The organism is Arthrobacter sp. Bz4, from assembly GCF_003075455.1.
In the GTDB taxonomy this organism is placed as follows: domain Bacteria; phylum Actinomycetota; class Actinomycetes; order Actinomycetales; family Micrococcaceae; genus Arthrobacter_D.
The window spans coordinates 222697-280367 of sequence record NZ_QDAE01000002.1; the positions used below are offsets into that span (position 1 = coordinate 222697).

General features: G+C 59.3%; 47 protein-coding genes, 3 tRNA genes and 2 pseudogenes (1 of these 52 running past the window's edge). 24 read left to right on the forward strand and 28 right to left on the reverse strand.

The genetic code is table 11. From position 1 onward, the window contains the following. Positions 1-6: 6 nt before the first annotated feature. The 4 genes from DDA93_RS02955 to DDA93_RS02970 form a co-directional block, all read right to left on the reverse strand. Entirely contained in the window at positions 7-1698 is a 1692-nt protein-coding gene (locus tag DDA93_RS02955; protein ID WP_116778018.1) for a formate--tetrahydrofolate ligase, read from the reverse strand. 98 nt (positions 1699-1796) lie between these two features. Continuing rightward, positions 1797-2561 (reverse strand): phosphatase, encoded by a 765-nt coding sequence (locus tag DDA93_RS02960; protein ID WP_116778019.1) that lies wholly within the window; start codon positions 2559-2561, stop codon positions 1797-1799. A gap of 48 nt (positions 2562-2609) precedes the next feature. Beyond that, positions 2610-3857, reverse strand: a complete 1248-nt coding sequence (mshA, locus tag DDA93_RS02965; RefSeq protein WP_024475647.1) for a D-inositol-3-phosphate glycosyltransferase — start codon at positions 3855-3857, stop codon at positions 2610-2612. Between the two features lie 271 nt (positions 3858-4128). After that, a complete protein-coding gene (locus tag DDA93_RS02970) occupies positions 4129-4440 on the reverse strand; it encodes a hypothetical protein (RefSeq protein WP_116778020.1) in 312 nt (103 codons plus the stop codon). Positions 4441-4934: 494 nt separating this feature from the next. Here DDA93_RS02970 and DDA93_RS02975 point away from each other — a divergent pair, with 494 nt between their 5' ends. After that, positions 4935-6089 (forward strand): DUF418 domain-containing protein, encoded by a 1155-nt coding sequence (locus DDA93_RS02975; RefSeq protein ID WP_165802555.1) that lies wholly within the window; start codon positions 4935-4937, stop codon positions 6087-6089. Between the two features lie 33 nt (positions 6090-6122). Here DDA93_RS02975 and DDA93_RS02980 read toward each other — a convergent pair whose 3' ends face one another. Then, entirely contained in the window at positions 6123-6770 is a 648-nt protein-coding gene (locus DDA93_RS02980) for a histidine phosphatase family protein (RefSeq protein WP_165802556.1), read from the reverse strand. Then, positions 6767-8206 carry a CCA tRNA nucleotidyltransferase gene (locus tag DDA93_RS02985; protein ID WP_116778022.1) on the reverse strand — a complete coding sequence of 480 codons (1440 nt, stop codon included), beginning with the start codon at positions 8204-8206 and terminating at the stop codon, positions 6767-6769. The genes DDA93_RS02980 and DDA93_RS02985 overlap by 4 nt, the downstream gene beginning before the upstream one ends. Positions 8207-8355: 149 nt before the next feature. Here DDA93_RS02985 and DDA93_RS02990 point away from each other — a divergent pair, with 149 nt between their 5' ends. The 5 genes from DDA93_RS02990 to trxA all read left to right on the forward strand — a co-directional run bounded on the left by DDA93_RS02990 (position 8356) and on the right by trxA (position 13854). Continuing rightward, a complete protein-coding gene (locus DDA93_RS02990; protein WP_024475650.1) occupies positions 8356-8886 on the forward strand; it encodes an NUDIX hydrolase in 531 nt (176 codons plus the stop codon). A 45-nt stretch (positions 8887-8931) separates the two neighbouring features. Continuing rightward, the gene (locus DDA93_RS02995; RefSeq protein WP_116778023.1) at positions 8932-10710 is read left to right on the forward strand and encodes a lipid II flippase MurJ; all 1779 of its coding nucleotides are present in this window, start codon (positions 8932-8934) and stop codon (positions 10708-10710) included. 145 nt (positions 10711-10855) lie between these two features. Beyond that, on the forward strand, positions 10856-12331 hold the full coding sequence (locus tag DDA93_RS03000; protein WP_116778024.1) for an ABC transporter substrate-binding protein: 1476 nt from the start codon (positions 10856-10858) through the stop codon (positions 12329-12331). A 132-nt stretch (positions 12332-12463) separates the two neighbouring features. After that, positions 12464-13528 (forward strand): thioredoxin-disulfide reductase, encoded by a 1065-nt coding sequence (trxB, locus tag DDA93_RS03005; protein ID WP_116778025.1) that lies wholly within the window; start codon positions 12464-12466, stop codon positions 13526-13528. A gap of 2 nt (positions 13529-13530) precedes the next feature. Beyond that, entirely contained in the window at positions 13531-13854 is a 324-nt protein-coding gene (trxA, locus tag DDA93_RS03010) for a thioredoxin (protein ID WP_019482057.1), read from the forward strand. Between the two features lie 2050 nt (positions 13855-15904). On the opposite strand, the gene DDA93_RS03015 is transcribed toward trxA, so the two are convergent. From DDA93_RS03015 to rpmH, 8 genes and pseudogenes are all read right to left on the reverse strand, one after another. After that, positions 15905-17269, reverse strand: coding sequence for a ParB/RepB/Spo0J family partition protein (locus DDA93_RS03015; protein ID WP_116778026.1), 1365 nt, complete (start codon positions 17267-17269; stop codon positions 15905-15907). Positions 17270-17362: 93 nt separating this feature from the next. After that, positions 17363-18258: pseudogene (locus DDA93_RS03020) on the reverse strand (ParA family protein); the annotation flags it as partial. Between the two features lie 323 nt (positions 18259-18581). After that, on the reverse strand, positions 18582-19214 hold the full coding sequence (gene rsmG / locus DDA93_RS03025) for a 16S rRNA (guanine(527)-N(7))-methyltransferase RsmG (RefSeq protein ID WP_024475655.1): 633 nt from the start codon (positions 19212-19214) through the stop codon (positions 18582-18584). 25 nt (positions 19215-19239) lie between these two features. Continuing rightward, on the reverse strand, positions 19240-19797 hold the full coding sequence (locus DDA93_RS03030) for a R3H domain-containing nucleic acid-binding protein (RefSeq protein ID WP_024475656.1): 558 nt from the start codon (positions 19795-19797) through the stop codon (positions 19240-19242). Further along, on the reverse strand, positions 19794-20756 hold the full coding sequence (gene yidC, locus DDA93_RS03035; RefSeq protein WP_019482052.1) for a membrane protein insertase YidC: 963 nt from the start codon (positions 20754-20756) through the stop codon (positions 19794-19796). The genes DDA93_RS03030 and yidC overlap by 4 nt, the downstream gene beginning before the upstream one ends. A gap of 13 nt (positions 20757-20769) precedes the next feature. Beyond that, positions 20770-21117, reverse strand: coding sequence for a membrane protein insertion efficiency factor YidD (yidD, locus tag DDA93_RS03040; protein WP_116778028.1), 348 nt, complete (start codon positions 21115-21117; stop codon positions 20770-20772). Then, a complete protein-coding gene (gene rnpA, locus DDA93_RS03045) occupies positions 21114-21467 on the reverse strand; it encodes a ribonuclease P protein component (protein WP_083850837.1) in 354 nt (117 codons plus the stop codon). The genes yidD and rnpA overlap by 4 nt, the downstream gene beginning before the upstream one ends. A gap of 82 nt (positions 21468-21549) precedes the next feature. After that, positions 21550-21687, reverse strand: a complete 138-nt coding sequence (gene rpmH, locus DDA93_RS03050; RefSeq protein ID WP_022892375.1) for a 50S ribosomal protein L34 — start codon at positions 21685-21687, stop codon at positions 21550-21552. Between the two features lie 433 nt (positions 21688-22120). Here rpmH and dnaA point away from each other — a divergent pair, with 433 nt between their 5' ends. From dnaA to DDA93_RS03105, 12 genes are all read left to right on the forward strand, one after another. Beyond that, positions 22121-23527, forward strand: a complete 1407-nt coding sequence (dnaA, locus tag DDA93_RS03055) for a chromosomal replication initiator protein DnaA (protein WP_024475658.1) — start codon at positions 22121-22123, stop codon at positions 23525-23527. A gap of 454 nt (positions 23528-23981) precedes the next feature. Further along, on the forward strand, positions 23982-25103 hold the full coding sequence (gene dnaN / locus DDA93_RS03060; RefSeq protein ID WP_024475659.1) for a DNA polymerase III subunit beta: 1122 nt from the start codon (positions 23982-23984) through the stop codon (positions 25101-25103). Beyond that, positions 25099-26064 carry a phosphogluconate dehydrogenase (NAD(+)-dependent, decarboxylating) gene (gnd, locus tag DDA93_RS03065; RefSeq protein ID WP_347693137.1) on the forward strand — a complete coding sequence of 322 codons (966 nt, stop codon included), beginning with the start codon at positions 25099-25101 and terminating at the stop codon, positions 26062-26064. Before dnaN ends, gnd begins: the two co-directional genes overlap by 5 nt. Positions 26065-26074: 10 nt before the next feature. Then, entirely contained in the window at positions 26075-27250 is a 1176-nt protein-coding gene (recF, locus tag DDA93_RS03070) for a DNA replication/repair protein RecF (protein WP_116778030.1), read from the forward strand. 22 nt (positions 27251-27272) lie between these two features. Next, entirely contained in the window at positions 27273-27812 is a 540-nt protein-coding gene (locus tag DDA93_RS03075; RefSeq protein WP_116778031.1) for a DciA family protein, read from the forward strand. Between the two features lie 311 nt (positions 27813-28123). Continuing rightward, positions 28124-30175, forward strand: coding sequence for a DNA topoisomerase (ATP-hydrolyzing) subunit B (gyrB, locus tag DDA93_RS03080; RefSeq protein WP_279325255.1), 2052 nt, complete (start codon positions 28124-28126; stop codon positions 30173-30175). A gap of 70 nt (positions 30176-30245) precedes the next feature. Next, positions 30246-32867 (forward strand): DNA gyrase subunit A, encoded by a 2622-nt coding sequence (gene gyrA / locus DDA93_RS03085; protein ID WP_116778033.1) that lies wholly within the window; start codon positions 30246-30248, stop codon positions 32865-32867. After that, positions 32864-33400 carry a DUF3566 domain-containing protein gene (locus DDA93_RS03090; protein ID WP_019482043.1) on the forward strand — a complete coding sequence of 179 codons (537 nt, stop codon included), beginning with the start codon at positions 32864-32866 and terminating at the stop codon, positions 33398-33400. Before gyrA ends, DDA93_RS03090 begins: the two co-directional genes overlap by 4 nt. An 86-nt stretch (positions 33401-33486) precedes the next feature. Continuing rightward, positions 33487-33560, forward strand: a tRNA-Ile gene (locus tag DDA93_RS03095). 41 nt (positions 33561-33601) lie between these two features. Beyond that, positions 33602-33718: a DLW-39 family protein gene (locus DDA93_RS16625; RefSeq protein ID WP_237715235.1), complete on the forward strand. Its 117-nt coding sequence runs from the start codon at positions 33602-33604 to the stop codon at positions 33716-33718. A gap of 36 nt (positions 33719-33754) precedes the next feature. Further along, positions 33755-33827: transfer RNA gene (locus tag DDA93_RS03100), tRNA-Ala, on the forward strand. Positions 33828-33905: 78 nt separating this feature from the next. Then, on the forward strand, positions 33906-34817 hold the full coding sequence (locus DDA93_RS03105) for a DMT family transporter (RefSeq protein ID WP_019482042.1): 912 nt from the start codon (positions 33906-33908) through the stop codon (positions 34815-34817). Here DDA93_RS03105 and DDA93_RS03110 read toward each other — a convergent pair. Then, a complete protein-coding gene (locus DDA93_RS03110; protein ID WP_116778034.1) occupies positions 34814-35683 on the reverse strand; it encodes a glycosyltransferase family 2 protein in 870 nt (289 codons plus the stop codon). The two genes, DDA93_RS03105 and DDA93_RS03110, sit on opposite strands and share 4 nt — an antisense overlap. 99 nt (positions 35684-35782) lie before the next feature. Continuing rightward, positions 35783-36631: a hypothetical protein gene (locus tag DDA93_RS03115; protein WP_116778035.1), complete on the reverse strand. Its 849-nt coding sequence runs from the start codon at positions 36629-36631 to the stop codon at positions 35783-35785. Positions 36632-36802: 171 nt separating this feature from the next. Between DDA93_RS03115 and DDA93_RS03120 the strand changes: the two genes are divergently transcribed. Next, positions 36803-37345, forward strand: coding sequence for a peptidylprolyl isomerase (locus DDA93_RS03120; protein WP_019482039.1), 543 nt, complete (start codon positions 36803-36805; stop codon positions 37343-37345). A gap of 217 nt (positions 37346-37562) precedes the next feature. Continuing rightward, a complete protein-coding gene (locus tag DDA93_RS03125) occupies positions 37563-38222 on the forward strand; it encodes a rhomboid family intramembrane serine protease (protein WP_019482038.1) in 660 nt (219 codons plus the stop codon). A gap of 268 nt (positions 38223-38490) precedes the next feature. Here the strand turns inward: DDA93_RS03125 and DDA93_RS03130 are convergent, their stop codons facing one another. After that, positions 38491-38742 carry a cell division protein CrgA gene (locus DDA93_RS03130; RefSeq protein ID WP_019482037.1) on the reverse strand — a complete coding sequence of 84 codons (252 nt, stop codon included), beginning with the start codon at positions 38740-38742 and terminating at the stop codon, positions 38491-38493. A 283-nt stretch (positions 38743-39025) separates the two neighbouring features. Between DDA93_RS03130 and DDA93_RS03135 the strand changes: the two genes are divergently transcribed. Beyond that, positions 39026-39670 (forward strand): gamma-glutamyl-gamma-aminobutyrate hydrolase family protein, encoded by a 645-nt coding sequence (locus tag DDA93_RS03135; RefSeq protein ID WP_116778037.1) that lies wholly within the window; start codon positions 39026-39028, stop codon positions 39668-39670. Between the two features lie 58 nt (positions 39671-39728). Here DDA93_RS03135 and pknB read toward each other — a convergent pair whose 3' ends face one another. From pknB to DDA93_RS03170, 7 genes and pseudogenes are all read right to left on the reverse strand, one after another. Further along, entirely contained in the window at positions 39729-41597 is a 1869-nt protein-coding gene (gene pknB / locus DDA93_RS03140; protein ID WP_116778038.1) for a Stk1 family PASTA domain-containing Ser/Thr kinase, read from the reverse strand. 42 nt (positions 41598-41639) lie between these two features. Further along, positions 41640-43375 (reverse strand): annotated as a pseudogene (locus DDA93_RS03145) (protein kinase). Continuing rightward, positions 43372-44814: a penicillin-binding protein 2 gene (locus DDA93_RS03150; protein ID WP_116778039.1), complete on the reverse strand. Its 1443-nt coding sequence runs from the start codon at positions 44812-44814 to the stop codon at positions 43372-43374. Before DDA93_RS03150 ends, DDA93_RS03145 begins: the two are co-directional and overlap by 4 nt. Then, positions 44811-46214 carry an FtsW/RodA/SpoVE family cell cycle protein gene (locus DDA93_RS03155; RefSeq protein WP_116778040.1) on the reverse strand — a complete coding sequence of 468 codons (1404 nt, stop codon included), beginning with the start codon at positions 46212-46214 and terminating at the stop codon, positions 44811-44813. Before DDA93_RS03155 ends, DDA93_RS03150 begins: the two co-directional genes overlap by 4 nt. After that, complete coding sequence (locus DDA93_RS03160) at positions 46211-47689, reverse strand: protein phosphatase 2C domain-containing protein (RefSeq protein ID WP_116778060.1); 1479 nt, start codon at positions 47687-47689, stop codon at positions 46211-46213. Before DDA93_RS03160 ends, DDA93_RS03155 begins: the two co-directional genes overlap by 4 nt. Positions 47690-47733: 44 nt before the next feature. Then, on the reverse strand, positions 47734-48210 hold the full coding sequence (locus DDA93_RS03165; RefSeq protein WP_024476979.1) for an FHA domain-containing protein: 477 nt from the start codon (positions 48208-48210) through the stop codon (positions 47734-47736). Positions 48211-48221: 11 nt separating this feature from the next. Then, the gene (locus tag DDA93_RS03170; protein WP_019482028.1) at positions 48222-48947 is read right to left on the reverse strand and encodes a DUF3662 and FHA domain-containing protein; all 726 of its coding nucleotides are present in this window, start codon (positions 48945-48947) and stop codon (positions 48222-48224) included. A 324-nt stretch (positions 48948-49271) separates the two neighbouring features. Between DDA93_RS03170 and DDA93_RS03175 the strand changes: the two genes are divergently transcribed. After that, positions 49272-49354 (forward strand) — tRNA-Leu (locus tag DDA93_RS03175). 82 nt (positions 49355-49436) lie between these two features. On the opposite strand, the gene DDA93_RS03180 is transcribed toward DDA93_RS03175, so the two are convergent. Genes DDA93_RS03180 through DDA93_RS03190 form a run of 3 tightly spaced genes read right to left on the reverse strand, consistent with a single transcriptional unit; the run spans position 49437 to position 55263 of the window. After that, complete coding sequence (locus DDA93_RS03180) at positions 49437-52856, reverse strand: error-prone DNA polymerase (protein WP_116778041.1); 3420 nt, start codon at positions 52854-52856, stop codon at positions 49437-49439. 35 nt (positions 52857-52891) lie between these two features. Beyond that, on the reverse strand, positions 52892-54502 hold the full coding sequence (locus DDA93_RS03185) for a DNA polymerase Y family protein (RefSeq protein ID WP_116778042.1): 1611 nt from the start codon (positions 54500-54502) through the stop codon (positions 52892-52894). Continuing rightward, positions 54502-55263 (reverse strand): hypothetical protein, encoded by a 762-nt coding sequence (locus DDA93_RS03190; RefSeq protein ID WP_237742147.1) that lies wholly within the window; start codon positions 55261-55263, stop codon positions 54502-54504. Before DDA93_RS03190 ends, DDA93_RS03185 begins: the two co-directional genes overlap by 1 nt. 102 nt (positions 55264-55365) lie before the next feature. Here DDA93_RS03190 and DDA93_RS03195 point away from each other — a divergent pair, with 102 nt between their 5' ends. Both DDA93_RS03195 and DDA93_RS16630 read left to right on the forward strand, forming a co-directional pair. Continuing rightward, positions 55366-56076 carry an SOS response-associated peptidase gene (locus DDA93_RS03195; protein ID WP_116778043.1) on the forward strand — a complete coding sequence of 237 codons (711 nt, stop codon included), beginning with the start codon at positions 55366-55368 and terminating at the stop codon, positions 56074-56076. A gap of 347 nt (positions 56077-56423) precedes the next feature. Beyond that, positions 56424-56957, forward strand: a complete 534-nt coding sequence (locus tag DDA93_RS16630; protein WP_243400495.1) for a galactosyltransferase-related protein — start codon at positions 56424-56426, stop codon at positions 56955-56957. A 41-nt stretch (positions 56958-56998) separates the two neighbouring features. Here DDA93_RS16630 and DDA93_RS03205 read toward each other — a convergent pair whose 3' ends face one another. After that, on the reverse strand, positions 56999-57671 hold the 3' portion of the coding sequence (locus DDA93_RS03205) for a glycosyltransferase (protein WP_116778045.1). It continues 380 nt past the right edge of the window; the window shows 673 of its 1053 coding nt (coding positions 381-1053); its start codon lies off the right edge, out of view; it ends in the stop codon at positions 56999-57001.

The window sequence follows — 57671 nt, forward strand, 5'->3', positions numbered from 1 at the left end:
CGTGACCTAGAACAGGCCGACCGCGCCGCCGTCGTCGTCGACGTCCATGCGCATCGCGGCCGGTTCCCTCGGCAGCCCCGGCATCGTCATGACCGTGCCGGTCAGCGCCACAATGAATCCGGCACCGGTCTTGGTGATCAGATCGCGGACGTGCACCGTGAATCCCTTCGGCGCTCCGAGCATCGCAGGATCATCGGAGAAGGAGTACTGGGTCTTCGCCATGCAGACCGGCAGTCCACCCCAACCGTTGGCTTCGATCTCTGCCAGCCTCCGCAGCGCCGGCACTGAGAAGTCGACGCCGTCAGCCCCATAGATTTCCTGCACGATGGTCCTGATTTTTTCCTCCACCGAAAGCTCAAGCGGGTACAGGTGACGGAAGCTCTGCGGCCCTGCCAAAGCGGTCAGCACCTTCGCCGCGAGTTCGTCCCCGCCGGATCCACCGCCGCCCTGTCCCCAGACATCGGCCACGGCGGCTTCGATTCCTTCAGCAGCGCACCACTCGAGTAGCCAGTCCAACTCTTCTTCGGGGTCGGTTGCGAACCGGTTGATTGCCACCACCGGGGTAATACCGAACTTCTCCACGTTGTGGACATGGCGGCGCAGGTTGGCGACCCCCGACTCCAGTGCGGCCGGATCAGGCTTCCGCAGATCGGTCTTGGCCACACCGCCGTGCATCTTCAGGGCACGGATGGTGGCGACGATGACGACGGCGGCCGGCGCCACGTCCGCGTACCGCGCCTTGATGTCCATGAACTTCTCGGCACCCAGATCGGCGCCAAACCCAGCCTCAGTGACCACGATGTCGGCGAGTTGGCGGGCAGCGCTCGTGGCGATGACCGAGTTGCAGCCGTGTGCGATGTTGGCGAACGGGCCACCGTGGACGAGGGCGGGCGTACCGGCAATGCTCTGGACGAGGTTCGGTTTAATCGCATCCCGCAGGAGCAGGGTCAACGCGCCCTCCACGCCGAGATCCCCCACCGTCACTGGTTTACGGTCGAAGGTGTAACCGAACGTGATTTTCGCCAGCCGGTGCTTGAGGTCCTGCAGATCAGAGGCGAGACAGAACACCGCCATAATCTCTGACGCAACCGTGATGTCGAAGCCGTCCTGTCGGGGGGTGCCCTGTGTTGGCCCACCCAACCCAATCACCACCTCGCGCAGGGCCCTGTCATTCATGTCCAGGACCCGCTTGAAGGTGATCCGTCGCGGGTCGATGTTCAGCTGGTTGCCCTGGTAAATATGGTTGTCCACCAGCGCCATCAATGCGTTGTTGGCGCTGGTGACCGCGTGGAAGTCACCCGTGAAGTGCAGGTTGATGTCCTCCATCGGTAGGACCTGCGAATAGCCGCCCCCGGTGGCGCCACCCTTCATGCCCAGGATCGGCCCGAGGGATGGTTCCCGCAAAGCGATCATGACATTACGTCCGCTTCGTGCCAAAGAGTCCGCCAGGCCAACCGTGCAGGTCGACTTTCCTTCACCGGCGGGCGTGGGGCTCATTGCGGTCACCAGAACCACTTTGCCGGCGGGCTTCCCGGGGTTTGGAAGCAGCTTTGCCGTATCGATCTTGGCCTTGTACCGACCGTAGTGTTCGAGTGCTGCGGCCGGTATGCCAGCTTTGGCAGCAATGTCGTCTATGGGTTGGATGGCTGCGTTACGGGCGACTTCCAGGTCGCTCGTTGGGGTGGGCAAAGACTTCATTGTCAACAGTCCTCTGGGCTTGTGGCGCGTCGGGAGTGAGTCCCATAAGGTGCCGCGGGTCTGGGCACAGCGTCAAATCTACCAGCGGCATCCGCGATTCAGCTGAGCCCGGACCGCCGCAACAGGTAGGCGATCATGGGTTCGTAGAGCCCTGGGGACACGTTGTCGTCAAGGGGAACCGCTACTTTGAGTTGCCCCTCTGCCTCGGAGACGAACAATCCCGGGTCATTGCAGTCGGCAAACCCCACCGCGGGGATTCCTGCGCTGGCGGCGAACCCAGCCCAGCCGTGGTCGGCCACCACCAGGTCAGGGGTTGGCTCGCCGAGTTCCGCGAGCAGTTCGAGGCTAAGCTGCATTGGTTCCGGCGAATGAGTGTGCGCCAGCCCGCCGTGCTGATGCCAGACCAGGACCCCGAAAAGTTGCCGGATGTCACCCTGCCTGAACTGTTGCCCCTCGGGTACCTCGACCACCGTTGCCCCGGCCCGGCGGGCCGCAGCGGCCAGGGCCGCATGCACCGGGAGCAGGCCTGCAGGGTGCCCGGTTGCGAAGAGGATGCGATGCCTGGCCGCCACAGCGGCTCCGAAAACGGACCCAAACCGGTCCAGCGCGGCCACGCACCGGGCCGAGTCGATGGTGTCCTGCCCCATCACGTGGTTACGGTTCGGGCTGATCCCTACCCGGTCACTCATCAGCTCGAAAACCTCATCGAAGTTCCATGGGCGGGTGGTGCGGACACCAAACTCGAGGTGTTCGCTGCCCTCGAGGAATAGCTGCATGTGCCGCAGATTGTCTTCACGCGGGGTGGCTACCGCTCCAGTGATTTGGACAGAGTCAAGGTAGGCAGCAAGTTCGGTGGAGTTCACAGAACCATCCTAGGTGAACTCGTTTGCGGGCAAATGCCGCCGGGACTATCAGCGCGCTGCGGCTTCTTCGAACCGCTCGACGGCGGTGCGGTAGCTTTGCGCTGTCAGGAGCGCGGTACGCTGCCACCCGAAAGCAAGGGCGTGAATAGCGGCGCCCCTGCCAAGTGACGCGCGGGTCGCGGCGTCGTCGTACATGGTTTCCAGTGCAGCTGACCACAGCTCAGGGGTGTGACCGTTGACCAGGGTGCCGGTCCGGCCGTCGCTGATGGCCTGCGGCAGGCCCCCCACATTGGCGGCTAGCACCGGGGTGCCGCACGCCTGCGCCTCGAGCGCCACCAGCCCGAATGATTCAGTGAAGGAGGGCATCGCCACGAGGTCCGCCGCTCGGAACCAATGGGCCAGCTGGTTCGCCTGGACTGGCGGGTAGAGTCTCACCCTGTCCTGGAGCCCGACGTCGTCAATGAGGGGCTGCAACCGCAGTGCCTCCGCGCCGCTGCCCGAGCCCAGAATGCTGAGCTGCAACGGGATGTCCGGGCGACGTGCCGCGAGGTCGGCGGCGGCCGCGACCAGCACCTGCGGTCCCTTCAGTTTCTGGATTCGTCCCGCGAATACCACGTGAAAAGCGTCAGGCGCGAAATTGAGGGATGCCCGGGATTCGGTGCGTGACTCGGGGTTGAACGTCTCAAGATCAACGCCGGGCGCCACGATGTCCACTCTTTCGGGTGCAGCACCGTACAGGGATTCCAGCTCAGCTGCCTCGGTGGAAGTGTTGGCGATCAGGCGGGAGGCGCCATCGACAATCGCCTGTTCCCCGGCAACCCGGACATCCGGCTCGGGTGTACCACCAGCGTGCAGGCGAATGTTCTTGACGCGTGCCATGGTGTGCATCGAGTGCACCAGGGGAAGGTTGAGACTGGCCCCGACGGTAAGACCGACACTTCCGGAAACCCAGTAGTGGGAGTGGATGACGTCGAAGTGGCCATCCGCCAGGAGGTCGGTCACCTCGGCGATAGCATCGGTGAACGATTCGGACAGGCCCGGCAGTTGTTCCTTGGGTACCTTACGCTGCGGTCCCGCCCGAAGGTGTCTGACGATGACCCCCGGCGCGAATTCCTCGGAGTGCGGTTGCCCTTCGGAGGCTGCACGGGTGAAGATTTCGACGTCAATTCCAACACGAGCCAATTCCAGGGCCAGGGAACGCACATAAACATTCATTCCACCGGCGTCGCCGGCCCCCGGCTGATCCAGCGGGGAGGTGTGCAGGGAGAGCATCGCCACACGCTTTACCGGAGGCATAAGATCTCCTCTCCCCTGATTGCTCTCGAACTTGTCGAGCGCTTGAATTGTCTGACGTTTTGCCGCCGCTACTGACCATATAACGTGCCGTGCAGGCTGCACATTCCGTGTCAGGCTGCAGAGAGCCGAATATTCGCGCCCGTTAAAGGCGGAAGCCCGCGCTGGGAAGCGCGGGCTTCTCGATTGGTGGGACTAATGACTTGCATCAGATCCTCCTTCGCGGGTGGTCAACAAGGTCAGAACCGGGCCATTCGCAGCGTGGATGAACCAGCTACTTGACGTACATGGTGTGCTGCGGCAGGACAAGACGGTCAACCGTGTCCCTCGCGACAGGCGGGGGTGGCTCGGGTATTCGTTTCCACAGGGACACACTGTCCCTGAGCTTCTTCAACATGATTTGCACCTCCTCTCGAGAGGCATAGTTGGGCATGACTGTGATTGGCGAATCGGGTATACCAGTTTCCGGATCCCCGGTGGCGGTGAGATTGCCAGCCATGATGAATTCGCCATGCGCCCGGATGGAGTTGCCGGGGGTAACTGGTGAGACGGCAGGGGAAGTGGAACTGGTCAGCAAAGTGGACACAGGGGTCTCCTGAATTTGATGGTGCAAAGGGAATCCTCAATCGAGGAGGGCGGGCAAACAGCGCACGCAGCAGGGCGGCGGAAACCGCCTGAGCATCAAAAGGGGTACCGAAGATGGGTCGCCTCCCGCCAGGTGGGAGGGCAACCGAATCAGCAGCTAGCTAATGCGCAGCAACGGAGGCCGGACTGGTGTACGCGGTAAACGATCGGCGTAGCTTTGTATTCACAGTTCCCACCTCCCTTTCATCTAGTGCGCCAATAGAGACAGTGCCGAAATTCATCAAGCGATCACTCGATTGAGAACTCCCAATGGCACAAATCAAAGCTACCGCACGGGACGGTGATCGCCTAGGCTTTTGACTGACAATTCTCAAATGTTTTGCCCACCCCGGAACTTCCAGGGAGCCAGCCCCGTCTTCAGCCCGGTGGGCGCGTCCCGGCTAGGCTGACAGCATCCTGCGACTGCAGGTCCTGACCAGTGAGATGGGGGCAGTCGTGGATAGGCTCCGAGAGCTCGACGGGCTGCGCGCCTTCGCGCTTTTCGGCATACTGACAGTGAATATCTGGTTCTTCGCCGACCCCTGGGCGTTCGCCGGAGACATCAGCCCCGACCATTCTTCGCCGTCGGACATTGCAGTCCGGTTCCTCGTGACGATGCTGTTCGAAGGCAAGTTCTACATACTGTTCGCGTTTCTCTTCGGGTACGGCTTCGCCCTGCAGGAGCGGGCCGCCGCCCGGGCGGGAGTGCCATTGGGGCCTCGCATGCTGCGCCGTTTGGCGGGGCTCGCGATGCTCGGGCTGGCTCATGGCTTCCTGCTGTTTTTCGGCGACATCCTGTTGACCTATGCAGTGATGGGGGTGGTGCTGTTCAGTTTGCGGACCATCCGAGCGCGGATGTCCGTCCTGATCGCGGCCGGTATTACCGTGGGCATGTCACTGCTGTTGACCCTGGTGGGAGCCTTCGTCGCTACTGTCAACAATCCAGTCGACGACGGCGTGATCCCCGCCCCGAGCGTTGCGGCCCTCACAGAAAGTCCGGGATCAGCCCTGGCAGCGAATGTGGAAAACTATCTCATCGCCCTTCCCTCAGTGATGCTTTTCCAGGGGCCCCTGTCCCTGGCGATGTTCCTTCTGGGTCTCGCCGCCGCCCGGAAAGGGATACTTGAGCGACCCCTGAGCAGTTCAACGCTGCGCCGGATTGCCATCGTCTGTCTGCCGATTGGGCTGCTCGCCGCTGGGGCCCAGTCCGCCTTGCTGTATTACGCCGACCACGACCGCTTTTCCCTTGTATCGACCGGCATCACCACGTTGACCGCGCCCCTCCAGACAACCGGGTACGTGTGTTTGTTGTTGTTGGCTTTTCGTTCCCCGCCAGGACAAAACGTCCTGGGCGCGCTGGCTCCGGCGGGACGAATGGCGTTGACCAACTATCTGGGCCAGTCGCTGGTGCTCGTGATCGTGTTCACCGGTGTTGGGCTGGGGCTGACCAATGTCTTGCCGCCCGCCTGGGTGATGATGGTCGTCGTCGTCCTGTTTGGTGCCCAGGTGGTGCTGAGCCGACTTTGGTTATCGCGGTTTGGCATCGGCCCAATGGAGGCGCTGCTAAGACGCGTTACCTATTCGCCGCAGGAACGGCACCCTCCAGCCTGACAGGTTCACCCACCGGACGGCTTGAGTCGGGTGTCAGAGATTCCAGTGCACAATGGCGGGTGTCCGCTTATCCCATCCCAGTGCGCACACCGCCGCAGTACCGAGGACGAACCGTCGGCCCTGGCCGGGATCCATCTCCAGCCACCGCGCGGCGACCACCCGCAGGAAGTGCCCGTGCGCGACAAGCAAAACGTTACGCACCGGGTGCGCGGAAGGATCCTGGTCTGCTGGGGTGCCGCAGCCGGCCTGGACCGTTGAGATGATCCGGTCAGCGCGCCCAGCAACCTGGGCGAGGGTTTCACCGTTCGGCACTCCGTCATTCCAGATCAGGTACCCGGGATTCTCCGCGCGAACCGTGGCGCTGTTGCGTCCTTCGTTGTCGCCGTAATCCCACTCGTGCGCATGCGGAAGAATCTCCGGATCAGGAAAGCCCGCCAAATGCGCGGTCCGGACCGCGCGCTGCAACGGTGAGGACAAAACAGCGTCGAACGTGATCCCTTTGAGGTGCCGTGCAGCGTCGACCGCCTGCTTTTCCCCGCTGGCGGTCAAGGGAAGGTCGGTGAGGCCCGTGTAGTTGCCGTCCCGGGACCACTCGGTTTCCCCGTGCCGCATCAGCCAGAGGTGCGGTAGTGGAGTTCCTGCTGGGGTCAGGTCTGGTGAGGCTGCGCCGGAGAGGCTCATGGTGTCGCCGACTCTGGTTGTAACGCCCACCAGGTGCGGAGCAACGCCTCGGCTTCTTCGGCCGACTGAGGTCCATGTTCCATACGTTCCTCCAACAGGAATCGGTACGCCCGGCCAACCACCGGGCCGGGTTTGATGTTCAGTAGTCCCATGATCTGCGCTCCGTCGAGGTCCGGGCGAATGGATTCCAGTTCCTCCTGTTCGGCCAGCGCCTCGATTCGCGCTTCCAGGTCGTCGTAGGCGAAGGCCAACCGCTCTGCCTTACGCTGATTCCGGGTGGTGACGTCCGAACGCGTCAGCCGGTGCAGCCGTTCCAGCAGACTCCCCGCATCGTTGACGTACCGGCGCACCGCGGAGTCGGACCAACCGGCCTCCCCGTAGCCGTAGAACCGCATGTGCAGCTCCACCAGCCGCGACACAGCCTTGATCGAGTCGTTGTCGAACCGCAGGGCTTTCATCCGTTTTGCGGTGAGCTTGGATCCCACCATGTCATGGTGCCGGAAGCTGACCGCCCCGGAGGGCTCAAATTTACGGGTGGCGGGTTTGCCGACGTCGTGCATCAACGCAGCAAACCGCAGCACGAAGTCAGGCCCGGGGACGGTCCCGTCGGCGCCCGTCTCCAGGCGGCAGGCTTGCTCGAGCACAGTCAACGAGTGCTGGTAGACATCCTTGTGACGGTGATGCTCATCGATTTCCAGACGCAACGCCGCCACCTCGGGAAGCACGTAGTCGGCCAACCCGCTTTCCACCATCAGGTCAATGCCCCGTTGAGGTGCGTCCCCCAGGACCAGTTTCACCAGTTCGTCGCGGACCCGCTCGGCGGAGATGATGGTGATGCGTTGGGCCATGGAAGCCATCGCCTCGGACACCTCAGGGGCCACCTCGACCCCCAGTTGGGAGGCGAAGCGTGCGGCCCGCATCATGCGCAGGGGGTCATCCGAGAACGACGACGACGGCGCCCCGGGGGTCCGCAGCACCCCCGCCTTCAGATCCCGGAGGCCCCCATAGGGATCCACCAGCTCCATCGATGGAAGCCGGAGCGCCATGGAGTTGATGGTGAAGTCACGGCGCAGCAGATCATCCTCCAGGGTGTCCCCGAAAGCGACAACCGGTTTACGGGACGCGGGGTCGTAAGCCTCCGCCCGATAGGTGGTCACCTCGATCATGAAGCCGCCCTTACGGAGTCCGATAGTGCCGAAATCTCTGCCGATCTCCCAGTAGGAATCGGCCCACCCGCGGATGACATTCAGGGTCTGGTCCGGTGTGGCGTTACTGGTGAAGTCGAGATCCGGGGAGGTGCGGTGCAGGAAGAGGTCGCGGACAGGCCCGCCCACCAGCGACAGTTCATGTCCGGCGGCAACGAAGAGCCGTCCCAATTCGGCAACAACCGGGGGGAGCGGAGCGGTAAGGGTTGAGTTGTCTAACAGGTGCACCATAGTGCTTAAAGGGTGCCAGATGCCACGGCAAATTCCACTATGGGGGCGGCCGTGGCCGGGGACGGCCGACACGCGGGTACCGGCCCAGCAGGACGGCGGAGCTTATGGATCGTCATCAACCGAAGCGAAAGATCGTTAGAGTGGACTGCATGGACCGTCCTGTTCCAAGCGCACCCAAGCGGACCCCGTTGACAGTGTCAATGGGCAGTGCTGGCGCGCCCCAGGTCCACCAGTCGCTGCCGACCGTCGAGGAAGTGTCAGCAGGCGGCATAGTGGTCGATACCTCCGATGACCAGCTCAACGTAGCGATCATTGCCCGGCTGAACCGTGGCGGCCGACTCGAGTGGTGCCTTCCGAAAGGTCATCCCGAAGGTAGAGAAAACAATTCCGAAGCTGCGGTGCGGGAAATCGAGGAAGAAACCGGCATCAAGGGCCGCATTCTTACTGCCTTGGGCAGTATCGATTACTGGTTCACCGTCAGTGGGCACCGCGTTCATAAAACAGTTCACCACTATCTCCTGATCTCCACTGGTGGCCGGCTCACCATCGAGAATGACCCGGACCACGAAGCAGTCGATGTGGCGTGGGTTCCCCTGGCTGAGCTGGGAAAGAAGCTCTCCTTCCCCAATGAGCGCCGCATCGCTGACCTGGCCCGGGAAGTCCTCCCGGACTACCTGTAAGTCCGCGTTATCGCCACGGGGCCAGTGGTGAGACGATAGACAACGATGTCGGACTCAAACACAGCCTCCCTCCCCGTGCAGGACGCTGGGGTACTGCCCAGCCGCCGCGCAAGTCAATCTGGCGACACTGCTGCCACCTCAGCCGACGACGGCGCGCACTCTTCCACTGAAGCCCCGGATACAACAGCGCGCTCGAGCGCCATCATGGCGGCGGGAACCCTTGTGTCCCGAGTGCTCGGACTGGTCCGGGTGGCCCTCCTTGCGACGGCGCTCGGCGCCTCCGGCGGGGTGGTGGATGCATTCTCCATAGCCAATAGCCTGCCGAATTTCATCTATCTCATGGTTGCCGGCGGGGTGTTCAACGCCGTCCTGGTGCCGCAGATTATTAAAGCTACGCAAAACCCTGATCGGGGAGCCGACTTCATCAGTCGCCTCATTACCCTCGCTGTCATAGTCCTCCTGGTCCTGACTGCTTTGGTCACTCTCGCCGCACCCCTGATCATGACCCTGGTCACCGACTTTTCGGGTGAGCGTCTGGCGCTAGCCACCATTTTTGCGTATTGGTGCCTCCCACAGATTTTTTTCTATGGCCTCTACGCGATTATCGGTCAGGTCCTCAACGCCAATGGCTCCTTTGGCCCCTATATGTGGGCGCCGGTCGCAAACAATATCGTGTCAATTGCTGCGCTGGTGTCTTTCATTGTTTTGATGGGCTCGCAACTCGACAGCTCGCACACACCGGACTCGTGGACCTCGTCCCAGACACTGCTGCTCGCGGGAGGTACCACTCTCGGGATCATCATTCAGGCATTGGTTCTCTTCTGGCCGCTGAAGAGGCTCGGGCTGGGCCTCAAGCCAACATTCGGGTGGCGGGGGGTGGGATTGGGTCGCACCGGCAAACTGGCTTCCATCACCATCATCACCATGCTGGTAGGCAACGGCTTGTACCTGGTCAACATCCGTGTTGCCTCAATTGCCGCCGAAGCACGGCCGGACTATCTCGCCAGGGTGCCGCCGCAGCAGATTGCGGGACCCTTCAACCTTGACATCGGAACAATGGTGTACGTCCTGCCCCATTCCGTGATCGCCCTCTCTATCGCCACGGTGATGTTCAATCAGCTGGCGGCGGCCCATAGTCGCAACGATTTGGCCCTAATCAAGGAGACACTGTCACGTGGCCTTCGCATTATGGGGGTAGCAACAGTTTTCGGTGCGGCAGTTCTCCTGGCGCTGGCAGTACCACTGGGGATGCTGTTCTCGGGTGGGATCCGACCGGACGGAGCACTCAACGCCGTGCTCATTTCCCTGCTGGCCATCGGGGCACCTTTCCTCAGTGCCAACTTCTTCCTGAACCGGGTCTTCTACGCGGCCGAGGACGCCGTGACTCCGCTACGCATCCAGCTCATCCTGTCTGTAATCGGGGTGGCGTTGGCACTGATATCCGGGACTTTTGCGCCGGAATACATTGTCCCACTGCTGGCTGTCAGCTACTCGCTGGGCAACATCATCGCCGTCGTCGTCAGCCACACGTTCCTGGTGCGCAAGATCGGCTCTTACGGTGCGGGCCGCGTCTACGATGTCCATGTTCGGCTTGTCCTCGCCGGGATGGCGTCCGCTGCAGTTGGTACCGGGGCGCTCTGGCTTTTCGGTGGCTACAGCATCGAAGGCTTTGTCTGGCAATCGGTCCTGGCCGCCTTCAGCGTGCTCGCCGTTTGTGGCACGCTGATGGCGCTTGTCTACCTGCTCATGCTCAAGGTTCTGCGCATTAGGGAGCTGGATGACTTCCTGGCTCCCCTCTTGTCCCGATTCACTCGCACCAAGTGAACTCGGCACCGGCATGCGAGCCGAAAACCCGCGGATCCACGGTACTGACCGGTAGCATTGGTGGGAATCATCTGCAATTGACTTCACGCGCTGAACAGGATGCTGTTCGTCGCCCGAGAATCCATTCATTCCACGGGAGGAACACGTGCCACAACCAGTAGACGTCGGATCAGTATTGGGAGGCCGCTACAAGGTCACCGCCTACGTACTGGCTTCTGCTGACCGGGACCTCGTGCTCGACGGTATGGACCAGGTATTGAATCGGCCAGTCAGCATCCTGGTCGCTTCAGCTTCCAACGCCAGCCAAATAGCCGCTACCGCCCGTGAAGTGGCCACTGGTGAACGGGCGGGGAACATCCAGGTCCTTGATCTGGGCGTCACCGACGAGAGCACCTATCTGGTCACCAACCGTGCCTCCCCAGCCGACTTGTTGGATCTCGTTGTCCCTCAGGATGCACCGTTTGTCGAACCATTTTTCACCGATACCCTTGGATCGGAAATCTTCGGCGGGCCCCGCTCCACCGAACCCGAGACTTACGATGACGACGACGATTACGACTACTACGACGACGACCAGCCCGAAAAGAAGTCCCGCCTGCCGAAGGCCCGGCTGCCGAAGTTCGGCAAGGGTGCCGCGGCTGCTGGCGCTGCGGGTGTCACTGCGGGAGCCTCCGGCGCTGACGCTGCCACCCCCGCCTCAGCCAACCCGGCGTCCGCTTCGTCAGCGGTTCCTCCGCCGCCGGCATCTGCGCCCCGTGGCAGCGACCAGCCCAAGGTGTCCCTCTGGTCAGAGAGCGACTACGACGCCGATACAAAACGGACAGACGATTCCGGCCGGGCCGCGTCACACTTTCCTGCTGCAGCCGCCTCCGGTGGCGGAGCACCTGAAGATTACGACGAATACGACACAGCTGAGGACGATGACGAGGGAAACAACCCGAAGTACACCCGGGTCCTCGTCGGAGTGGTGCTCGCGATCATCCTGGTGACCGTCGTTGCCCTGGCCGTCAACCAGCTCAGCAACTACTTTTCGCCTGATCCCCTAGCGGGCGCCGAGACCACCACCGCCCAGGTGGAAGAGGAACCGACCGACGACGTCGCAACCACCCCTGCCGAAGGCCCTGAGGAAACTCCAGAACCAACGGTGGAAGCAGTTGAGCCAGTCCCCGCGAATGTGACACGCCTCGTCCCCGATAATGCAGAGTTGAACGCCGAAACTGACGCGGACCTTCCCCTGATTATCGATGGTAATCCTGGCAGTTTCTGGGGCTCCCTCGTCTTCGCGAACGAGACTTTTGGCGGCTTGGCCCAGAACATGGCTCTTGTCGTCGAACTCGAAGAGGAGTCGACAATCAGCCAGATCCAGATCGAGCAACTCAACGGCTCCGGTGGCAGTTTCACTGTCCTCCTCAATGATGAGCCGACCCTCGACGGCGCAGATCAGATTGCGCAAAGCTCCTTCACCGGGCCGACAATCAACATCCCTGTCCCACCAGGCGCGGAGGGCGAGCCCGCCACCGCTCAGTACGTCATTGTCAACCTCACCCAGCTTCCGCGTTTGACCAACGTTCAGGCCATCTTCCCCTGGGGCGTCCGGATAGCGGAGATCAGCGTCTCCTAAACTTCACCTTTTGTTGAGCGGTGCGCTTCGCGGACGGAATAAGCTTGACCCTGACGCGGTTCTTATAAATGACCGCTCAGCCGGGCCCCAGGCTCCTGTAGTGGTGTCAACAAAGGAAGGTCTACCAAACCCGTGACTATAGAAACCGGCACAACCGGAACCAGCAGCACCGATCCACAGAAGATCCACGATGTGATCATTGTGGGCTCAGGACCGGCCGGATACACAGCCGCCGTGTACACCGCCCGGGCGAATCTGGCGCCTCTGATGATTGCCAGTTCCGTCAAAGCCGGCGGTGAACTGATGAACACCACGGATGTGGAAAACTATCCCGGCTTCCCTGAAGGTGTCATGGGACCGGATCTGATGGAGCAGTTCGAAAAGCAGGCCGTACGGTTCGGCACAGAGATACTGTTCGAAGATGTGACGTCGCTTGAGCTCTCCGGCGCGGTCAAGACGGTCACCATCGGCACAGGTGAGACTTTCAGCGCGCGATCCATCATTGTGTCTACCGGTTCCGAGTATCGTGAACTCGGGCTTGAGGATGAGAAGCGTCTTTCAGGGCACGGCGTCAGCTGGTGTGCAACCTGTGACGGGTTCTTCTTCAGGGACCAGGACATTGCAGTGATTGGCGGGGGTGACTCCGCAATGGAGGAGGCCCTTTTCCTGACGAAATTTGCTCGCTCCGTCACAGTGGTCCACAGGCGGGACTCGCTTCGTGCATCCAAGATCATGCAGGATCGGGCATTGAGCCACGAGAAGATCCGCTTCATCTGGAACTCCGAGGTTGTGGGGATCGACGGCGACTCCAAGGTAACGGGTTTGCGCCTGGCTAGCACTGTAGACGACTCAACCCAGCATCTCCCGGTCACCGGGGTTTTCGTTGCTATCGGCAACGACCCTAGGGTGGACCTGGTACGGGGAGTGCTCGAGCTCACGACAGAAGGCACCATCGCTGTCCAGGGCCGCACATCCAAGACCTCCATACCCGGGGTATTTGCCGCGGGCGACGTGATCGACCCTACCTACCGCCAAGCCATCACTGCCTCCGGTTCAGGATGTGTTGCGGCAATTGACGTAGAGCATTACCTCGCTGACCTCGGGGACTCGGTTGAGACGGCGGCGGAAGTACCAACACCGCCAGCCGAACAGGTCTCTGAAGATGCCCACGTATCCAGCACCACCCAAGGAGAGTAGCTATGACTGCAAGAGAAGTCACCGACGCGTCCTTCGACGCCGATGTATTGAAATCAACAAAGCCAGTGCTCGTCGACTTCTGGGCCGAATGGTGTGGACCGTGCCGTAAGTTGTCGCCTATTCTCGACGAAATTGCCGGAGAACATTCGGAAAAGGTTGATGTCGTCAAACTCAACGTCGATGATAATCCGGCTACCGCTGCGAAGTATGGAATCACTTCGATCCCGGCCGTCTATGTGTTCAAGGACGGCGTAGTTGCAGCACAATCCATCGGTGCTAAGCCAAAGCAGGTTTTGGAGCAGGAATTCGCTGACTTCCTGAAGTAGGAAGCGTTTCGAACCTGCACCTCTTTCCAGGGGCCATCACTTCTGTACGAAGTGGTGGCCCTTTTCACGCCTGCTGACTGTTTCACGTGAAACTGAATTGGACCCCGGAGCCATAGCCTCATCTTGGCAGGACTTTCAGCCGAGGCACGTCACGTGGTCGGACTGACATGGCCGACCCTGAAGGACGCTGCGTGATGATCAATATGGTGCAGCCCGTAGGAAATGTACTTGCAGCAGCGAAGTAGACCGGCATCCTTCCACCCCATGACTTCTCGTAGCCAAAAGATGCTATCAACGGATCCGTGCCGCGCCGCGACGCGAAATCTCACTCCGCGTCCCGTGGAGACAAACGGGTCCGCATCGACCGGTCTCTTAGACCCGCGCGTGGCACTGGAACTAAACACCTCAGGCCCCGCCTTCCGCACAACATCTCCGGCCTCGCGGGGTGACATCTCCAACCAGACTCCGTGACCTTTCAGCTGACTGCTAGCTTCACTCAGGTCACCACAGATACTAGTCACGGCTCGGGATTCTTTGGTGGCGTCCACAATGTTCCACGTGAAACGTTCGGTTCTGTGGAAGGCCTCGTGTCATGCCGCATAAGTGGATGCCTGCTGCCAGGATCCAGTCCGGTCCCGTGCATCGGAAAGGCGGGCCCACACGGGACGCCGGAAAGCGTCGTTGCTAGTGCAGCAACGACCGGATACCCGTAGATCGACCCTTATAGCTAGCGCGGCGCCCTCAAGTGGACTGAATGTTGCTGAATAACCGTCTTTTGGTGGAATACGGATGGATACTGACGCGGGGACGCTCAAGTCGAGTTCGCCGCTCTCCTAAGACTGCAAAGATCACGAAGGAACCGATGCGATCCGAGTATGTCTTCCCACGCGGGGTGGGAAGATCCGACCATGGAAACCTCGCTACCAGTCGTCCCTGAGTTGGTTCGTATTCGAAGTTGTGACCCAGCCTGCGCATCCCAGGCCGGAAGACAATTGTTCCACGTGAAACATCTTCTCTGCCAGCTACAGGCTAAATAGGAGTCAAAGGGGCGCCAGCTGCCAGAAACCGCCAGAAACCCTAGCCATGATGGAACTCCCGCTAGCGTGGCGACCCCAGGTGTCGCTGATAAGCAACTTTCGGCCTGCGCGGAACCCAGTGCACCGGGTAGGTACAACAATCCCGTCAGGTGTGGGGAGAACCGCAGGGCAATATTAGGGACCCTTACGGCAGTTGTGTTTCCCCCCTGGGGAAGGACCCTCTGGGGCTTCTCGTCTAGACCTCACTTCTCGCTAGCTGCCGTCCACGTGAAACGTCGGAGGGGACGGTCGTTTCACGTGAAACGACACCGTGCGGCGCCTTGGTACTCCAGAGCGCTCGGAGCGAAGTGACCGGGAGTCAATTCAGAAACGCTAGACGCTGCATCAGGGCGGAAGAACTGTCGGCGAATGCGAACGCGGCCAGAGATGAGGCGTGAAGTTGTCGTATGATGACCATTGCCCACTATTCGGCTGGTTGTGGATCGAATTGGACTAGGGCAGCTTCGAACACAACAAGAACACCCTCATGTTCTGTGTCTCAGTCCGGGAGAAGCTGCCGAATGTGCAGCCTATCGGTGACTAAAGGACGGCTGTTTCACGTGAAACCGAAGATTCCTGCCCCGGACCAGCAACGTTGTACAACAGCGCTCACAATAGGGGCAAAGTGCTACCGATTCAGCAAGGTTATGGACAGCACACGGCAACCATGGCTAATCTGACCTGTTTCACGTGAAACCTGCCGCCCTGCGGATCTATGTATCCAGCCCGTCCATGAGGTCCACTGCACAAAAGGGGGCCTGTCACGCCTGATATCTGAAAGTCCTGGCTACATTTTGGGGGCAAATTGGCACTGAGACACACAGAGTCTTGCCCCGCCCAGATGGAGATCTCTTGATTTTTCTAACCCAATTCCCAAGGCACTACCCGAAACATCCAACTCTGTTGGGCAACCTTTACCGCCTTGCTGACATGTTTCACGTGAAACAGCGCATATCTAGCCCGGATATCTCGGCCTAGGAGGCCCCCGAGGTACCGAGAACTCCCATAATGCGGTTGAGGTCGTCGACGCTGGCGAATTCGATGCTGACCTTCCCCTTACGGGCGCCCAGGGTGATCTTGACGCTGGTGTCAAGACGGTCTGAGAGGGAGGATGCTAGATAATCCAATCGTTCATGCCGGGCTCCGGCGCGTGGCGTGTTCGGCTTCACCGGGCGGCGCAGCCCATCGTTCATTGAGACGAGCTCTTCCGTGGTGCGCACGGACAATCCCTCAGCGACGATCTTCTGAGCCAGCTTCTCCATTTCAATCTGATCGCCTAATCCAAGCAAGGCCCGAGCATGTCCGGCCGAGATAACGCCAGCAGCAAGGCGCCTCTGGACTAGCGGTGGCAACTTCAGCAGACGGAGGGTGTTCGATATTTGCGGGCGCGAGCGACCAATGCGTTCTGCGAGTTCGTCATGAGAACAACCAAAATCGTCCAGCAATTGCTGATATGCTGCAGCTTCTTCAAGTGGATTGAGTTGACTACGGTGCAAGTTCTCCAGGAGGGCATCCCTGAGGAGATCGTCGTCGGTCGTCGATCGGATGATTGCCGGCACCACTGCAAAGCCAGCTTCTCTGGTTGCGCGCCAGCGCCGTTCACCCATGACGAGCTCGTAGGGCTGTTCCCCACCCTCCGTCGAAGGGCGGACAACAATGGGCTGGAGCACTCCGATTTCGCGAATTGAGTTAACAAGTTCGGCCATCTCGTCGTCGTCAAAGACACTTCGAGGCTGTTTCCGATTCGCGTGGATGAGGTTCACGGGGATCTCGGCAAATGTCGCGCCAGGCACCGCGACCAAATTCGGGTCTGCTGGCTGCGGTGCTGTTTCACGTGAAACGTTCTCCGGAGTGCGGTCTGAATCCGCCTCTACAGAAGGGCTAGCGTCCTCCACCTCCACCACCTGATCTTCCAGCGGGCCGGAGGGTTCACCGACAGTGGGAATGTTTTCGGTCGTGAGATTAGACGAGGTGGGAGTAGACTCGACGACCGCGGGGGGCACCTCAACCGCTGTATCTTCTCCGGATTCCTCGGCTGCGCTTTCGCTGGCAACCCTTTTGGGAACCCGCGTGGCTTTCTTCACAGGCGTTCGTTTGGAGCCCCGGGTAGAGGCCGTAAGCGCATCCTTGTTGATTCCAGAAGCGGGTCGCTGTGAACGCGCAGACCCCGAGACGGAATCCTCCGCCTCCTCCCTGGGCGGTGCTGATGGGAAAAACAGATCAGCCGGCCGCCCGCTGCGCGGCGTCACAGAGTCTATCCCCGAGGTTTCTTCGTTCGACGGGGCGCTTGGAATGAGAGCTCCCAGTCCACGTCCCAATCCGCGTCGCTTTTCGACCATGACCAGGTCCCTTCAAAAGTGCAGAGCAATCCGCATCGGGTGATTATTGATACCCACACTACTGCGGGAAGTGGTGAAACGGCTTGAGGCTAGCTATCCGCGCAGGGCGATTTCCGAAGCTGCTTCAAGGTAGGACAGAGCACCGCTCGAGGACGGGTCGTAAGTAATCACCGTCTGTTGGTAACTCGGCGCCTCAGAGATCCTGACCGAACGCGGTACGACGGCCTTCAAAACCTGTTTGGGAAAGTGCTCTCGCACCTCCGCAGCCACCTGCGCTGCAAGGTTTGTCCTACCGTCATACATTGTCAGCAGGATTGTAGATACCACTAACTCAGCATTGAGGTGCTTTTGGATCATCTCAATATTCTTCAGCAGTTGACTGAGACCCTCCAATGCATAATATTCGCACTGGATTGGTATCAGAACCTCCTTCGCGGCCACAAAGGCGTTTACCGTGAGGAGGCCCAGGCTTGGGGGACAGTCAATAAAGACATAGTCCAACCGTTCGTCACCACGGTCTTCGCGCTCCTGAGAGTAGAGGTCAATGGCCCGGCGCAGGCGCTGCTCCCTGGCCACCAGCGATACCAGTTCGATCTCCGCGCCGGCAAGATGGATGGTTGCAGGAGCACAAAGGAGCTTCGGAACATCAGGACACGGGACTACGACTTCCCCGAGGGGGAGGTCATCGATGAGCACGTCATAGATACTGTCGACTTCTGCATGGTGCGGAATCCCCAGGGCCGTGGATGCATTGCCCTGAGGGTCGATATCGATGACCAGCACATTCAGGCCCGCTGCCGCGAGTGCTGCGGCAATGTTGACAGTGGTCGTGGTTTTCCCCACGCCACCTTTTTGATTGCTCACCGTCAACGTGCGGGTAGCACTAGGTTTGGGAAGCTACGCCCGCTCAGTTTTTCCCTGCGACGGTTCTCGCTGGCCAACTCCCGTGCCAGGGGTGTGCTGTCGTCCATCGCGTCCATAACATTCCTTGGTGATGCGCTAGGGGTAATCGTTTGGGCAGGAACCGGTGCCGCCTGGGAACTGGACACCATAAAAGTGGTTTCACGTGAAACAATTCCCATATTTGCCGGATCAGCAAACACTTCTGGTTGTATTTCGCCAAGAGTGACAGCTAACTGCGACCCTGCTGATAGCAAGGATTGACTTCGCTTCGCAGCGTCTTTTGTTGTCACGCAGGATAACTCGCTTTCAGCATTCCGGGGTCGGTCCTACTTCTAGAGTACCGGTCACTGGCTCGAACGAACCTCGGGACAAGCGCTATTGGTGAAGATTCGAAGGGGCTGTAAGCAGACTACCCAACGGTGATACGGACGACCGTAGTTGGTTGGTCCAATACTCCGGCACCGACCTGTACTACAGAGGTATTCCGGCCACCAAGCTTCCGGATCAGTTTCGCGGCCTTTTTGACTTCCTCAGCAGCACTTTGTCCCTTGATCGCCAACACCTGACCGCTTCCAGCCAGAATGGGAATCGTCATTGTCGCAAGGCCCCCCAGCGCGGATACGGCCCGAGCAGTAACGACGGTTGCCGAGACCTTCCCTACAGCCTCCTCCGCGCGTCCGCGAAACACCTTGACATTGTCAAGACCTAGATCGGCGACTACCTCATTGAGCCAGGTGACACGACGCTCGAGTGGCTCGATAAGGGTGAAGGACAAGTCGGGGCGGGCGATAGCCAACGCTATGCCAGGCAATCCGGCACCGCTGCCGACATCTGCCACCACAGCCCCTGCTGGGAACAGTTCGGCAGTCACTGCACAATTCAAGACGTGGCGGCTCCATAACCGTGGAACCTCTCGCGGTCCCAGCAGACCACGTTCAATACCGGTCGTCGCCAGATGCTCTACGAAGCGCTCAGCCAAGCCGAGGCGGTCACCGAAGATTGATCGGGCAGCTGCAAGTTCTGATTCACTAATTTCCACCATCAGGTATGCCTCGACTCCCGGATTCCTAGGAATCCGCCGGTGAGACAACGATATGCCGCCCGGACCCTTCACCTTCCGACTCGCTGATCGAGCCGAGCTCCGCGACCACATCATGAACGATCTTGCGCTCATATGCAGACATAGGCTCCAGGGCGACCTCCTCGCCCGATTCCTTGGCCTTGTTCACCGCATCCACCGCAATGGTGCGTAGCTCTTTGCCCCGCACCTCACGGAACCCGTCAATATCGAGCACCAGTCGTGACCGGTTGTCCGTCGATGTGAGAACCGAGAGCCGAGCCAGTTCCTGCAGAGCCTCCAACACCTCACCATCTTTTCCAACCAAACCGCTTAGTGCGCCACCGTCTGGATCCTCGGAGACGATAGAGATGTAGGTACGCCCGTTCCGAACCTCAATGTCGATATCTCCGTCGATATCGGCGATGTCCAGTAGCTCCTCCAGGTAATCCGCTGCAACATCACCCTCATCCTCGAGCCGACTGATAGTTGCCGATGAATCACCGGCCTCGCCAGCTGAGTCGACCACTTCTTCCACGCCGTCCGCCGGTGCACTCTCAGCTGTCATTTTTTCTTCCTGTTCTTACGCTGGGGCTGTGTGCGCTGACCCTTGGTCTCAATGACCTCTTCAGACGCTGGATCGGCGTTCTTCTCGCCAAGCAGGGGGGTCATCGGAAGCCCCTTCTTCGCACGTCGCTCGGCAAGCGCCTTCGCCGCAGGCGACCCTGGAGTGGGCATTTTTCGGATCACATAGAACTGCTGAGCCATCGTCCAGATGTTGGTCGTGGTCCAGTAAATAAGCACGCCAATCGGAAAGTTGATACCGCCAATACCAAACACCAAAGGCAGGATGTACAGCATGAGCTTTTGCTGACGCATAAAGGGGCTTTGCATTGCCTCTTCAGACATGTTCTTCGCCATGATCTGTTTTTGCGTTATGAACTGTGACCCGGTCATCGCCAAAATCATGATCACCGACAGAATGATCACGCTGACGTTCGCGTTGTCCCCAAAGCTGCCCAGGAACGTGGACGAAAGAGGTGCGCCGAATATTGATGCGTCATCGAACTGCCGGACTTCTTCGGTGGTCATGGCACCGATTGTTTCCCCAGTCTCGGATGCCTTGGACACACCGTTGAGCACCGTGAAAAGTGCAAAGAAGAACGGCATCTGGATCAGGATGGGGAGACAGGCCGCGAACGGGTTGGTGCCATGCTTCTTATACAGCGCCATCTGCTCTTGGGTCATCGCCTGCCGCGACAGCTGGTCTGTTTTACCCTTGTATTTCTTCTGCAGTTTCCTCAGATCAGGCTGGAGTGCCTGCATGCCGCGCTGAGCTTTAATCTGTTTGACGAAAACTGGGATGAGGGCCGCACGGATCACCACCACGAGACCCACGATGGACAGGGTCCAGGTCCAGCCAGACGCCGCGTCCATGCCGAGGAAGGTGAAGCCGTCGTGGAAGAACGTCATGATCCACGACACCAACCACTGGAACGGGAAGAGGATCGTATTGAAGAAGTCCATAGCTATTTGCTCCTCAGGCCGCCGAGCGGCTTTCGTCATCAGCGGGAATCACAGGATGATTCAGCACAACAATTTTGGGTATTTTTCCGTCCGGGAACGATCTTCCGCCGGCAGGCACGTGATCCACCCCGCCGTCGTTCCAGGGATGGCAGCGGCAGATCCGACGAACGGCAAGACTGCCGCCCTTGACCGCTCCATGGACCGTCACTGCTTCCAGCGCGTAGGCGGAGCAGGAGGGGAAAAATCTACAGACCTGGCCATATAGCGGGGAAATAACCACCCGATAAGCCTTCAAAACAGCGATCATCGCGTTCCCGGGGAATTCACGGAACAGCGAAACGCCAGAGGCAGCCGTGGTCATGTGCTGCCTCTCTTCCTGCTGGATGCCGAATCAAGTGCCCGGTCGAAGTCACTAGCGAGCTGACTCCAGGTTGCATCAGCGGCAGGCGGCAGCGCTCGAACCACCACCGCCAATCCACTGGAATGCCGGGATAAGGCTGACGCAGCCATTTGTCTTAGTCTCCTCTTAACGAGGTTTCGTGTCACTGCGTTCCCCACGCCCTTTGAGACGATGAACCCGAACCTGCTGGGTTCATCTGCGGAGGTAGTTACCGCATATAACACCAAGTTCCGGCGCCCAGAGCGGGAGCCGGAACGTACGGTATAGGTGAAGTCGGAGGCCGTTCGGACCCTGTTGATTCGAGTCAACATGTCAAAGTGTCCGAACCGGCCGGGTTGCCGTGGCGTTATGTATCGCCTGGCGAACCCACGTCTTCAAGCTAGCTGGGGCTGCTTATGCTGACAGCTCGGTGCGGCCTTTGCCGCGGCGCGCTGAAAGGATGGCTCGGCCGGCGCGTGTGCGCATCCGAAGGCGAAAACCGTGCTTCTTAGCCCGGCGGCGGTTATTCGGCTGAAAGGTCCGCTTGCTCACTGTATTTACTCCAAGACAATCTTAGGATGCGTCCGGTCCGTTGCTACAAGGGGGAAGAACAGACTGGCGATTCGACGTTTTGATATCTGCGGCTGATGCAGAGGCCAGCGGGTTTGTTTGATCGTCGATCAATTCGCAGGCATGCAGAATGCAGACATATAGGACTACATAACGTTAGGCGACTGCACACAGGCCAGTCAAACCGAGCGGCAGGGAGAGGTCGAGGGCTAAATCCACAAATCTGTGGACAACCTTGGTTAAGGCCCCATCTCACGGGCCGGCGAGGGCCCTAAAGCACACCCGCTCAGCCCCGTAGACCAGCTATCTTCTCCAGTACCCATCCTCTAGTCTTGCCCAAGGGTCGTTTATCCACCAGCTGTGCATAACTCTGTGGATGAGGGCCGTTTTCGATGGACATGGTGGAGAGGTATTTGTGGGCCCGGACGAGATTAATGATGTAGGGAGTTCCTGGCGCAAGGTCATTCGCACCCTGGAACACGATGAGAGGGTCACGCCCAGACAGCGAGGATTCGTTGTACTGGCCCAGGCTCAAGGGTTGATCGGGACTACCCTCCTGGTCGCAGTCCCGAACGAACTGACCCGTGAGGTTCTCCAGACCCACCTGAAGGCTGCCCTGGACGAGGCGCTGCGGGAAGTGTTCCGTGAGGATTTGCAGTGCGCTTTCGTTATCGACCCCGAACTCACACCTGTCGAGGTTGACGAGAGCGAGCCAGTACAGACCGCAGAACCAGCCAGGGAAGAGGCCAAGCCCGCGCCAACCCTGCCGAGCAACTCTCACGAGTTCGGTCGTCTCAACCCGAAGTATGTCTTCGATACCTTCGTGATCGGTTCGTCCAACCGGTTTGCCCATGCAGCAGCGGTAGCTGTTGCGGAGGCGCCCGCCAAGGCCTACAACCCCTTGTTCATCTACGGCGACTCAGGGCTCGGTAAAACCCATCTCCTGCATGCCATCGGTCATTACGCCCGGCATCTCTACACAGGAATTCGGGTGCGCTACGTCAATTCGGAGGAGTTCACCAACGACTTCATCAACTCGATCCGCGATGACGAGGGCACAAGCTTCAAACAGACTTACCGGAACGTCGACATCCTCCTTATTGACGACATCCAGTTCCTCTCCGGTAAGGACCGCACCCAGGAAGAGTTCTTCCACACCTTCAATGCCCTCCACAATCACAACAAGCAAGTGGTCATCACCTCAGATCTACCCCCAAAACAGCTCTCAGGGTTCGAGGAACGGATGAGATCACGGTTTGAGTGGGGTCTGTTGACCGACATTCAGCCACCGGAGTTGGAAACCAGAATCGCCATTCTCCGAAAGAAGGCGATCAGTGAGGGAATGAGCGCTCCAGACGATGTGCTCGAGTACATCGCATCAAAAATCTCCACCAATATCCGGGAACTTGAGGGGGCGCTTATTCGCGTCACGGCCTTCGCCAGCCTGAATCGTCAACCAGTGGACGTGACACTCGCTGAGGTGGTTCTCAAAGATCTCATCACCGACGACGGCGCTCAAGAGATCACCTCCGCCGTGATCATGGCCCAAACTGCCGACTACTTTCAGATCAGCATGGAGGAGCTCTGCAGTAAATCCCGTACCCGGACTCTCGTGACCGCGCGGCAGATCGCAATGTATCTCTGCAGGGAGCTCACCGACATGTCACTCCCAAAGATTGGCCAGGAGCTGGGAGGTCGCGATCACACCACAGTGATCCACGCCGACCGGAAGATCCGTGAGCTCATGGCCGAACGCCGCGCAATCTTCAATCAGGTCACCGAACTGACCAACAGGATCAAACATCGCCGGAAAGACGCCTAACTACACCAGTGGTATTAACAGGTGTGGATAGAACTGTGGATAACTGGTCGAACAACAGCGATGTTAATGAGGACAACCCCCCAGAGCCTGTGGACCCGCTAACTTTCAAGGATTTTCCCCACAACCCCCCGCGCCTCCAAGGCTTCTCTATACACAACTTCTCAACAGGCTGTTGCCTGTACCTGCGTAGTGTGAGGCAGTTATCCACAGTTTCAACAGGTGTTACTACGACTACGAACCTTAAATCCAAGGGTTCTTCCAAATAACATTTTCCCGCTCACCCACCCACGCTCCGATCCCGGCCAAACAAACCCGGAGCTCCCGAAAACCGCCCGGCGGCAGTCAGGCTAAGCTTTCTGTGAGTAATGTAGTTCCTTGCCCTCCGGCTGAGTCCTTTCCCCCGTTGGCCAAGCAATCTTCCCGAGAATTATGTTGAGAAAGGCGGCACCCTTCAGTGAAATTCAGAGTCGAGCGGGATGTTCTAGCTGAGGCCGTAACCTGGACGGCGCGTTCCTTGTCCCCCCGTCCGCCTGTGCCGGTGCTGTCGGGTCTCTTGATTAAGGCAGCCGGTGGAACACTTAGCCTTGCCAGTTTCGACTACGAAATTTCTGCGCGGCTCGAGATCCCAGCTGATGTAGCTGAAGAGGGGACCATTCTGGTGTCCGGGCGTCTCTTGGCTGACATCTGCCGTAGCCTTCCTTCGGCCCCTGTCGAGGTGGAAACTGAAGGCACCAAGGTGACGTTGACTTGCCGCAATAGCCGATTCAACCTGGCAACAATGCCGGAGGGTGAGTATCCCGAACTTCCGACCCCGCCAGAAGTAAGCGGAGTTGTCGACGGAGACGCTTTCTCACAAGCCGTCTCCCAGGTCATCATCGCTGCAAGCCGGGATGACACACTGCCCATCCTCACGGGTGTGCGGATGGAAATTGAAGATGACCTGATTACCCTCCTTGCCACAGACCGATACCGGCTCGCGCTGCGCGAAGTGTCCTGGAAACCCAGAACGCCCGGAATCTCCACTAGCGCACTGGTAAAGGCCAAAACACTCAACGAAGTAGCGAAAACCCTTGGAAGTGCCGGCGATCTGAGCATTGCCCTTTCAAACGACCGGGAATTGATCGGCTTTGAAAGCGGGGGACGCCGAACTACATCGCTCTTGGTCGATGGCGACTACCCCAAGATTCGGGCGTTGTTCCCGGAAAGCACACCCATCCACGCGACTGTCGAGACCGGTGTGCTGGTCGAGGCAGTTCGCAGGGTCTCGCTGGTTGCCGAACGAAATACCGCTGTCCGCATGGCCTTCAGCGCAGGACAGGTGACCCTCGATGCGGGTACGGGCGAAGACGCCCAGGCCTCTGAAGCAATCGAGGCCACCTTGGATGGGGACGACATCACGGTCGCTTTCAACCCGCATTATCTCAGCGAGGGCCTGGGCGCCTTCAACAGCAAATTTGTTCGGTTCTCCTTCACCACACCCCCGAAGCCCGTGGTCATCTCCGCACAGGAAGACGCGACCGGGGAAGACCGTACGGACTACCGATACCTGCTGATGCCGGTCCGAATGGCCAATTGATAAGTTCACCAGCGACACAGAAACGTCGGGTAGGTCCCAGTCCCCGTCCTCAGGAAGCGAAGCGGAAATGCACATTGGCCTCATCGGACTCGGCAAAATGGGTTTCAACATGCGGGAAAGGCTTCGCCGAAAAGGGCTGACCGTTACCGGATTCGATAGAAACCCAGATCTTTCAGACGTCGGTTCTCTCGACGGTCTGGTATCTGCGGTCCAGACACCGCGCGTGATCTGGGTGATGGTCCCCGCTGGAGAGATCACCAAATCTGTGATCCGCGATCTCGCCGAGCTGCTGGAACCTGGGGACCTGGTGATTGATGGCGGCAACTCACGCTTCACCGATGACCAAGAGAACGCGGCGTTGCTTGCGAAAAAGAATATTGCTTTCGTCGACTGTGGTGTTTCCGGTGGCGTTTGGGGCCTCGAAAATGGCTATGGGCTGATGGTGGGCGGAGCCGACGCCGATGTGCAGCGGGCTCTCCCTGTCTTCGACGCCTTACGTCCGGATGGCCTCCGGGAAGAAAGCTTTGTGCACGTCGGTGACGTAGGCGCTGGGCACTACGCAAAAATGGTTCACAACGGGATCGAATACGGCCTGATGCAGTCTTATGCGGAGGGTTATGAACTGTTGGCAGCGAAAGACATCATCAAGGATGTTCATGGCACCTTCCAGGCCTGGCAACATGGAACGGTCGTCCGATCGTGGTTGCTTGACCTGCTGGTCAAGGCGCTCGACGAGGATCCGGAGCTGAGTAAGATCGCCGGTTATGTTGAGGACTCCGGCGAAGGACGATGGACTGTAGAGGAAGCTATCGCCAGCGAAATTCCGGTTCCCGCCATCACTGCGGCGCTGTTTGCACGATTTTCCTCCCGCCAGGATGATGCCCCCGCGATGAAGATGGTGGCTGCACTCCGAAACCAATTTGGTGGACATGCAGTACGCACCCCTAAGGAATCCGCGTGAGTGGGTCATCATGTACGTTCAGCATCTGTCCCTGACGGACTTCCGCACCTACAGCCAGGTTGAAGTGCCGCTGGAAGCGGGAGTAACAGTCTTTGTAGGTCCCAACGGCGTAGGCAAGACAAATATCGTCGAGGCCATCGGCTATCTCGCTTCTCTTTCCTCGCACCGGGTGAGCTCAGACAAACCCCTGATCGCGTTCAACGCGGAGCGTGCTCTGGTCAGGGGAAGACTGGTTCGCGGAACCCAAACCACCAGCGTCGAGGTTGAGATCAACGCTGATCGGAGTAACCGCGCACGGATAAATCGTGCGAACCCGGTCAGGGCGAGCGACGCGGCTGGCATCCTCCGTACTGTACTTTTTGCGCCAGAAGACCTTGCACTGGTGAAAGGTGATCCTTCCAACCGGCGGCGATTTCTGGATGATCTGATGGTGACTCTGCTCCCACACCGGGCGGGAATTAGCGCCGACTATGAGCGGGTGCTCAAACAGCGGAATGCATTGCTGAAATCGGCACGGGCCAGCGGAAAGTTCACTGCCTCCCATGAAGCGACGCTCGATGTATGGGATCAGCACCTCGCGGAAGCTGGCGCCAGGTTATTGCATGCCCGACTCGTCGTGCTGAGTCAGCTAAAGCCGCATCTGGAGCGGGCATATCACCAGCTCACCGACGGATCCAAGGTTGCGGTAGCGACGTACCGGTCGTCCCTGTCGGGAGCCGACGACGACGGCGGGGGTGCCAGCGAAGATGACACCTTGAGTTCATTAAGTGTGGAAGAACTGACTGAGAAATTTATCGCAGTGCTTCTGGTCCACCGGAAGAAGGAGCTTGACCGCGGGATATCGCTCGTTGGACCCCATCGGGATGATGTCGACCTCGTGCTCGGTGGGACCGTTGCCAAGGGGTATGCCTCACATGGTGAAACCTGGTCGCTGGCTCTCGCCCTCAGACTGGGGTCGTATTATCTCTTGATTGAGGATGACCACACCCCCGGAGCAACCCCCGTACTCATTCTCGACGATGTGTTCGCTGAGTTGGACGCCAGTAGGCGGAAGAAACTTGCGGCAATCGTCGGTGGAGCTGAACAGGTCCTGGTTACTGCTGCTGTCAGCGATGATATTCCCGAATCCCTAGTTGGACACCAGTTCCAGGTGGTGCCGGGAGGCCTGGTCAGTAGTGGAACCTAGGAACCCTCGTCCGGAGGGAACCGTGCCGGAAGACTCGCCCGAAGACGATCAGGCTGGGGGCGGGGAACCCTATCTGGATGCTCCGCAATCATTGTTGAACAGAGTCCGCGATGCCTCACGAAGCCGCGGAAACACCCGGTTACCCGCCGGACGGCGTGGTGTGGCAAGCCCCAAACGGCGGGCGCCAGGGTCCATCACCTATACGGGCCGTGATCCCGAGGGGTTGGGAAATGTCTTTAGTCGGCTGCTTAGTGAACGCGGGTGGAAATCCCCAGTGGCGGTGGGCTCGGTGCTTGCCCGGTGGGATGAACTCGTCGGACCGGAGATTGCATTGCACTGCAGGCCCGAAAGTTTTGACGGGAGTACCGTGCTCGTTCGCTGTGACTCTACTGCCTGGGCTACACAGCTCAGATTGATCAGCCCGATGCTAATTCAAAGGTTTGATGCCGAGATGGGCAGCGGCGTCGTCACCCGCATCTCGGTACTCGGGCCGGCTTCCCCCAACTGGAGGAAAGGTGGCCGGTCCGTCAAGGGAAGAGGGCCACGCGACACCTATGGATAAGGCCCTGTAGGACTCCGAGGGATGGGTCTATTGCCAGTTCGGTAAACGCCGTGTAGGGCCCTGAACTCCCCGCTGGAGGTATCCGGCCTTAGCTGCCGCCCTCCCGACGGCTTATATGCGGCTTTATTCGCCATTAGAGGCCTGTTCAGTGAGGTATTGTCCACGACGGCAAGGTAGAATGATGGGAAATGGCATTCCTGAGGGGATGCCTTCGATCTGTTACCTGCTCCGCAGGTGTCAACAGCGAAGCTTTTTTGACCCAGATTCCTACCTTTGAGGAGCCGACAGCGCCTGTGGCTAATGACAACGAGCTGGACGCCAAAACCCAGGGCAATCCGCAGTCCGCTGCAGGAGCCCAAAATGGGACCACCGGATACGACGCAAGCGATATCAGCGTCCTCGAGGGTCTTGAAGCGGTTCGTAAACGACCCGGCATGTATATCGGTTCGACCGGCCCCCGAGGCCTCCATCATCTGGTGAATGAGGTGGTCGACAACTCTGTCGATGAGGCTCTTGCCGGGTATTGCGACACCATCAGGGTGACGCTACAGGCTGATGGCGGTGTCCGGGTGGTTGATAACGGTCGTGGCATCCCTGTTGATATGCACCCCACTGAGGGACGCCCCACCGTCGAGGTCGTCATGACCATCCTGCATGCCGGCGGAAAGTTCGGTGGTGGTGGGTATGCCGTGTCTGGCGGTCTCCATGGGGTAGGCATCTCCGTAGTCAATGCTTTGTCCTCCCGGGTGGAAACCGAGGTGAAGCGTCAGGGGTATGTCTGGAACCAGTCCTTCGCTGATGGCGGAAAGCCGGTAGGAGAGCTCCGCCGTGGAGCTGAAACCACCGAAACGGGAACCACCCAGACGTTCTACCCGGACGCCTCCATTTTTGAGACGGTGGAGTTCGACTTCGAAACACTAAGGGCCCGCTTCCAGCAAATGGCGTTCCTCAACAAGGGGCTTCGGATCATGCTGGTCGACGAACGGGTTGACGAGGTGGAAACCGAGGAGATCGCTGAAACGTCGGATGCAGGGACCTCCGGCGAGGATACGCCGAAGCACCGCCAGGTTGACTACATGTACGAGAACGGGCTGCTTGATTACGTCAATCACCTGAACTCGGCAAAGCGTGTGGACGTCATCCATGAGGACGTCATCGGATTCGAGACCGAAGACACCGACCGCAAGATCGCAGTCGAAGTAGCAATGCAGTGGACCAGCGCCTATTCGGAAAGTGTCCACACCTACGCGAACACGATCAATACGCACGAGGGTGGCACCCACGAAGAGGGTTTCCGCGCGGCCATGACTTCATTGATCAACCGGTACGCGCGAGACAAGAACATCATCAAGGAAAAAGACGAAAACCTGACCGGTGATGATATTCGAGAAGGACTGACCGCGGTCATCTCGGTGAAGCTCTCCGAACCACAGTTCGAAGGACAGACGAAGACCAAGCTGGGGAATTCCGAAGCCAAAGGCTTTGTCCAGCGCGTAGTCACCGATCAGCTGGGCGACTGGTTGGAACGGAACCCCGGCCCTGCCAGAGACGTCATCCGCAAATCGATTCAAGCGGCGCAGGCACGGCTCGCAGCGCGCAAGGCTCGTGAATCCACCCGACGCAAAGGTCTGCTCGAATCCGGTGGGATGCCCGGAAAGCTCAAGGACTGCCAATCGAAGGACCCATCGAAGTCTGAAATCTACATCGTCGAGGGCGACTCTGCAGGCGGTTCGGCCGTCCGTGGACGTAACCCCGATACCCAGGCCATCCTGCCGCTGCGCGGCAAGATCCTCAACGTTGAACGAGCCAGGCTTGATCGTGCGCTAGGGAACAGTGAAGTCCAGGCCATGATCACAGCCTTTGGTGCCGGGATCGGTGAGGATTTCGACGTCGCCAAGGCGCGTTATCACAAGATCGTTCTCATGGCCGACGCCGACGTTGATGGGCAGCACATCACCACGCTGCTGTTGACCTTGTTGTTCCGCTATATGCGCCCCCTGATCGAGAACGGCTACGTCTATCTGGCGCAGCCACCGCTCTACAGGATCAAATGGTCCAACGCGACCCACTCCTACGTGTTCAGCGACCGTGAGAGGGATGAAGTCATCAAAATGGGCTTGGCCAACAACCAGCGATTGCCCAAGGACAACGGTGTACAGCGGTACAAGGGGCTCGGGGAGATGAACTACACCGAGCTTTGGGAAACCACCATGGACCCCGACAATCGCACCCTGCTTCAGGTGACGGTCGACGATGCGGCCGCAGCGGATCAGATTTTCTCGGTCCTGATGGGTGAAGACGTTGAATCACGACGGAACTTCATCCAGCAGAACGCGAAGGACGTTAGATTCCTCGACATTTAGGGAGTTTCGGCGATCGACGGTAATCGCCATCTCCAACGCCTTGGCACTTAGAACTGAACGGAACTGACGTATGAGCGACGAAGAAACACCCGATCTCCCCCTCGAAGGACGGGTCCTCTCCGATCGAATAGAGCAAGTCGACCTGCAGACGGAAATGCAGCGGTCGTACCTGGATTATGCGATGGCAGTGATTGTTGGGCGGGCGCTTCCCGACGTCCGTGACGGGCTGAAGCCCGTCCACCGGCGGGTTCTCTACGCGATGTTCGACGGCGGCTACCGACCGGACCGATCCTTCAACAAGTGTGCGCGCGTGGTGGGCGAGGTCATGGGGCAGTACCACCCGCATGGTGATACGGCCATCTACGATGCGTTGGTCCGGCTCATCCAGGACTGGACCATGCGGTACCCGCTCGCCCTGGGTCAGGGAAACTTTGGTTCGCCGGGTAATGATGGTGCTGCTGCGCCTCGTTACACCGAAACCAAGATGGCACCGCTCGCCATGGAAATGGTCCGGGATATTGACGAGGAGACCGTCGATTTCCAGGACAACTATGACGGCAAGAACCAGGAACCGACCATCCTTCCGGCACGGTTCCCCAACCTGCTGGTCAACGGATCGTCGGGTATCGCCGTCGGCATGGCAACCAACATCCCACCGCATAACCTTCGCGAAGTCGCCTCAGGCGTCCAGTGGTACCTCGAAAACCCAGAGGCAACCAAGGAAGAACTCCTTGAAGAACTTCTGCTGCGAATAAAAGGACCGGATTTCCCCACCGGAGCGCAAATCCTGGGCCATAAGGGCATCGAGGATGCCTACCGCACGGGCCGTGGGTCGATCACCATGCGGGCTGTCGTCAACGTCGAGGAAATTCAGGGTCGCACCTGTTTGGTTGTCACCGAATTGCCCTACCAGGCAAACCCCGACAATCTGGCGATCAAGATTGCCGACCTGGTCAAGGACGGGAAGGTCAACGGTATCGCCGACCTTCGTGACGAGACATCGGGCCGCACCGGCCAGCGGTTGGTGGTTGTGCTCAAGCGGGACGCCGTCGCGAAGGTGGTCCTGAATAACCTGTACAAACACACCCAGCTGCAGGACAACTTCAGCGCGAACATGCTGGCTATTGTCGACGATGTGCCACGCACGCTGAGCCTGGATGCCTTCATTCGTCACTGGGTGACCCACCAGCTTGAGGTTATTGTCCGGCGCACCCAGTACCGGTTGCGGAAGGCCGAAGAGGCGGCCCATATTCTGCGGGGTCTGCTGAAGGCTCTCGACGCACTTGATGAGGTAATCGCCCTGATCCGACGATCCTCGACGGTCGAAGATGCCCGCAACGGGCTCATGGGCTTGCTCGAGATCGATGAAATCCAGGCTCAGGCAATTCTGGATATGCAACTGCGTCGCCTGGCGGCCCTGGAACGTCAGAAGATCCAGGACCAGCATGCCAAACTCGAAGCCGAGATAACCGAGTACCAGAAGATTCTCGCGTCGAAGCAACTGCAACGGGATATTGTCTCCACTGAGCTCCGCGAAATAGTCGACAAGCATGGCGATGACCGGCGCACTGAGATCCTCATGGGTTTCGACTCGGATATGAGCATGGAAGATCTGATCCCTGAAGAGGAGATGGTCGTCACCATCACCCGCGGCGGCTATGTGAAGCGGACCCGTAGTGACAACTACCGCCAGCAAGCCCGCGGCGGGAAGGGCATCAAGGGAGCACAACTACGCGGCGACGACGTAGTCGAGCACTTCTTCGTCACTACCACCCACCACTGGCTACTTTTCTTCACCAACCTGGGACGGGTGTATCGGGCGAAGGCTTACGAGTTGGTTGAGGCTGGGCGCGACGCGAAGGGTCAGCATGTCGCGAATCTGCTGGCGTTCCAACCCGACGAATCGATTGCACAGGTGCTCGATCTCCGGGATTACCAGCAGTCCCCTTATCTGGTGTTGGCAACCAAGCGCGGACTCGCGAAGAAGACCAGACTTGAGGATTACGACACCAACCGGACGGCCGGAGTGATCGCGATCAACCTGCGCGACGGCGACGAACTGGTCTCCGCGCAGCTGGTCTCCGAGAGCGACGATATGATGCTCGTTTCCAGGAAGGGTCAGTCCCTCCGGTTTACCGCGACGAACGACGCTTTGCGGCCCATGGGTCGGGCAACTTCGGGTGTCACCGGAATGAAGTTCCGCGAAGAAGATGAACTACTGGCCGCCAACGTGGTCACTGACGAATCCTTCGTTTTCATTGTGACCGAGGGTGGGTTCGCGAAGCGCACCAAGGTTGAGGAGTATCGGGTACAGGGTCGTGGCGGCCTGGGGATCAAGGTTGCCAAGCTCGCGGAGGAACGCGGAGACCTTGTGGGTGCCCTGATTGTCCAGGAAGAAGACGAAGTCCTGGTCGTGATGGGTGGTGGCAAGGTGGTGCGCTCAGCGGTGACTGGGGTGCCAGCCAAGGGCCGGGACACGATGGGTGTCATCTTCGCAAAGCCTGACAAAAAGGATCGAATCATAGCCGTCGCCCGCAACAGTGAACGGGGACTCACGGTCGACGACGGGGGTGTTGACGTGACGGGGGAGAGCATCGAATCCGCAGGGGCAACAACCGATGAAGTACCGTTGACCTCACAAGAGACGGCTGAGCTGGAAGCACAGTCACCAGATAATGGAGGTACCGAGTGAGTTCGCCTAACTCAAACCCACGGGCAGCCGGAGGATCGGTCAAACAGACCGGCACCGGGCCCCGCGTGAATGCTCCCGCACGGCCACCCCAGCGTCCAGCGGGTGCCACTTCAGGATCCAAACCGGCTGGCGCCCGGCCAGGTCTGGTGAAACCAGCGCCCAAGGCCAAGGCCCGCAAGGCGAGACTCCTGGTCAGTAAGGTTGACCCTTGGTCTGTGCTGAAGATGTCATTCCTCCTGTCCGTAGCCCTGGGTATTGTCACGGTTGTCGCGGCCATTGTCATTTGGACGGTTTTGGATCTCACCGGAATTTTCGATGGCGTGAATGATCTGCTTCGCGAAATAGCCGGCACCGAAAGTGGCGGTTTTGACCTTCGCCAGTTCGCCTCCCTGGGCCAAGTGGTCTCTTTCGCAACAATCATCGCGGTGGTGAACGTGGTGCTTTTGACCGCTCTGGCGATGCTTTCGGCGGTCCTTTACAACATTTCATCAACCCTGGTTGGCGGAATTGGTGTTACCCTCACCGACGATTAACCCTGCCGGGGGACGCCTGTTTCCGGACGATTTGATGATTGCCGAGATACTCCTGTAAAGTCGTATTTCGGCCCGAACAGGCTTCGGGGCGTATAGCTCAGGCGGTTAGAGCGCTTCGCTGATAACGAAGAGGTCCCAGGTTCAAGTCCTGGTACGCCCACGGACCTATCACCCGCAGGTAACTGCGATAGGAGAAGCACTGTGAAGAAGTTGTTGGTAATTGCAGCAGCTGTAGCAAGTGCGTTCGCCTATAAAAGGTGGCAGGAATCCGAAAGGGACAGAGCGGTATGGAGTAAGGCAACCGACACGGTTGACTAGGCTATACTGGTGAGGTTGCCGTCAAGGCAACCGATCGGGGGCATGGCGCAATTGGTAGCGCACCTGCTTTGCAAGCAGGGGGTTCGGGGTTCGAGTCCCCGTGCCTCCACCGAGGGAAAGGGTTCCGGCCAGTGGCCGGAACCCTTTCTTTTTAACTGAACTGCACCGGGTGGATTAGTGTTACTGGGTGATTATCTTCCTCTCCATTCTGGGTGTGTTGGGCGTTGCGGCGTCCGGACCTATTATGGCGGCGACGGTGGCCCCGGCACTGGCGATAGCCTTCTGGCGCAACGCGATCGGTGCGCTGGTGATGGGCGGACCCGCGGCACTTTCCAAGCGGCATGAGTTCAAGGCCCTGCGACGATCCGACTTCGTGCGGCTCGCGATCGCCGCCACCGCTTTGGCCCTCCACTTTGCCTGCTTTATTACCGCGTTGAAACTGACCTCCGTAGCGGCTGCCACCGCGCTGGTCTGCCTTCAAGTGGCCTGGATCGCGCTCTTTAACGCGATCCAGGGTTCGAAGCCGGCTACCAAGGTGGTTGTGGGTCTGAGTGTGGCGCTGCTCGGCGTCGTCGTCATCACTGGTTTTGATCTGACCCTCTCCCAGGATGCGATCATCGGTGACCTTTTGGCCCTGGCTGGCGGGGCCCTGGCTGGTATTTATCAGATGGCCGGGGCGAGCGCCCGGAAGACCATGTCCACGGGCACCTACACCACCCTGTGTTACGGAGGGTGCGCACTCATCCTGCTCGTTATGTGCCTGATCTTCAGGCAGCCACTAGTGGGATTCTCACCGGCAGCATGGGTGGGGATCCTCGCCGTCACGCTGGTCGCCCAACTGATGGGTCACACGGTATTCAATCATTTGCTGGCGGTAATGAGCCCGCTGGTGGTTTCGATGATCATCCTGCTTGAAATCCCTGGGGCAGCCTTGCTTGCGGCAATCTTTCTGGGGGAGCAACTGCCGGCCGGTACCTATGGCGGGTTACTGCTGATCCTGGTGGGCCTGGCTATCGTAGTCCGCGGGCAAATGAATCCGCGGCAGAGAACTACATTGGAAACCGCGGCCTCTCCACCGCCCGCGCTGGGTGGCACCTAGCCCCTCTGCGGGCCCTCACCAGCGGCCTGGGGAGCTCCACCCCGGTGGAGGCTGGGGCCGCGCACAGAGTGAACAGCACGGATCATTTTCGCTGGATAGTAGATAGACATGAAAATCAGCGGGGGTACCTTGAGGATTCGTTTGTTGATGCGGTGAGCCTTGTACGTGCGATCGAATCGGGTCACGTAGTAGCGGTAATCCTTCGGCGAATCCTCAAGTCGACGCGCCGACATGCCGCTGACCATGGTCGGCAGGTAGCGAATTACCAGATCGTGTTCGGCCAGGTGGAGCGAAAGGTCGATATCCTCGTGCATTTCGTCCGCCTCGTCCCGGCAGGTGGACTCACGAATCTGTTCCCAGGCTGTCCGGCGGATAGCCATGTTGGAGCCGAAGAGGAAGTGGTATTGATTACGGGCCAACTTGAGGATTAGTTGGCGGATCTTGTCATCGGCAAGCAAACCCCAGCGCCGCATCGGCATGTCGTAATAGACCACTGGGCCAGTCGCGGCGGCAACATCGGACTCAGCGAAGCCCGCAAGGACCTTCTCCACCCAGTCGGGCTCCAGCACGGAGTCAGCGTCAATTCGCCCGATGATGTTGCCTGACGCGCTATCAAATCCGAAATTGCGGGTTGGTATCAACCCCTGTTCGGCTGAATGCTGAAGAAGCTTGATCGGGCTTTCGGGATACTCCAACTGCATCTGCCGCACAATTCGACAGGTGCCATCGGTGGAGCGGTTGTCGATCACTAGGATTTCGTCGGCTGGTACCGATTGGTAGATGGCCGCGATCAAACACTGCCTGATGACACTTTCCTCGTTATACGCCGGAATGACGATAGAGACGGCGTTCTGGAGAGGGTGCACGGCCGTCAATCTACCACCGTGGGTCCCGGTTACGGCATGAATGAAAAAAAGAAAGGCGGCTCCGAAGAACCGCCTTTCCTTTCAAGCTAGGCCAAATGACTATTTGGTCGCATCCTTCGCGTCTTCTGCTACATCAGCGACCTTGCCGGTCGTTGCTGTACCAGCGGACTTCGCTGCATCTGACGTCTCGTCGGCAGCGTTGCCGGCCTTGGCTGCCGCCCGATCGACGGCCTCCTTGATGTCAGCGACAACCTTCTTCGCCTCCTCAGCGCGCTCAGCCTCACCTGCGGGCTTGGTATCCACCTTGACGGGGGATTTCCAGGGGTCCTCGACCGGCTTGGAAGCCCGCCAGACGGCAACGCCAGCGGTAATCGCTGCGGCGATGATACCGAAGATCAGCCAGCCCTTGCTGCCGCTCTTCTGCCGCTTCTTAAGATCGCGCGAGGCTTTCATGGCGGCGGCTGCTGCAGCCTTCTGGGCCTTTTTCACCGTCTTCTTGTCTCCGGTGACCTTGGTAACCGCCCGATTCACCGGTTCAGGGATCGTTGCGCCGGACAGGGAACGGGACACGCTGTCAGCGGCGTCTCCCAGTTTGTGGGACAGGGTCGGCAAATAATCGCCAACTACCTTGTCACGAGCGCCGGTGATCGCTGGAGCTGCGCGGTCGAGGGTCTTCTGGATGTGCGGGGTGGTGGTGTCAACCACCTGTGAAATACGCGGAGCAACCTTATCCAGGCCGTCCTGAATACGTGGGGTGACGGTGGAGATACCGTCGGAAATGCCGTGTGCGGCACGCTGTACTCCGTGCTGGATCATCGGCGACGCAGATCCGTAACCCTTTTCGATCCGTGGTGCAACCCAGTTGTAGGCGGCATCCACGCGTGGAGCTGCCCAGTCCCGTGCGGCTTCGGCACTCGTTACGACGCTCTTCTCGAGGTCGCGGGTCATACGTTTGTTCTTCTTCACATCTGCCTCCCGGGAATAGTGACTGTTGACTGTCAGCCTACGGGGTATCGCAATGACGTGCTATTCGTTCGCGGTGTCCCCGACGATTTTTCACTGTGCGCGGAACAGCTCAATCTCAGTGGTTTACCAGAGGGCGCATGAAAGAATGGAGGTATGACAGCTATTGCAACAGCACAAGCAACTATCCACACCAACCTCGGCGACATCAAGGTGAACCTCTTTGGGAACCACGCGCCGAAAACCGTGCAGAACTTCACGGGCCTCGCCACGGGTGAAAAGGCCTGGACCCACCCGCAGAGCGGCGAGGAATCCACCAAGCCGTTGTACGACGGGACGATTTTTCATCGGGTCATCAAGGATTTCATGATTCAGGGTGGAGACCCACTAGGTCAGGGTATCGGCGGACCGGGTTACCAGTTCGATGATGAGATCAACCCAGATCTGGATTTCACTGCGCCCTACAAGCTGGCCATGGCGAACGCAGGAATCCAGGGTGGCCGCGGTACCAACGGTTCACAGTTCTTCATCACCTCGGTCCCAACAACCTGGCTCCAGGGTAAGCACACCATCTTCGGTGACGTCACCGACGAAGCTTCGCGCACCATCGTCGAGCAGCTGAACGCTATTCCCACCGATGCACGGGACAAGCCACTGGAAGATGTTGTCATCAACTCGATCACGGTAGAACAGCTCTAAAACACCAATGACATACGGAATCCCGGCGGACCAGCCGCAGCAGGAAGTCCCCGTGTGCGCCCGACACACAGACCGTGTCAGCTACGTCCGCTGCCAGCGATGTGGCAGACCTGCGTGCCCGGAGTGCCACCGACCGGCTGCCGTCGGGATTCAGTGTGTTGACTGTGTGAGGGAAAGTGCGCGGAACGTTCCCACCCAGCGAACCATATTCGGCGGTGTGGCCAGGCAAGGGAAGCCTATTCTCACCTTTTCAATCATCGGCATCTGCGCGGTGCTCTTCCTGCTGCAAATGGTCATCCCCGGGCTGACCGGAGCACTGGCCTATGCCCCCCTCTATACCTCCGAATACCTGTCACCTGAACCTTGGCGAATGCTGACGGCCGCGTTCCTGCACTCCACCGGGTTCCTGCTCCACATCGCTTTCAACATGTACGCGCTCTGGATCATGGGGCAAGCACTGGAACCGTTGCTGGGGCGTACCCGTTTCCTGGCTCTCTACCTGTTGTCCGCGTTTGGCGGATCCGTGGCAGTACTCCTGCTCTCCAACCCCCTGCAATCCGTGGTGGGAGCATCAGGCGCCGTCTTCGGCTTGTTTGGTGCGATGTTGATAGTCCAGCGCCGCAGAGGTGGCGACGTGCGTCAACTCGTGGTCCTGATCGCCATCAACGGCGTATTGGGCTTCGTGGTTCCAGGGATCTCCTGGCAGGCGCATCTTGGTGGGCTACTCACCGGAACCGCAGCCGCCGCAATCATCGCCTACGCCCCCAAAGGGAAGAACCGGTCCCTGATCCATTGGGGAGGTCTGGCGGGTCTGGCTGTGCTGCTCGTAGCCTTGACGATTCTCGGCTCGGCACTCGTACAACTACCGCTGGGTTAGAAGTTGTCCACAAGGTTTATCAACAGCGGGGATAACTTACACACATGTAATTCCACAGCTGTGGATAAGCATGGGGCCGAAAACGTCCACCTTCAGACCTGATCCCAGCAAAGTTACCCACAGCTGTGGATAACTTAGTGCACAACGTGTGTACGAGTCCGCCTTAACGGCAAACGCGTCCGCAGTAACTATGGGACAGGGACCGAAATTGGCTCTGTCCCACTACCAGTGCGGACGCGTCAGGGAAGTGGTTGTGGGGAAGCGTGGGTCAGTGCCACTTCGTCGTCATCAGAAACCCGATGATCGCCAGGCCGAATCCGATCATGATATTCCACGAGTCGATTGAGGGAATAGGGAAGCGTGCCTCGGATACGTAGTAGACGATGATCCACAGCAACCCCAGAATCATCAACCCGAACATGACGGGTTTGTACCAGACCGGATTGGGCTTCCGCTCGGCGGAGGCAGCGGTGCTGGACTGACTCGGTTTCCTGTTCTTGCGGGACTTCGACTCGGGCACTGGTCCTCCTAGAGAGGCGAAGCCACAGTGGCAACGCCTTAGTGTTTACCCTCACAAGGGCTCGGCAGTCGGCGATGACGCACGCTATCCTGAAAAAAGGATCAATGTCATCAGCACGGTTCCGCACAATTCTAACCACTGAACCGGTGCTGGGGTGCAGTACCCCACCCAGGTGGGGTACTGGTAGCCTGCGCGCAGTGCGGGACAAACCAGCGGAGCACGTTGCTGGTGATCAAGGTACAACAGGCCGCAAGAGTTCAACGACGGGCATTTCACGAGCGCTATGAGCAAAACCACCCGCATTCTGGTCATCGACAACTACGACAGCTTTGTTTACACCCTGGTCGGCTACCTGCAGGAGTTGGGCGCCGAAACCACTGTGGTGAGGAACGACGACGTCACCCTGGCTGAGGCGATCGCTCTCGCGGAGGTGCGTGACGGTGTGCTGATTTCACCGGGCCCAGGGACGCCCGCCGATGCCGGGATATGCGTCGAGATGATCAAGTGGTGCGGTGCCAGTTCGACACCGATGCTCGGGGTCTGTCTGGGGCATCAGGCGTTGGCGGAGGCCTTCGGTGGCAGCGTTACCCATGCACCAGAGCTGATGCACGGCAAGACATCCCTGGTGGAACACGAGGCAGGGAGCATCTTTACGGGGCTGCCGTCGCCGTTTACCGCGACCCGCTACCACTCGCTTGCCGCGGTCAGCGATGTGGTTCCACCAGATCTGGTGGTCACAGCGCGCACGGCAAGCGGCATCATCATGGGGTTGGAGCACCGAACTGCTCCGCTGTGTGGGGTGCAGTTTCACCCAGAGTCCGTGTTGACCGAGGGCGGGTATCGCATGCTCGGCAACTGGCTTGAGTCACTGGGTCTGGTCGGGGCCGCTGAGAAGTCGTCAACCCTGAGCCCGCTGATTTCCAAATAGGTCCAGCGACCCGGAAAGCTAGGCTTTGCAGTCCAGAGCCAAGGTTGACAGTCCTGAGCTAGGGCTCTGCAGTCTCTTCCGGCGGCGTCGGGGCAGGAGTCGGCTCAGGGTCTACTGACGGGTCGTCCTCGGGTTCGGGAGCAACGGCTACGGTAATCACTATTTGCGTGCCCGGCGCGACCACCGAACCGGGTTCTGCACTCTGCTTGGTGACAGTGTCGGGGTCCACAACGGCGTTTTCTACTTCTTCAATGCGGTAGGTCAAACCCTTCGCCGGGTCCTCCAACTGCGCTATCGCTTCTTCCGTAGTCAATTCGATCAAACGCGGCACTTCGACCAACCCGGTAGATAACACCAGGTCGATATCGGATCCGATCGGCACTGACTCTCCTGCCCCGGGGCTGGTGGAGATCACACGGTCGGCCGGAACCGTTGCGCTGTTCTCCTGGGTCACCGCGCCGCCGCTGAGGCCGGCTGAGGATAACGCATCCCTGGCTGACGACTCGGTCATGCCAATGATGTTCTCGGGAATGATCGCCTCGGAGGGGCCCTCGGAAATGGTGACGTTAACTGTTGAGCCGGGTTCCACCTCTTCCCCCGCCCCCGGGTCCGAATCGATTACCAACCCGGGATCGACGGAGTCGCTGAAATCCTCGTCAAACTGTGGGCGCAGGTCGGCAGCGAAGATGGCATTGGCTGCCTCATCCTGAGTCATGCCCTCGACGGTCGGTACCGCCTGCAGCACCGGACCCTCTGGCTCGGAGTTAAGGAGGTTCAACAACACAAACGTCCCACCGGCGAGAACCAGTGCCACGATGATAAAAAATGTTGTGGTCCACGCCCGCCGGGCCGCACGACGGCGGTCTTCGTCGGCATCGCGGTCGGCGTTAAACGTCCGAGAAATCGACAGTGGAGGCTGATCTTCCGTGAGGGGACCCGAACTCATCGACCCGCCGGCCAGCACCTTCGCCATGGCGCGGGTCTGCGGGCCCTCAGCCCCGGCGGCCGAAACGGCAGCCGCGGGTAGGGTCGATAGTGCCTCGGTGGCGCGTTCCTGGGGCTGGGTAGTAGGAACAACACCCTTGCGGGCCTGCTGCAATGCAACCCGGAAGGCCACAGCGTCCTGGTAACGGTCCTGACGGTCTTTTTCAAGGGCCCGGTGCAATACCGCATCGAGTGCCGGTGAGACTTCGGGGTTGAACTGACTGGCCGGTTTGGGTACTTCCCGGACGTGCTGGTACGCCACTGAAACCGGGCTGTCGCCGACGAACGGCGGACGAGCGGTGAACAGTTCGTACATCAGGCATCCAGCCGAGTACAGGTCACTGCGCGCGTCAACGGTCTCGCCCCTGGCCTGTTCAGGCGAGAGATACTGGGCGGTGCCGATGACGGCCTGGGTTTGGGTCATGGTGGCAGCGGAGTCGGCGATGGCCCGGGCAATACCGAAGTCCATCACCTTGACGTTTCCCTCCGGCGTGATCATCACGTTCGCGGGTTTGATATCGCGATGCACAATACCCGCCTTGTGGCTGTACTCCAGTGCCGACAGCACGCCCACCATGTGCTCGGCTGACTGGTCGAGGGTCAGCTCCCCCGCGCGAATGAGATCGCGAAGTGTCCGTCCCGCAACGTACTCCATCACGATGAACGGGACCTTCACGTCGTCTACTGAACGCCCGGCGATTTCTTCTTCGCCGGTGTCATAGACGGACACGATGGTGGGGTGGTTCAATGCGGCGACTGCCTGTGCTTCCCGACGGAAACGGGACTGGAACAGAGGGTCCCGGGCCAGGTCCTGACGCAACAGTTTGATTGCCACGGACCGGCCCAGCCGGATGTCACGACCGAGGTGCACATCGGCCATCCCTCCACGGCCAATGAGCTCACCTACTTCGTAACGCCCGTTCAGGACCCTGTCAGTGGTCACTTGTCCGCCTTCCGCCTGCATCTGAATAGTGAGGGAAGCGCGTTAGGGCGCTTCGGTGGTGGGTGGGGGGCTGGTGGTTTCTTCGGGTGGCGGGGTGGTCTGCGGAGGTCCGGAAGACACCACGTAGTTGACGGCGCTGCCGGGTTCAACTTCCGAACCTTCGCTGGGGTCCACTCTCAGCACAGTTCCGGCAGGCTCCTCGGATTCCTCTTGTCCAGCATTGGCTGGTTGCAGGCCCGCATTGAGCAGGGCTTGCTGGACTTCCTGTTCAGTGGAGCCCACCAGACCTGATGGCACCTCAACCGGCGCCGGTCCCGAGGAGGAGGTGACCGTCACTGCTGCACCACGCGCAAGGGTTCCCACCGGGCTGACACTGAGGACGAGGCCTTCTGCTATGTCGGATTCTTCCTGCTCGGTCGAGACCGCCAGGCCGAGGGCACCGAGTTCGGCAACCACTTCATCGACCGGGCGGCCTTCGAACTGAGCGGCACTAATGACAATTTCAGGCTCTGCGGTCTCAACGGGTTCAGTCGTGGGCGGTTCGGAGGGGGTTTCCGATTCCGTCTCGGACGGTGTCGCGCTAGGCGAGGTTGTGGTCGTAGTGGTGGCCGGGGGGGTACTGGGGTCGTCGTCAGCCCCGGTCAGAACGGGCCAGAGGAAAAACAACCCGACGCCAAGTCCTACCAACAAAAACAGGAGAATCAACGGAATCAGCCAGGGGCTCCTGCCGCGAGACTCTGGTACCGGCTCGCCCCGGTCGATCTCCTCTTCGTGCCATTCGCGGGACGCTGCAACGTCGTCGTTCCCCGCAGCAGCGGCGCCGACCATCGGCATCGACGACGTCGACGTCGGCACTACCGTCGTAGCCGAAGTTTCCGGAGCCGGGACTGGTGCGGTGATCGGTCCGGTGCTGTTGCCGAATAGGAGCATGCCTGGGACCGCGGCTTCAGCAGCACGGATGTCATCCTGCGGATGGCGGCTACCGCCTGTGCCAGCAACTCGGCATCGGCGGGGCGATCGGCCGGGTCCTTGGCGAGCATCGAGGCTATGAGCGCGCGGACCGGGGTAGGGATGGTTTCGGGGAGTGGCGGTGGGGCGTCATTGACCTGGGCCAGTGCAATAGCGATCTGGGATTCCCCGGAGAACGGACGGCGGCCAGCGAGTAGCTCGTAACCAATCACGCCCAGGGCATAGATGTCGCTGGAGCCGGTGGCAGCCTGGCCTGTGGCCTGTTCAGGGGCAAGGTATTGGGCGGTGCCCATGACCTGTCCGGTGGCGGTCAGTGGAACCTGATCAGCGAGACGGGCGATACCAAAGTCGGTGATTTTGACCCGACCGTCAGGGAGGATCAGCAGGTTGCCGGGCTTTACGTCGCGGTGAACCAAACCCTGACGGTGTGCCACCGACAGCGCCGTGGCAGTCTGGCCAACGATGGACAGCGCCCGGTCCGGTGAGAGGACCTGTTCGCGTTCGATGATGGTGGACAAGGGCTGGCCGGGGACCAACTCCATGACCAGATAGGCCGAGCCGCCTTCCTCGCCGTAGTCGAAGACATTGGCAATGCCATCGTGGTTCAGTAGCGCAGTGTGTCGAGCCTCAGCGCGGAAACGGTCCAGGAAATTAGGGTCACCCGTGTATTCCTCTTTGAGGATCTTGATCGCAACTTCCCGGCCCAGGACCTGGTCCATTGCCTTCCAGACCTCGCCCATTCCGCCAATGGCAATCCGGTCGGTGAGCTTAAACCGTCCGCCTAAGGTGATACCTGATGTAGGTCTCACTTATTCAACACCGCCTCTATCAATTGCCTAGCGCTTGGACTTGTTAGTTGTGCACCCGTCGCTATGTCGACGTTCTGCATCACGATCGATACCACCACCTGCGGGTCGTCCGCTGGTGCGAAACCAGTGAACCAGGCGTTGTCGCCCTGGCCTGAAACCTCGGCCGTGCCGGTTTTGCCCGCCACTTCCACCCCTGGAATAGCCGCTGCCCGCGCCGTGCCGTTGTTGACGACGTTCACCATCCATTCGGTGAGCTGGTTCGCGGAGTCAGCGCTCATTGATTCCCTCAGTACTTCGGGTTCGGATGCGCTGATCCGCTCAAGATCGGGGGCGCGCAGGGCCTTCACCAAATTGGGCTTCATGAGGACCCCGTCATTGGCAATGGCGGCGTTCACCATGGCCATTTGCAGCGGAGTGACCCTCACATCGAACTGGCCGATTGCTGACTGGGCGAGTGCTGGCTGGCTGAGCTCTGCAGGGAACTGGCTTGCGGCAACCTCAACCGGGACGAAGAACTTCTCCCCGAAGCCGAAGTCCTGCGCCTGCTCCAGGACTGTTTCTTCGCCCAATTCCCAGGCAATCTGCGCGAACGGCGTATTACAGGATTGCTCAAGCGCGAATTCCAGGTCAGCAGTTGCCCGGGCAGCGCAGCCTCCGTTGATGAAGTTGGGAAGGCCAGCGTCCGTGCCGGGCAGGTCGAGGACCGCCGGGTTGGGTATTTCTGAATCTGCGTCAAAGTCGCCTGACTCAAGTGCCGCGGCTGCTACCACAAGCTTGAAGACCGAACCGGGCGCAACCAGTGACTGCGTGGCTGGGTTGAAATACGGCGACAGTCCGGGAACCGACGAGAGTTCCTCGAGGTTTTCCATCACCACACCCGTGTCATGGCCTGCAAGCAGGTTCGGGTCGTAGGACGGCTTGGAGACCATGGCAAGGACGTTGCCGGTGCCGGGTTCCATGACAACGATCGACCCTTGCTGACCGTCGGGAATCAAATCCCAGGCGAGCTGCTGGATCTCTGGATCGATAGTCAACTCGACCGACGCGCCCTTAACCTGGGCACCGGAGAACAACTGAACAATACGGTCATAGAACAAGTCGTCACTTGCGCCGGAAAGCTCATCGGCCATCACGCTTTCCAACTGGGTGGCACCGTTGGCCAGAGAGTAGAACCCGGTCAGGTGGGCGTAAAGGTTCGGTTCGTTGTAGACCCGCTGATAGTTGAACTCGTCATCGGACGGGACCGACTCCGCTATCGCCCGCCCGTCCACAAGGATAGATCCACGATTCTTTCCAAAATCCTGGAGGAGTGACCGGTTGTTCCAGTCGTTGTCCGCCAAGGCCTCAGCCTCGAAGAACTGGACGAACGTCAGAGCCCCCAGAACCAAGGTGAACATGGCGAGGGCTACCAGCCATGAGCTTCGTATTGCCTGGTTCACGCGCTGACCTCCTTCGATCCGCTAGTCAAGTTCCCGGCGCGGAAGTCCTGTCGGTCAGGAAAGGAATCCTTCATGGGCCCTGTGACAGCTGGGCGGCGCGCGGACTCAGAAATGAGTAGAAGGATCGCGACGATAATCCAGTTTGCAAGCAGCGATGATCCACCAGCCGACATGAACGGTGTCGTCAGACCGGTAAGTGGGATAAGCCGGGTGACTCCACCCATGACAACGAAGCACTGAAGAGCGATCGTGAAGGACAAACCACAGGCCAGGAGCTTGCCGAATCCGTCCCGGGTGCCCAGAGCCGTGCGGATGCCTCGAGATACCAGCAGCACGAAGAGCATGATGATGCCGAAAAGGCCGATCAGTCCGAGCTCCTCGCCAAGTGCGGCGATGATCATGTCGCTGTTGGCATAGATCACCAGATCGGGACGGCCCTCACCGAGACCTGTCCCAAAGAGTCCACCGTTGGCGAGCCCAAACAGACCTTGGACAACCTGGAAGCTACTCCCCGCCTGGCGGTTGAATACGTCTGGATCAAACGCATTGATCCAGCTATCAATGCGCAGCGAGACGTGGCTGAACAACTGGATTGCAGCGAACCCGCCGGCTGCAATCATCAGCAGGCCGATCAGGACCCAGCTGATTCGACTGGTGGCAACGTAAATCATGACCATGAACAGGCCGAAGAACAGGACGGAGGAGCCGAGATCACGCTGGAAGATCAGGACCCCGATGCTGACCAGCCAGGCCACCACCATGGGGGCGAGGTCTTTGAAGCGGGGAAGCTGCAGCGGCCCCACCTTTTTCCCTGCCAGAAGAATCAGGTCACGGTTGGTGGAAAGATACCCAGCGAAGAAGATGGCGAGCGTAATCTTGGCGATCTCTCCGGGTTGGAAGGTTCCAAACCCAACGTTGATCCAGATCCGCGCACCATTGATTTCAAGTCCGAGCGGTGACAGGGGCAGCAGCAGAAGGACCGCACTCGCGATCAACGAGATGTAGGTGAAGCGCCGAAGCATCCGGTGGTCTTTGAACACCAATAACACGGCGATAGATGCGGCCATGGCGACTGAAGTCCATAAAAACTGGCTCTCAGCGACGGTGGTGTCATTGGCAAGGTCAATCCGGTAGATCATGGCCAGACCGATGCCGTTCAAGGCAATCACGATAGGAAGTATTACCGGATCGGCATATTTAGCCCTGAAGCGCAGAACAATGTGAAAGGCGAGGGCCAGTGCCGCGAGGATGCCGCTCTGGGTCCAGAAGGCGGAGTCCAGCGGGTTTTCTTTATCGAGGCCGACAATAAGGTTGGCGCTGATTGCCACCCCGAGGGCGATCACGAGTAGCAGCGCTTCCACGTTACGGCGTGACTTTGAAACGGTAAGGACGTCGCTCATGATGACTCGTCTCGGCAACCCTGGGCATCACCGGGGGCGGCTTGGGCGCTGCTCTCGGGACTGGGGCTGCTGGTTGGTTCTGCTGCGGGGTCGGCGGAACCCGAGGGTGAGGCGGACGGCGATGGGGACGGCGACGGGGTCTCATTCCCTGGCGGGCAGGCGACGGCACGCAGGTCGCCGCGCAGATCCTCGACAATACGCTGGGCATGTTCAAGGTCGGTGGCAGGTAGCGAACTTTCTACCCGGGCGCGCTGGTATTCGGGAAGGTTGGACACCGGAATGTCAGTGGTTTGATCGAGGTGACTTAGTGTCACCGGCCCGATCGTCTGGGAGACACCGTTGAAGATTGCCACGTTGTCCTCGTACTCGGCGACGTAGTAGCGAGTCTGGGTCCAGGCGTATCCGAACCACAGCACCGCAACGAGAATGAGTGCCATCAGCCCCAGAAACGCGGGGATCAACCATCGTTTCCGGGCACTGGCAGGTTCCTCGGCGTCGGCGTCGTTGTCGTACAACTCGGCATCGAGTGCAGCTTTATGGGTAAGCATCATCGCGGCCCGGCGTTCGGTGGTCCGCTGCGTAACGATCGGGATTTGACCGGTCTCGGTTGCTAGCGCCGCAGAGCCGACCAGCATGTGCGGTCGGGAAGAAAGGTCCTGTCGGATAACGTCGGCGCGGATAGCGCTCCCCGGCAGCTGATCGCCGGTTGGCTTGTCGTCGCCTTTTTCGCCGGCCGCCTCTTTGGCAGGCGGCAGGGTTGTCAGGGCGGCCGTCCGTAGGTCCTCGGGGGTCGCCTCGGCTATTTCGACGACCGCAATGGTCACGTTGTCCGGGGACCCACCGGCCAGTGTCAGATCGACGAGGGTGTCGACGGTGGCCCGTAGGTCTGGGGTTTCACGCACGATGCGCTCGATAAGCTCATCGCCGAGGACGGCGTTCAGTCCATCGGAGCAGAGGAGCCAGCGTTCTCCAGCGGCGACTTCGAAGGAATCAAGATCGAGTTCAGGGCTGGCGTCGACGTCGCCGAGGACCCGCATCAGCACGTTTTTGTGCGGGTGGACATCGGCTTCTTCTGGCTTCAACCGGCCTTCATCAATGAGCCGTTGCACGAACGTGTGATCGACGCTGATCTGCTCAAAGACGTCGTTCTTGAGCCGGTAGGCCCGGGAGTCGCCAATGTGCGCGAATTCGAGTCTATTTCCATTCAATAGGAGGGCAGTAACGGTGGTGCCCATCCCTGCCAGCTGTGGGTTGGCGTTCACCAGTTCGGACAGCAGGGTGTTTGCGGTCTGAATCTCATCGGCTAGCTGGTTGGCGGCATCACCGTCGTCGTAATCTTTTCGGTCCAGATGAACCAGATCCAGCACTGTTGAGGCGGAAGCAACGTTCCCACCAGCGTGGCCGCCCATACCGTCGGCGACAACGGCCAGATAGCGACCCACGTAGGCAGAATCATCATTCTTGACGCGGACCATCCCTACGTCTGAACGGGCCGCGAAACGCATGATGTAGGCCAACGCTATGACCTCAATTCGATGACCGTCTTACCGATCCGGACGGGAACACCCAGATCAACCGGCAACGCGCGGGTCAGCTGACTGCCTGCAAGGAACGTGCCGTTGGTGGACCCGAGGTCCTCAATGAACCAGCGGCTTCCCTGGGGAAAGAGACGCGCGTGTCGGCCAGAGGCGTAATCGTCCTCAAGCACGAGGGTTGCTTCCTGGGCCCGGCCCAGCAGGATGGGGCTGGACGCGAGATCCAGTGTGGTGCCCTTCAGAGGCCCTTCGGTGACCACGAGGGTGCGTGCGGTAACGCGCGCTGGTGCCTCCTCGACGAGTTCGGGGTGCTTTCGCGCTTGACGGGCAGAAGGGGTCCCCAGCCGGTTTTTGCTACCGACCACCAGGTCTCGGCGCAGGGCGCTCACTACACTAATTACCAGGATCCAGATCAGGATCAGGAAGCCATACCGCAGCACGGTGAGAGTCAGTTCGCTCAGGTCACTCATTCCTAGCGGCCGCCGTTCGGTAGCGAGATGAGTCGAAAGGTCATGCGGGTGCGGCCCATGGTGATGATCGACCCGTCAGTGAGGTCGATCTGGCCCTGGACGCGTTGACCGTTCACGTAGCTGCCGTTGGTGGATCCGAGGTCCACTGCCTGGGTGGTGCCACCCTGTGTGCGAATTTCGAGGTGTTTCCGTGACACTCCGGTGTCATCGACGAGGATGTCAGCCTCGGATGAGCGACCGAGAATGATTGACCCTGCATTGAGTGAATAGCGCTGACCGTCCAGGTCCAGCACAGGTTGCACCCGGGTTGGTTGGCGGCTGGGCGCGTTGGGGGTTGCGGACCGTTTGGGACCCGCTTGTTTCTCGGTTGAGGAATCAATCTCGAAGACCCCAGCCTTGAGCTCTTCATCCCTGGTGAATGAGACTTTGACGGGACCTCGAAGTGTGTAGCTCTGGCTGTTGACGTGTTTGATCACCACGTCGCATAGCTCTTCAGCAAGCGTTGATCCCCATTCCTGGGCCAAGACGAAGTCCGAGTCTGACAGCCGCGCTGTGAAGACATTCGGGGCCAGGGTCCTGCCCTCGGCGAGGGTGATGGACTTGTTGTCCAATTCGCGACGCAGGGCGCTAGCAATTTCGACGGGCTGAACCTGGGACCGGGATCCGGTTGAGAAGGCGCCGCGGACAATCTTCTCCAATCCGCGTTCCACGTTGTCCAAAATACCCACTTGTTGCCTCCTCACCCTTCGATTGAATAGTTTGTCGGTACAGCGATCCACGGCCTTTGTCGGGTGCGAAGGCATGGTCAACGTACGACGCGATCAGTTCGATACTACTGGGGACCTCTCTAAAAGGCCTTAATCACGTGCCCGGATAGACCACTAAGTGATAACGATTCCTCGGGCCGTAGTGGCGTAGTTGCTTGATGTATCGGCTCTGGGCAGAGGGATCAGGCGGGGCGTTTAGGTGATTTCAGTGATGCTCCGTTATGCTTGTTTCTGCTGTTCTCGAAGGTCTTCGACTGGTTTGTTGAAGTGTTTTGGAGTGGTTGCGCGCGAGTGGCGGAACGGCAGACGCGCTGGCTTCAGGTGCCAGTATCCGAAAGGGTGTGGGGGTTCAAATCCCCCCTCGCGCACGGTTTAGACCCCCGGTTATCCGGGGGTCTTTCTCGTTAACGAGAAGTTGTGGGAGTAGTTCCGGGTTCTCGGGGACGGCAGCTACTGAAAGTCTCGCGACTTTGTGGTCGCCTTCATTGTCAACACCTCAAACTTGTCAGCCACAATATTGACTATTCCTTCCGTGGAGCGCTCCAGCATGCCCCGGACCAGGACACCGCTTGCTTCCCGGGCAATGCGCCGGTATCGCTGCCACACCCCCACAGAGCAGATGACGTTCACCAGCCCTGTTTCATCTTCCAGATTCATGAAGGTGATTCCGCTTGCCGTGGCGGGTCGCTGCCGGTGAGTAACCACACCACCAACCTCCACCCTGCGTCCTGGCTCAGCCTGCAGCAGGTCAGCTGCAGTCAAAACACCGCGTTTGACCAGAGTTGCTCTGATGTGACGAACCGGGTGATCGTCGGGTGTGATGCCAGTTGACCAGAGGTCTGAGGCTACCCGGTCTGCAGCAGTGAGGTCGGGGAATAGCGGTGGCTGGATGTAGACAGTGGTGCCTTTCAATTGGCCCGCTCGCTCAGTGGCTGCCGGGCCGGCATTCCAAAGAGCCTCCCGCTCTGTAAGCCCCATAGATTCGAAGGCTCCAGCAGCTGCCAGGGACTCAAGTTGGCTGGAGTTGAGTTCAGTGCGCCGTGCCAGATCTGCCATATCCGCATAGCCGCCATTGGCGATGCGCTCGGAAACAATTTGTTCTGCAACACGAGTCCCAATTGTCTGGACGCTGTCCAGACCCAGCCGGACTGCGAAGTGGGCATCCCTTCGGTGCAGTGTCGAATCAAAGGGGATGGACCTGTCAAAAGGACCTACGGGGGGCTGATTCTGGTGGCAGCAGGAATCCATGCCTGTAGCTTGTCCGGTGGAGGAGTTCGCAGGTCCAGTGAGAGGCTCAAGATCCGCGTGGATTCCTGAAAGCAGCAGGTCCGGCCGGTGTACCTTCACCCCGTGACGGCGGGCATCGGCAACAAGGGTCTGCGGTGAGTAGAAGCCCATAGGCTGGGCCCGCAACAGTGAGGCAAGGAATGCCCCGGGATAGTGAAGTCTCAGCCAGGCACTGACGTAGACCAGTAAGGCGAAGCTGATGGAGTGGCTCTCAGCGAAACCGAAATTAGCGAAGGCCTGGATCTTGAGGTAAATCGAATCGGCTGTCTCTCCGGTGATGCCGTTTGATGCCATCCCCGCGTACAGCTTGTCCCGCAACGTATCAATGCGTTCAAGACCACGTTTGGACCCCATCGCCCGGCGCAACTGATCAGCATCTGCTCCGGAGCAATTCCCCACCACCATTGCCATCTGCATGAGCTGTTCCTGAAACAGGGGTACCCCAAGGGTCCTTTCCAACACCGGTTCCAGTTTGGGGTGGAGGTAGGTGACCGGCTCTTCCCCCAGTTTGCGTTTAATGAAGGGGTGTACAGCGCCACCCTGAATGGGGCCGGGCCGGACCAGGGCTACTTCTATCACCAGGTCATAAAACCTTCGGGGTTGCAGACGGGGGAGCATCCCCATTTGAGCTCGGCTTTCCACCTGGAACACCCCAATGGAATCGGCGAAGCAAAGCATGTCGTAGACGCCCTGCTCCTCCTTTGGAATGGTGTGCAGATCCCAGGACTCACCAAAGTGTTTCTCCGCGAGGTCGAAGTTGTATTGGATGGCTGCAAGGATGCCCAGCCCCAACAAGTCGAACTTCACCAATCCCATCCAGGCGCAATCGTCCTTGTCCCACTGCAGGACAGTGCGGTCTTCCATTCGTCCATGTTCAATGGGACAGACTTCGCCTACCGGCCGATCGGTAAGCACCATCCCGCCGGAATGAATCCCAAGATGTCGAGGAAACTTGAGGACACTTTGGGCAAGGTGAACGACTGCTTCCGGGATGTCATGATCGTCACTGGACACGAGGCCACCCCAACGTTCAATCTGCTTGGACCAGGCATCCTGCTGTCCGGGGCTGTGGCCGAGGGCCTTGGCCATGTCACGAACAGCAAATTTTGGCCGGTAGGTGATCACATTGGCCACCTGGGCGGCATTGAATCGTCCGTATTTGTTGTACACATACTGGATGACTTCCTCCCGGCGATCGGAATCGAAGTCGACGTCAATGTCCGGTTCCTCGTCCCGCATGCTGGAGAGAAAACGTTCAAATGGCAGGTTGTACAGAATCGAATCAACTGCTGTGATCTCCAGCAGGTAGCAGACTGCGGAGTTCGCTGCCGAACCGCGGCCCTGACAGAGGATGCCCTCGCTCCGCGCAAAGTGAACCAGGTCGTGAACAATCAGGAAGTAGCCCGGGAAATTCTTGCTCTCAATAACCTCCAGTTCCTTTTCGATCCGCTCCACCACGTCACGCCGGCCTGGATAAAACTTGTCTGCACCTTGCCACACCAGTTTCCGCAAATAGCTCATCTGGGTGTGACCGTCGGGGAGGGCAAGATTAGGCAAACCCGGTTTGACGCTCCGCAACCTGAACGCCAGATCGTCGGCGAGGTCCACAGTCCGTTCGATAGCACCGGGATAGGCAGCGAACCTGGCAGCCATTTCAGCCCCACTACGAAGATGAGCTGAACCTGCCGCGGGTAACCAACCATCCATTTCATCAAGGCTTCTCCTGGCGCGCACCGCAGCCAGAGCCGTAGCTAGCCGATGCTGTTCAGGTGAGGCATAGTGCACGTTGTTGGTGGCAATGACTGGGAGTTTCAACCCTGATGCCACTGACGCCAACGCATCGTTGATCGAACTATCCAGTGGGTTTCCCTGATCCGAGAGTTCAACGACAACGTTGTCCTTGCCAAACAGTTCAACCAACTGCCCGACGGCGTCTCGGGCCCCTCGCTCTCCATTGCGCACCAATGCTTGACGGACTGACCCTTTACGGCAGCCGGTGAGAATCAGCCAATTTCCTGACGCCTGTTCGGCCAGCCTTTCAAGGTTGTAGCGGGGCTTGCCTTTCTCGGCTCCTTCAGCCAATTGCGCTGCAGTGATGGCACCAGCCAACGTCCGGTATCCCTCGGTTCCGCGGGCCAGAATCAACAGATGGCTACCCTCGGGATCCGGTTCGCCATTTTGTGGTTTGGAAAGGTCCAGGGAGAGTTCAGTGCCATAGACAGTGCTCAATTGCGGGAACTTTTCTGCAGCTTCAGCGAGACGCACCACCCCGTACAATCCATCGTGATCGGTCAGTGCCAGTCCGTTCAGGCGCAACCGGTTGGCTTCCTCGACCAGTTGTTCCGGGCTGGAGGCACCATCCAGAAAACTGAAGTTCGAGTGGACATGCAGTTCCGCGTAGGGAACCAGCGGACCACCTGGTTCGGGGGGCGTCGTGGTAGGCAAACGATATGGCTGCCGTTTCGGTGACCATGCGGGACTATCACCACCATCAGCTCCAGCAGGTGGTGCACCGGGCCTGCTTCGATCGGAGAGGGTCCGCTCAAATTCTGACCACGAGATCGGGGGGTTACTCCACCCCACAGTGGCCTCCCGTTTCCCATAAGGTGATGGCTGCTCTAGTCATAGCTGGCTTCTGCCCACCACTGGTGGTCTTCCAGGAGTAATAGCCAGGCAGCACCCGTCTCATCCACCAGTTGAAAACGGTTGAGAGCCCGCCCTGAGGAGTCCCACCACCGTTCGTTGATGGGCCATGGTCCGGCCCAGTGATGTACCAGGCGCTGCTTGGCGGGTGAACCTGGTGGTGTGAATTGCGCTGGCGCACGGGTGAGCATTCCTCGAGTGTCAACGTCAACGCTGTGACCACTATCGTCGATCACACGCACTTCACGAGGGGAGTCAAAGACTGTAGCTGGTGCTGGTCCGGGCAACTTGCCGGGCCAGGGCAACTGCCGGGCAGCCCTCACCGCTATTGGATTGCTGCCTGAAGAATCCCCCCACGGAATGAGCACTCTGCGATCTTTGAGCATCCGGCCACCAGCAATCATCGCTGTCAGTACGGCTCCATGACCCAACATGCCTTGGACGCGGGCCAACCCGTTGTGGACGCCTTCGTCAGGTCCGGTACCCCACAGGCCATCAGCATGGTCGCCTAGATCCTCGACAGTGTCAGGAATGGTTTGCACTCGGGTGATACCTGATTGAAGACCATGCTCAATCAGTCCGCCACCCTGCAGCTGCCACCTAACCCGATCAAGAATGTCATCGGCATCGAACCATCGTGGATGACGCCACAACCGGTCTGAAACTTCACCGGATTCAGAGTGCAACACCACCCTGACCACTGTGCAAACCAGGCCGGAATCACTCAACCGGTCCACGAATCGGTCCGCGGAGGTGCGGAAAGCAAACGCCAACTGATCAATTCGTACCAAGGCTGGTTCGAAGTCAACAAGGACGTCCAATTCCGGTGGTGGCTTACGCACCACCACTGAGTGATGATCAAGTCCGCTGGCCTTCCGATGGGCGATTGCACCTTCAACGCCGAACCGGTTCCTAACGTCTCCAGCAGCAAGCGCTGAAAAGTCACCGAGTGTCTTGATTCCCAATCGTCGCAACAAAACTGCGAGTTTTGGTTCGGCCAACACTTCCAGCGGAAAAGAGCTCAAAAACTGGGCTGATTCGCCAGGTGGAACAACCCAGATGGCGTCCTGTTCAGCGCCCTCCAACACCTCAGTGGCACGGGCTGCATGCTCTGCAGCGAACGGTGAATCAGCAACACCGATCCTGGCGTTGGTTAGTCCAAGGGTCGAGAGAGTGGAGAGCAGAACCGATGCCGCTGCGGTTTCACCGCCGTAATACCGGCTCGGCCCCTGTGCAGGGATGGCGCATAAACCAGGGCGTAACAGTTGAACTCCGGGCATAATCTTTTCAATTGCTGAGACCACAGGTTCAAAAACCCGTTCATCGAGGGCAGGGTCATATTGCTCAACGAGGAGGTCAGCACACCGTGCCTGAGCCTCACGGACCCTGAGCCTGCGTTTTACACCTTCAGACCGCGCCGCTGGCGAACAGGCATAGACCTCACCTTTATCGACCAGGGCTAGTGATGCATCGATAGGGAGGTTCAGCTCGCGCAGGGCAGCAGCGATGGGCCAGTCGGGACACCAGAGCATCATGATCCTGGTGGCACCCTGCCTGAGTGTTTGAGAGGGTGTTTGCAGCTTCATCAAGCGCCAACCACCTGGGGGACGAAGCGCTGATCAATAGTCCTGCTGTCAGCAGTATTGAGTTGAGGCCAGGTGCGTTGCTGAAGTTCAGTGAGTGAAAGTTCAGAGCTCCGTGACCGACCGTTGTTCCCTTTGGCAGTGACTTTCAACCTGCGGGTTTGCAAATGACCTGATCCGGTTCCCAACCCGCCCCACTGATTGTCGGAGACACTGAGTACCGCCTCACTCTGTGGCCAGGCTCCGATGGTAATGAGCGCTGCTCCCCGTTGCCTTAACCGTGCCCGCAGCCGAGCAGCATCGGTGCTGGTAATAGTTGCCGGCGCGGTGGTCAAAATGATTGACACCACATCCACCATTGCCGCAGTCACAGTGAGCCACTGGCCGTCGAGGTGGGGGATAAGAATAAGACGGTCTAGATCAATGCCCAGATTTGCTGCAGCTTCTACATTGAAATCAGGGATACCTATCACGCTGCACCACGCGCCTGAACCCGAGGGGCCAGCAAGCAATGCCATTGCCAGCGTGGTGGAGTTCTCAACCGAGTAAGCCGCTCCCGCCATCAATCCTCCACCGGGAAGGATCCGTCCCAGAGCGGGAATGGTGGGTAAACGCCGTGAGCCCAACCGGCTTCCCTGCATCTGATTGATCTTTTCCTGCAACCCCGACTCGCTGCGCAGCTGACCAGCAAGTTCAGGTACCAGCAGGTCCTGATCCAGGGTGGTGCCCGGGGACATCCGGGGGCTTATTGCTAGTGCAGTCACCCCTTAATATTCGAAGATATGTTCGATTAAGTCAATCGGTTGGTTTGGTCCTCAGGCACCCCGGGAATGAGGTTTGAAGCTACCCCGGAGTACCCTATCCTCATGTGCGGACGTTTTGTGGTGGCGGGATCTGACCGGGACCTGATAGACCTATTTGACGTTGATTTCGTGGATAAGGATCTACCTGAGCCTTCCTACAATGTGGCGCCCACTGACACCGTGAGACTTCTCATGGAACGACTCGACGACACAGGTGAAACACCCACTAGACGGCTCACCACAGCACGGTGGGGGCTGGTACCTTCCTGGATGAAAGACCCCAAAAAAGGTCCCCCCTTGATCAATGCCCGGGCCGAGACCATCCTTGAGAAACCATCCTTCCGCACCGCTGCCTCCCGGCGCAGGGGCATCGTGATGGCCAACGGGTATTACGAGTGGGAGAAGGGTCCCGAGGGTAAAATTCCCATCTACCTCCACGGCCAAACCAGCGACATGCTAGCTTTCGCCGCCTTATACGAATACTGGCCGGATCCAACCCTTCCCGAGGACCATCAGGACAAGTGGTTGCGCAGTTGCACCATTATCACCACGACCGCCAGCGACACCCTCGGTCATATTCATGACCGGACACCACTCATCCTTCCGGCAGACCTGTATTCAGACTGGCTTAACCCAAAAATGACCGGTAGTTCCGACGTGCAGGCACTGATTGACGCCATTCCGGAACCGAAACTTGTCCCCCGGGTAGTTGGCAACGCCGTCGGATCGGTCCGCAACAATGGGCCCCAACTAATCGAACCAGTTGCCTCTTGAGAACTACATCTACCCGGGACTTTTCGGTCCTCGTGATCAGCGCCAACCGCGATAAACATCTCGCGAACCTTGTGATTGGGTTGAATCGTTCAACCCGTACGCCTGCAGAGCTGGTCGTTGTGTATATGGGTCAGCCCAACCCCACTCCACTGGACACCGCAATCCCATTACGTCTGGTTCATCTTCCGGCATCCGGGTCTGGGACTTTGAACCTTGCGGCTGCACGGAATGCCGCCGCTGCAGCGGCTTCCACTGATACTTTGGTTTTTCTGGATGTTGACTGCATACCTGCCACCAGGCTCTGTGAAACCTTGATGCGGGACCTCGATAGTTTGGGTGGTCTGGTGATGGCCCAACCCCGCTATCTAAGCGAGGCCGGGTTTCCGATGGATGATTGCGACGCCGGACTAATGCGTGCCTCGATCCCGCACCATGCCCGCACCATGTTGGCACCCGCTGATGGCGAGCCCCCCGCCGCAACTGAGAAGTATGAGCTGTTTTGGTCTCTGGGTTTCGCGGTAGCGGCCGACGATTTCACCCTGATAGGCGGGTTTGATGAATCCTTCACTGGGTACGGCGGGGAAGACACCGACTTTTCCTTCACTGCCCGTGAGAGGGGGGTCATCCTTTCCTTCTCAGCCGCCACCATGTTCCACCAGCATCATGGGGTCACCAGCCCACCCCTGCAGCACTTCACTGACATAGTTGCCAATAGCCTGGTGTTTCACCACAAATGGGGACTGTGGCCAATGACCGGATGGCTGTCGGCGTTTGCGGCCGCTGGGTACATCGGCTGGAACGCCGATGCTGAGGGAATCGATGTACTGAAGCACCCCACTGACGACGACGTTGCTGCCGCTCGCGTGAATGCGCCCTACTAGATACCATCCGATCCAGAACCTGCCGAGTCTGACCCAGTCAACTAAGAGCCAGCTCCCGACGCTTTCGACACCAGATCCAACAACCCCACCTTGAAACTCTCCTGGCTGACGAACAAGGCCTTCCGCAGGGCGTTCGCATCCGATGCCGCCGCCTGGCGGAGGAGATCCGGCCAGCTGACATCCGACCAGCTCTCAGCCATTGGAATCCCCGCTGTGATGGCCAACGCCCGCGCAAAGGCGGCCTGCTCACCGAACGGTCTTTCCTCCGGCACCAGGATGGTGGGGCGACCAGCTGCGGCCGCCGCTGCAACGGCGTGGTATCCCGCGGAGGTGATGATGATGTCTGCGGCGGCGAGTTCCTGGGCGGGATCCTTCAGAACGCCAAGCAGGCGAACATTGGGCGGCAGCTCAATGCTCCCGGTGCTCAGCCCTGCCACGTTCCATTGCCAGGAGGGGCAGGATCGAGCGGCCTGGACAAGATCACCGAGATTTACACCGTTGCCACCCAGGCTGGTCTGCACAGTGATGATCCTGCCGCCTGGCTTTGCCGAATCTGTCTCAGCGCCGCCGGTAGGTGAAAGCATCCCCAGATACTGGGTCCGATGCCCAAATGCCTCGAGATAGGAGGATTCCTCAAGGCGTCGGGGGTAGTAGGCAACCAGCTCAGAAGCTGACGCATAGGCCAGCTCATGCACCGCATCGGAGCGATCCCCG

Excerpts from the sequence above, each read along its gene's own strand:
- DDA93_RS02955 (WP_116778018.1), bottom strand. The coding sequence starts at position 1,698 with ATGAAGTCTTTGCCCACCCCAACGAGCGACCTGGAAGTCGCCCGTAAC.
- mshA (WP_024475647.1), bottom strand. The coding sequence starts at position 3,857 with ATGCCTCCGGTAAAGCGTGTGGCGATGCTCTCCCTGCACACCTCCCCG.
- DDA93_RS02980 (WP_165802556.1), bottom strand. The coding sequence starts at position 6,770 with ATGAGCCTCTCCGGCGCAGCCTCACCAGACCTGACCCCAGCAGGAACT.
- DDA93_RS02985 (WP_116778022.1), bottom strand. The coding sequence starts at position 8,206 with ATGGTGCACCTGTTAGACAACTCAACCCTTACCGCTCCGCTCCCCCCG.
- DDA93_RS02990 (WP_024475650.1), top strand. The coding sequence starts at position 8,356 with ATGGACCGTCCTGTTCCAAGCGCACCCAAGCGGACCCCGTTGACAGTG.
- DDA93_RS02995 (WP_116778023.1), top strand. The coding sequence starts at position 8,932 with ATGTCGGACTCAAACACAGCCTCCCTCCCCGTGCAGGACGCTGGGGTA.
- trxA (WP_019482057.1), top strand. The coding sequence starts at position 13,531 with ATGACTGCAAGAGAAGTCACCGACGCGTCCTTCGACGCCGATGTATTG.
- DDA93_RS03015 (WP_116778026.1), bottom strand. The coding sequence starts at position 17,269 with ATGGTCGAAAAGCGACGCGGATTGGGACGTGGACTGGGAGCTCTCATT.
- rsmG (WP_024475655.1), bottom strand. The coding sequence starts at position 19,214 with ATGGTGGAAATTAGTGAATCAGAACTTGCAGCTGCCCGATCAATCTTC.
- DDA93_RS03030 (WP_024475656.1), bottom strand. The coding sequence starts at position 19,797 with ATGACAGCTGAGAGTGCACCGGCGGACGGCGTGGAAGAAGTGGTCGAC.
- yidC (WP_019482052.1), bottom strand. The coding sequence starts at position 20,756 with ATGGACTTCTTCAATACGATCCTCTTCCCGTTCCAGTGGTTGGTGTCG.
- yidD (WP_116778028.1), bottom strand. The coding sequence starts at position 21,117 with ATGACCACGGCTGCCTCTGGCGTTTCGCTGTTCCGTGAATTCCCCGGG.
- rnpA (WP_083850837.1), bottom strand. The coding sequence starts at position 21,467 with ATGTTGACTCGAATCAACAGGGTCCGAACGGCCTCCGACTTCACCTAT.
- recF (WP_116778030.1), top strand. The coding sequence starts at position 26,075 with ATGTACGTTCAGCATCTGTCCCTGACGGACTTCCGCACCTACAGCCAG.
- gyrA (WP_116778033.1), top strand. The coding sequence starts at position 30,246 with ATGAGCGACGAAGAAACACCCGATCTCCCCCTCGAAGGACGGGTCCTC.
- DDA93_RS03115 (WP_116778035.1), bottom strand. The coding sequence starts at position 36,631 with ATGACCCGCGACCTCGAGAAGAGCGTCGTAACGAGTGCCGAAGCCGCA.
- DDA93_RS03120 (WP_019482039.1), top strand. The coding sequence starts at position 36,803 with ATGACAGCTATTGCAACAGCACAAGCAACTATCCACACCAACCTCGGC.
- DDA93_RS03135 (WP_116778037.1), top strand. The coding sequence starts at position 39,026 with ATGAGCAAAACCACCCGCATTCTGGTCATCGACAACTACGACAGCTTT.
- DDA93_RS03155 (WP_116778040.1), bottom strand. The coding sequence starts at position 46,214 with ATGAGCGACGTCCTTACCGTTTCAAAGTCACGCCGTAACGTGGAAGCG.
- DDA93_RS03160 (WP_116778060.1), bottom strand. The coding sequence starts at position 47,689 with ATGGTCCGCGTCAAGAATGATGATTCTGCCTACGTGGGTCGCTATCTG.
- DDA93_RS03185 (WP_116778042.1), bottom strand. The coding sequence starts at position 54,502 with ATGAAGCTGCAAACACCCTCTCAAACACTCAGGCAGGGTGCCACCAGG.
- DDA93_RS03195 (WP_116778043.1), top strand. The coding sequence starts at position 55,366 with ATGTGCGGACGTTTTGTGGTGGCGGGATCTGACCGGGACCTGATAGAC.
- DDA93_RS16630 (WP_243400495.1), top strand. The coding sequence starts at position 56,424 with ATGGCCCAACCCCGCTATCTAAGCGAGGCCGGGTTTCCGATGGATGAT.